This is a genomic window from Noviherbaspirillum sp. Root189 (assembly GCF_001428545.1).
Taxonomy (GTDB): Bacteria; Pseudomonadota; Gammaproteobacteria; order Burkholderiales; family Burkholderiaceae_D; genus Noviherbaspirillum.
Window position 1 is genome coordinate 57,437 of record NZ_LMHZ01000015.1, and the last position, 40,926, is coordinate 98,362.

Below are 40,926 nucleotides of genomic sequence, written 5' to 3' on the forward strand. Positions count from 1 at the left end.
GCAAAACGAAAAATCGATGCCATCATCGCTGCCAATCTGAAATAAGACAGGAACAAGGTATGCAAGAGCAATCCGTCAGAGCTGGCGCAGCCGATGCGTCCGCTGCTGCGCAGGCCATGCCGGCGCAAGCACCACTCAAGGGGTCTGCGCTGATATTGCTGACTATCGCGGCGGCATTGTCGACCTTCATGGAAATCCTCGACATCACGATCGCCAACGTGTCGATTCCAACCATCGCCGGCTCGCTAGGCGTATCGACCAGTCAGGGAACCTGGATCATCAGTGCTTATTCCGTCGCCGCAGCGATTGCGGTTCCACTGACCGGCTGGCTTGCTCGCCGTGTGGGTGAGATCAAGCTGTTTGTGATCTCGGTATTAGCGTTTACGTTGATGTCAGCGATTGCCGCGTTCTCGGTAAACCTTCCCATGCTGGTCATCTGTCGCCTGTTGCAGGGCTTGGTCTCGGGACCGATGGTTCCGCTCTCTCAGACATTGCTGGTCCGGAACTTCCCGCCTGAGAAACGCGGTGCAGCGATGGGTCTATGGGCGATGACAGTGATTCTGGCGCCGATAGCCGGACCGCTGTTGGGTGGCTATATCAGCGATAATTATCACTGGTCATGGATCTTCCTGATCAATATCCCGATCGGCCTGTTCGGCGGCATTACGATCTGGACCCTGATGCGCAAGAGAGAGTCTCCGACAGTCAAAGCGCCGCTTGACGTTATCGGATTGCTGCTCATGGTCGTCGGTATCGGCAGCCTTCAGTTGATGATGGAAATCGGCAAGGACTACGACTGGTTCGCCTCCCCGTTCATCACAGCGCTCGGCGTGATCGCCGCCGTCAGCCTTACTTTCTTCATTGCGTGGGTCCTCACGTCGCATCATCCGATTGTCGATCTTGGCCTGTTCCGGGACAAGAACTTCCGATTCGGCGTGATTCTGTTGTCGGTCGGATTTATGACTTATTTCGGCTCGGTCGTTGTATTCCCGCTCTGGCTGCAAATGGTGATGGGCTATACCGCTGCCCAGTCCGGCGCGGCGATGGCACCAATCGGAATCTTTACCCTCATTCTGTCGCCCATTATCGGCCGCAATATCACGAGACTGAATTTGCGTGTGCTTGCTACCTTTGCCTTCGTCGTCATGGGTGCAGTATCGCTGTGGAATACGCAGATGTCGCTGGACGTGGGGTTCTGGGATATCGTCAGTCCGCGACTCGTGCAGGGTATCGGCATGGCGTGTTTCTTTCTTCCCGTGCAATCGCTGATGCTGGCCAATATCACACCTGATCACATGGCGGCCGCCTCCGGCCTCTCGAACTTTCTGCGTACGCTAGGCGCAGCCATGGGGACCGCCATCAGTGTCACTGCATGGGAACATATGTCGAGTGCCCACCATGCGCGACTGACGGAAAATGTGTCTCAATTTTCACCGATCAGCAATAACTACCTGGGCATACTGCAGTCAGCTGGCCTGTCGCTCGACCAAGCTTACGGCGTCATCGAGCGCACGATTAACGCTCAAAGCTATATGCTCGCGACCAACGAGTTCTTCCTGTATTGCTCGGTCGCCTTTTTTGCATTGACAGGCGTGGTCTGGTTGACCAAACCAAAGAAAATCACCGGTCCAGCATCGGTCCATTGATGATGCAGCGGTCATTCGTACGTTACTTGCGCGTAGAGCAGCGCTGATTGAGACCTTTTTCTGAGGCCCTTCTCTTGCTGCGATATGTCGTTTTAGGGTTAACGATTACCGCGTTGTGGTTCATAGCATTTCATAGAAAATGCCGAGCAGACACCGGGGAATGACATAAGTCCTGGAGTACTTTTGGCCTGGCTGTATCATCGATGCGGGTTGATCGATGCCGGGCGTTTGTGCATATCAACACGGCTTTGCGATTAGCAGCCAGAGTCGCCTCGCCATCGCATACCAGAAATGTAATGAACGTATTCGCCGCCCAAGAACAGGCTAGGCAAGGTAGTAAAAACAGAAGGCAAAAATACAAAAAAGCCGGCTTCCGCCGGCTTTTTTATTGCTACCTCAACTGCTTCTATCAGGCTTGTTCGCCAAAGACAGCAACGTTGATGTCAACAACAACGTCAGTATGCAGAGCAACTGCGATAGTATGATCGCCGACGACCTTGAGCGGTCCTTGGGGCATACGGATCTGAGCCTTTTCGACCGGGAAGCCGGCCTTGGTCACTGCTTGAGCAATATCGGCATTGGTAACGGAACCGAACAGACGGCCGTCAACGCCAGCCTTCTGAGCGACCTTGACAGTAGTACCGCTCAGCTTCTCACCTTGTGCCTGCGCAGCGGCCAGCTTTTCGTTTGCAGCCTTTTCCAGGTCAGCGCGCTTTGCTTCAAATTCTGCAACAGCAGTTGCAGTAGCACGGCGGGCCTTGCGCTGGGGGATCAGGAAGTTACGTGCGTAACCGTCCTTGACGCGTACGACTTCGCCGAGATTGCCAAGATTAACGACTTTTTCCAACAGAATGACTTGCATGTTTTTCTCCTATTCTTCAGTCGTCAATTAGGCGTTGTGCAGATCGGTGTAAGGCAGCAACGCGAGGTAGCGTGCGCGCTTGATCGCAGTGTCAACCTGACGCTGATAATGTGCCTTGGTACCGGTCAGACGTGCCGGCATGATTTTGCCGTTTTCCTGAACAAAATCCTTCAGGGTGTCGACGTCCTTGTAGTCCACTTGCTCAACGCCCGCAGCGGTGAAGCGGCAGAATTTTTTGCGCTTGAACAGCGGGTTTTGCTGCTGGCGCTTGTTCTTGAGTTTGCTCTTGTCGAATTTTTTACCGAATGCCATGTTTGGCTCCTGTACTGTATCTAGTGATCTGGTGAATAAGCGTCGAAGTCCGTGATATGGAAAACGAGGCTTTTGCTATTGCGATTCTTGCGAGCGAGAAATCCGGTGAATACCATCGTCACCCCCATTTCCGCCTTGTTGAGCCTTCCTGAAATTTCGCCAGCGGCAATCGCGACGATTTCAAACTCAACCTGGCGTGGGATGCCTGCCTCCACCTGCCCCGACGCGTGCAACAATTTTGCCGACACGATCGGGATACCTGCCGGTGTGTAGCGCAATACTTCACGCTCGGCAATGGCGGCTATCAGGCGTAACTGATTCACACTCCTCGACTGGCAGAATTACGCAGCGGCTGCTTCGGAACGCTGGCTCTTGGCAGCATCTTCCTTCTGCACAGCCTTCATCATTGGCGACGGCGCTGTTTCTGCCTTCTTCATCTTGACGGTCAGGTGGCGCAGGACGGCATCGTTAAACTTGAAGCCTGTTTCGATCTCAGCCAGTGTTTCGCTGTCGCACTCGATATTCATGCAGACATAGTGTGCTTTTGCGAGCTTCTGGATCATGTATGCCATCTGGCGGCGGCCCCAGTCTTCGACGCGGTGTACCTTGCCGTTACGGGCAGTCACGATACCCTTGTAGCGTTCGATCATTGCAGGCACTTGCTCGCTCTGATCCGGATGGACGATAAAAACGATTTCATAATGACGCATGTATTCTCCTTATGGACGGATTAAACAATCGCCCACCTCGGCGTCAAGACGAGTGTGGGAAGAGGAAAGCCCGCTATCATAACCTGCACCAAAGGAAAACTCAATCATTTCAAGCGCTTAACAGGATCGAACCGAAAAACCCCAAAAAACCTGTATATCCGCTTGCATTCAAACAAAACCTGTATAAAAATACAGGCTGTCTATATGAACAGCATGGCCAGACTGCAAACACCTGCAGCAGTCACGCAATAAATATTAATCTTCGCCAATTTTTTGGCGATCTTCGCTGATTACCTTGGCTGCCAAACATGCTTAAACTTACCGCACGTCAGGAACAGATCCTGAATCTAATCAAGGAAGCGATCGAAAATACCGGCTTCCCTCCGACCCGGGCCGAAATCGCCACCGAGCTCGGCTTTAAATCGGCCAATGCCGCGGAAGAGCATCTTCAGGCCCTGGCCCGCAAGGGTGCAATTGAAATTTCTCCGGGCACTTCCCGCGGTATCCGACTGCGCGATATGCATGGCGACAGCGGACTCCGGCTGTCGGGACGTCAGATGTCGCTACCTCATCCCGCCCTCATGCAACTCAGTCTGCCACTAATCGGTCGGGTCGCTGCAGGTTCGCCTATCCTTGCACAGGAGCATGTTGAAGCGACCTACAGTGTTGACCCTGCCCTATTTTCCGCAAAACCGGATTACCTGCTGAAGGTTAGGGGTTTATCCATGCGTGATGCGGGCATTATGGATGGCGACTTGCTTGCGGTTAAGAAGATCGACACCGCAAAAAACGGCCAGATTGTCGTTGCGCGCCTTGGCGATGAAGTTACGGTCAAGCGGTATAAAAAGAGCGGCTCGTTAATTGAACTACTGCCTGAGAATCCTGATTTTGAGCCGATCCGGGTAGATTCCAGCCACGACAACTTTGCGCTTGAGGGCTTGGCTGTTGGGCTGCTACGCGCCTGGGCATAATTCTTGTTCGTTGCTCCAGACATCTATTGCAGGGTAGCGGCAATGTGGCCGCACCCTGCCGCCGCGCTTTCTTTTATTGACTTGTGTATTGATTAACTGGCCTGGCTAGGCAGTCGGTTGCACAGTGACATGCCCATAAGAATAAAAACTCGGCGCATCACATACCGTTAGCCCTACGATCTTTCAGTACCAAACATGTCTCCGAGTTAACGCGCAAGGCACAAAACATTTCACTGAATGCTCCGCGAGACGCTCTCGACCTAGATCAATCCCCCGCTACTCCCTGTACTCCCTTTTTCTATTCACTCTTATTCACTCAGCCTGGTTTTTTCCTATCCGTGCGAGAATGTGCCTCGCTATACCCCGCAAAATATTGACTTCCTCAGTTTCTAGTTGCGTTCGCGAAAACAGGCGTCGTAATCGGGACATCAGTTTTTTGGGATTGTCCGGGTCGAGGAATTCAATCGCAATCAATGCTTTTTCCAGGTGCTCATACATACCGTCCACCTGTGTCAGGCTGGCTGCATCTCCGTGAAATCCAATTGGGGATTGAGCAATCCTATCGCCGCCCGCCGCCATTCTCGCCTCGTACGCAAGCAATTGCACAGCTTGTGCCAAGTTCAATGACGAATAGTCAGGATTGGCTGGAATGTTGATCAGAACATTACATTTTTCAATTATCTGGTTTGGCAATCCATAACGCTCGCTCCCAAATACCAGAGCAGCGTTCAGACTCCCATCATCGACCAAGGTCGAAGCGAGCGCTCTCGGTGTCGTGACAGGTGGTGAATACTCGCGCAAGCGAGCGCTTAGCGCAGCGGCGAAATTGCAACCTTCCAGCGCCTCTTCTATGCCGCCGACGATTTTTGCGGATGCAAGGATGTCTTGGGCGCCGCTGGCGAAAGCAATTGCCTCTTCCTGATGCACGGCGTCAGGAAAACGCGGATTCACCAGCACAAGTTGCGAAAAACCCATGGTTTTCATGGCGCGTGCAACTGCACCGATATTGCCCGGATGACTGGTTTCGACGAGCACAAAACGAAGGCGCGAGAAAAGAGAAGTGTTGGTTTGTGGCTGGTTCATTTAAAATAGCGACATTACGCGGCGCCGGCCCTTGGCTGACGAACTACCGCATCGCTCATTAATTCATTCAATGTGGTTCCGAACGCGGTATGCGACGGTACCGCAATTTTAACGGAACCCTTATGCATCCCATGCTCAATACGGCGGTGAAGGCTGCACGCCGCGCCGCTTCGATCATCAACCGTGCCTCTTTTGACATTGAACGCGTCAAGGTCACCGAAAAAGGTCATAATGATTTCGTGACGGAAATTGACCAGGCCGCCGAGCAAGCCATCATTGAAGTTCTGAAAACCGCATACCCCGACCACGCGATTCTCGCTGAAGAATCCGGCGCATCCAGCAACCTGCACGACGAAAACGACAACGTCTGGATTATCGATCCAATCGACGGTACCACAAATTTCATTCACGGCTTTCCCCAGTACTGCGTATCCATCGCGCTCCAGCAACGCGGGCAGATCACGCAAGCCGTAGTGTACGACCCGACCCGCAACGATCTATTTACCGCAACCAAGGGTGCCGGCGCTTACCTCAATGAAAAACGTATTCGTGTAGGCCGACGCGACAGGATGGCCGAAGCGCTAATTGGTACGGGCTTCCCGTTCCGGGACAAGGCGGCCCTGGACGAATACATGCAGATGTTCCGAATCATGACTGAAAAATGCGCTGGTTTGCGCCGTCCCGGGGCGGCCGCCCTCGATCTGGCCTATGTGGCTGCAGGCCGTCTGGATGGTTTCTTCGAGAAAGGCCTGCAAACTTGGGATATGGCAGCCGGATCGCTGCTGATCACCGAAGCAGGTGGCATCGTCGGCAATTTTGCGGGAGAGTCCGATTACCTGTATAAAGGCAACGTACTTGCAGGCTCTCCCAAAATTTTTGCGCAAATGGTCAACCTGCTGTCGCCGTTTGCTAAATAAGTTTTCCTCCTGATGTTATCGAGGCGGGCGTGCGCAATACCTGTGCATGCCTGCACGCTGCGCTGTTCCAGTCTACGCGCCGCTGTCCCTCCGACCTCCCGCATCTCCACCTTATTTGCCTGCGATAGATTGGCGCCCATGAACCGGCGACAGGCACATACTTTAAATGAGTCTTCATGTCTTTTACTGAACTTGGCCTGGCCGATGAAATTGTTCGTGCCGTTAGTGAACAGGGCTACACCAGCCCTACCCCGATTCAAAAACAAGCTATTCCTGCTGTTCTTGGTGGAGGCGACCTGCTCGCGGGCGCGCAAACCGGCACTGGCAAGACCGCCGGCTTTACGCTGCCTATTTTGCAGCGCCTTGCATTGCAGCCGCGGCCACAGGGCACGCAGCGCCGCCCGATCCGCGCACTCATCCTGACGCCCACCCGCGAACTGGCGGCCCAGGTTGAAGAAAGCGTTCGGGTCTATGGCAAGTACCTGAAGCTGACATCCTCCGTGATCTTCGGCGGCGTCAACATCAATCCGCAGATCCGGGTACTCAACCAGGGCGTCGACATCCTGGTCGCAACGCCAGGCCGTCTGCTCGACCATATGCAGCAAGGCACAGTCAACCTGTCGCACATCGAAATCCTGGTGCTGGACGAAGCCGACCGCATGCTCGACATGGGCTTCATCCGTGACATTCGTCGGGTACTCGCCGCCCTGCCCAAACAACGGCAAAACTTGCTGTTCTCGGCAACCTTCTCTGATGAGATCAAAGCGCTGGCAGACGGATTGCTGAACTCGCCCGCAATGATTGAGGTGGCGCGTCGCAATTCCACTTCCGAGATCATTTCACAGAAAATCCATCCGGTTGACCGCAACCGCAAGCACCCTCTGCTCAGTCACCTGATCAAGACCAACAACTGGAACCAAGTACTGGTTTTCACCCGTACCAAGCACGGGGCCAACAAGCTGGTGGAACAGCTTGTGAAGGACGACATCAGTGCGATGGCGATCCACGGCAACAAGAGCCAATCCGCACGCACCAAGGCACTTGCCGAATTCAAGGACGGCAGCCTGCAGGTACTTGTGGCGACCGATATCGCTGCACGCGGTATTGATATCGATCAGTTGCCGCATGTCGTCAACTATGACTTGCCCAACGTGCCGGAGGACTATGTGCACCGCATCGGCCGCACCGGTCGGGCCGGTTCGACAGGAGAAGCCGTATCGCTCGTCTGCGTTGATGAACACGACATGCTGAAAGGAATAGAGAAGTTGATCAAGCGTGCTATCGCGCAGGAAGTCATTCCCGGCTTTGAACCTGATCTCAATGCACGTCCGCAACCGATTCAGCTTCGCAGCGGCAATCAGCCTTCGCGCAATGCACCGCGTCAGCAAAGGCAGGCAGCGCCCAAAGGAAAGCCGAACCCGGGAACGGCCAAACAGGCTACCAACAGCCTGTCCCAGTCACGTCCTGCGCAAAACAAACCAGCGAAACCGACAACCGCCAAACCGGCAGTCGGCCGCTCGCTGACCGGAACGACATCAACGCCGCACCGTAGCGGCGGCCGCGGCCGCTAAGCATAACAACGCGGCATGCATTCCCCATGCATGCCGCCACTCATCCTCTACGACGGCATATCGCAAACTATGCGAACATTTGTCGCATCTCCCTTCATTCCCGTCCTGCGCCGCATTAAAATGGCGATCAATATCTGCCTTTGAATAAGAAAGTCCGGAATGGCATTAGCATCTGTATCCGGGAAGGATGGAGCTCAACCTTCCCGCCCTGACGAAGCACTGGAAAAACACACTCCGATGATGCAGCAGTATTTACGCATCAAGGCGGATCATCCGGGTACTCTGCTGTTTTATCGGATGGGTGATTTCTACGAGCTGTTCTTCGACGATGCGGAGAAGGCAGCGCGCATGCTGGGCATCACCCTGACCCAGCGCGGAACGTCAAATGGTAATCCGATCAAGATGGCGGGCGTGCCTTTCCATTCCGCGGACCAGTATCTGGCGAAGCTGATCAAATTCGGCGAGTCGGTGGCCATCTGCGAGCAAATCGGCGACCCCGCAACCAGCAAGGGGCCGGTCGAGCGCAAAGTCATCCGCGTCATTACACCAGGCACGCTGACCGATTCCGACCTGCTTCCCGAAAAATCGGACCGACCGCTGCTGGCGGTCTGTACGATTACCCAGCGCAAGACAGTCACAGTCGGGCTGGCATGGTTGTCGATGGCAAGCGGCGCATTGAAACTCATGGAATTTGCCGGTGATGCCCGTGGATTCGATGCCCGCCTGAAGCAGGAACTCGAGCGGATTGCCCCGGCAGAAATCCTGCTTACGGATGACGTCGGCTTGATGCATATCCAGTCCGGCACCGGCAAGTTTACGTCTGTGCCGCAATGGCACTTCGATCCGGAAAGCGGCCGGAAGGCGCTGCTCGATCAGCTCTCGGTATCGACATTGTCAGGTTTTGCAGCAGAAGGATTGACCGCAGCCATTGGCGCGGCAGGCGCCTTGCTGCGTTATGCGCAGTCTACACAGGGTAAGGGCCTGCAACATGTGCGAACCCTCGCCGTTGAAGCCGAAAATGAATTCATCGGACTTGACGCGTCGACTCGACGCAACCTTGAACTGACAGAAACCCTGCGCGGCTCTGACGATACGTCATCTCCTACTCTTTTCTCGCTGCTCGACCACTGCCGTACCGCGATGGGCTCACGCTTGCTGCGTCACTGGCTGCATCACGCGAAACGCGATCAGAACGTTGCCCGTTCGCGCCATGCCGCACTCAACGCACTTATGCGCGCCGATGCATCTTCAGGCTTGTCCACCACGCTGGCTGCTGTCCCGGACATTGAACGCATTACGACACGTATCGCGCTGCTGTCGGCGCGCCCGCGTGACTTGGCCGGCATGCGCAACGGCCTGCAGCAGCTGCCATCGCTCCGTGCCTATGTAGCGATGTGCAATAAAGACGCGGATGCGCCGCTACTGAAAGCGATTCACGATGCGCTGGCGACGCCGTCCGAATGCCTTGATCTGATAGAGCGCGGCATTGCACTTGAGCCTGCCGCATTGGTGCGCGACGGCGGTGTGATCGCGCGTGGTTATGACACCGAACTCGATGAACTGCGCGCGTTGTCAGAAAATGCCGGCCAGTTCCTGGTAGAGCTCGAAACACGTGAACGTGCCCGGACCGGCATCGCCAACCTGCGTGTCGAATACAACAAGGTCCATGGCTTCTACATTGAAGTAACACACGGGCAAACCGATAAAGTGCCCGACGATTATCGTCGTCGTCAAACGCTGAAGAATGCCGAGCGTTACATCACTCCTGAGCTGAAAACTTTCGAAGACAAGGCATTATCGGCACAAGAACGTGCACTGGCACGGGAAAAATTTTTATACGACAAACTGTTAAATGAGCTGGCGCCGCATATCGGCACATTGCAGGCGATCGCCCATGCACTGGCCGAGCTCGACACGCTGGTGGCATTGGCGGATCATGCGATGCGCAATAACTGGTGCGCGCCGCAACTCGTGTCCGAGCCGCGGATATTCATCGAGCAAGGACGGCATCCGGTCGTTGAAAACCAGATTGAACGCTTCATCGCCAATGACTGTGAACTGAGTAACGAACGCAAGCTGATGCTGATTACCGGACCCAACATGGGCGGAAAATCGACTTTCATGCGGCAGGTCGCCCTGATCACCCTGCTCGCCTATGTCGGCAGCTTCGTACCGGCGACACAAGCGGTCATCGGCCCAATCGATCGCATTTTTACACGCATCGGGGCGGCGGATGATCTTGCGGGTGGCCGCTCGACGTTCATGGTGGAAATGACTGAATCCGCCGCTATCCTGAATAATGCCACCGAGCATTCGCTGGTACTCATGGATGAAGTCGGAAGGGGGACGTCGACCTTTGACGGACTTGCACTGGCATGGGCGATCGCACGCCATTTGATTGACGCGACGCGCAGCTTTACTTTGTTCGCCACCCATTATTTTGAGCTGACCCAGCTTCCGGAATCCCATCCATCCGCCGTGAATGTGCATTTGTCGGCAGTTGAGCACAAGGACAGCATCGTTTTTCTGCACGCGGTTCAACCTGGCCCAGCCTCGCAAAGCTATGGCTTGCAGGTCGCCCAGCTTGCTGGCGTTCCGCAACCAGTGATCAAGGCAGCGCGCAAACATCTTGCCACGCTCGAGGCCCATTCGGTACAAGCCACCCCACAATTTGATCTGTTTGCGCACAACAGCGTACCGCCGGAGGAAGAAGAGTTGAACGACGAACCGGAACAATCCGATACGGTCACAGCTCTACTGGAGGCGATTGACGAGACAGATCCCGATGCCTTGTCGCCACGTGAAGCACTTGATGTGCTCTATCGGCTGAAACGTCTGGCCGCAAAAGAATGAATAAAAGCATCTTGCAAGGTCTGGCATTGTGTGGATTGTTGTCACTCAGTGTCGGCGTTAGTGCGCAGGACGAAGGTTTCAGCTTCGGCGTGCTATCGCACGTCATCCGTAATGCGGCCGATGAAGCAAGCTTGCGCGAAGGCGTGGAAGCCAGCGATGCGGAGAACCTGGCATTCGTTGTAGTCAACGGTATCAAAGGTGGTTTTGAACCATGCACGGATAAGCTCTACCATCGTCGCAAAGCCATGCTTCATGAAGCAAAGAATGGCCTTATCGTCTCGCTGGCCGCAAGTGACTGGGCCGAGTGCAAACAGCCGAACGGAAAGTCCGCAGCAGTCAGCAAGTTGAGTCTGATGCGAGAACTCATGTATGGCGATGAATTCTCCATAGGGGATAGCAAAATCCCGGTTTTGCGGCAATCCACTATCGCCAAATTTCGCGATTTTGCGGAAAACGTGCGTTGGGAAATCGCGGGTACCATGTTTGCCACGATCAATCTACCGCGCAATAACAATCACTATGTTATCGATGCCGGGCGCAACAGTGAATTCGAAGACCGTCTTGTAGCCAACCGGGAGTGGTTGAATCGTGTTTTCACGTATGCGACACGACGCAAGATGGACGCCATCGTTCTGTTCTGTGATGGCAATCCGTTGGCTGTCCCACGTGCCGGCACAGTGCAGCGAGACGGCTATGCAGAGACTCGCAAACAAATCAAAGCTCTGGCCGCCAAATTTACAGGCAAGGTGCTGATCATACACAGCCAATCTGGCAGTGATACGCCTGCCAGCACCATACACTGGCGGGGCAATCTTGGCGACCTCGATACTGGAACGGGTTGGACCAAGCTCACAGTTCACCAGTCCGGACCGGGACTGTTCAGCCTTAGCACGCCGGCCACGCAAACATCAGGTGGCAGTCGTTAAAAAAGAAAAACACTTCAAGGCTTCCGCAAGATATGCTCTGCCACGCAGCAGCGGCAATTGTGATGCATGACCAATGCTGATCGGATAAAAGAATAAGCGCAAGATGCACCCATCTATCCGACTAAGAACCTGGATCACCGTTAAAACCGAGGTCGGCCACGGTGATTCGAAGGTACTCAGGCGGGATCGCACCCGCCGTGCGTGGTGTCCATTCCCTCGCCAAGTGAAGCCGGCGACGCAACGAGCACCACGCTTACAAATCAATGAATCGGATGGCTACGGAACTGATCTCCTTCGTCCCCTTCGAGATCATCATGATGACCATGTGCCCCATGGACGTGGCCGTGCGAGATTTCCTCTTCCGTTGCAGCGCGCACTTCCGCCACATTCAAATTAAAGCGTAATGCCATGCCGGCCAAGGGATGATTTCCATCAAGAACCACTTTATCGTCGGCAATATCGGTCACGGTAAAGATCAGCGATTCATCGCCCGATTCAGTGCTGTCAGGTGTCCCTTCGAATTGCATACCAACCTCGATCGGCTCAGGCAGACGATTGCGTGGTTCAATCTTGATCAGGTCGGAGTCGTATTCGCCAAATGCATCTTCCGGCTCAACCTGAATCGTGGTTTCATAGCCCGCGTCCTTGCCGTCCAGCGCCTCCTCGATCTTGGGTAGCGTGTTCTCATAGCCACCGTGGAGATACACCATCGGCTCTTGGCTTTCCTCGATCAGATTGCCCTGAGCATCTGATAGTTTGTAGTGGACAGTCACTACCGTGTTCTTGGCAATCTTCATGGCGTTTCCTTTCATATGAACATTCACGCAAATTATACCGGCAGAGGGCAATAGCCATACTTATCTCTATCTATATAATGCCGGCATGGATAATTTCAGTGTACTCGGCGAACTTACGCCGCAAAAATTCCTTCGTGATTACTGGCACAAGCGGCCTCTGCTGATACGTCAGGCCATACCCGGATTCAAACCGTTGCTCAGCCGGGAAGCCTTGTGCGAAATGGCAGCGCAGGACGATGTCGAATCTCGCCTCATTACCCACTTCGACGGTACGTGGCAGATGCAAAACGGACCATTGCCGCGCCTCCCCTCTGTCCGAAAAAAAGAATGGACACTACTGGTGCAGGGAGTCAACTTGCACAGTGATGCTGCCGACGCGCTTCTCCAGCGATTCCGCTTTATTCCTGATGCACGTCTGGATGACCTGATGATCAGCTATGCGACCGATCAGGGCGGTGTCGGTCCCCACTTCGATTCATATGATGTGTTTTTGTTGCAGGCCCACGGACGACGCCGATGGAAAATCAGTGCGCAAGACAATCTGGATCTGGTCGAAGGCATGCCTTTGAAGATACTGAGAAATTTCCAGCAGGAAGAGGAATACATTCTCGAACCCGGCGATATGCTTTACCTGCCGCCGCATTATGCCCACGATGGCATCGCGGAAGGTGAATGCATGACGTATTCGATCGGCTTTCGTGCACCGCCTTTCCAGGAACTGGGCGAAGCATTTTTACAGTTCATGGCGGATTCGATCGACCTGCCCGGGCGCTACGCAGACCCTGCCCTCACCACGGCGAAGCATCCGGCTGAAATTAGCCGCGACATGATTTCAGTCGTAGCGACCGAACTCGAAAAAATTCGTTTTACTAACGATGATGTCACTATTTTCCTGGGCCAGTATTTAACCGAACCCAAGGCGAATGTCTTCTTCGACGCACCGGCAAAGCCTCTTAGTCCGGCGAAGTTTGCACAAGCCGCGCAAAAACGAGGCGTCAGGCTTTCCCGTAAAACACGCATGTTGTATCGGGGCCGACATGTTTTCGTGAACGGCGAATCATTTTCTGTCGGCGCAGATGACAAAAAACTCCTCGTGACGATGGCGGACAATCGTGGCTTGTCGGGACCGGAAGTAGCAATGGCGTCATCCGATGTGATGGAAGCGCTGACCCTCTGGTACGAAGACGGGTGGATAATTGTTTCTTAATTGAATCAATCGTTGCAAGCTTACAAAAACCTTACTGAAAGGTAACCGGCATACGTGTTGTTGCAGGAAAAACGCTATAATTGCGAGTTAGGAAGTTTTCAATGTGTGCATCGCAACATGAATATGAAAACGCCTACCGAGCGATAATTACCGGTAATTATTCATCGCATAATTTTTTATAAAAATTTTTTAAGGGAAATCCATGAAAAAGACTCTGTTGATCGCCTCCCTGCTGGCTGTTGCTCTGGCTGCTTGCGGTAAGAAAGAAGAAGCTGCTGCACCGACACCAGCACCGGCTGCTGCTGCACCGGCTGCTTCCGAACCAGCACCGGCTGCTGCTGCACCGGCTGCTGACGCTGCTGCACCGGCTGCTCCTGCTGCTGACGCAGCTGCTCCGACAGCTGCTGCACCGGCTGCCGACGCTGCTGCTCCCGCAGCTTCCGCACCGGCTGCTACTGACGCTCCTGCATCCAAGTAATCCCGGATTACTGAAGAAAAGCCGGCCTTCGGGCCGGCTTTTTTATTGGTCAACGTTTTATCGCAGAATTTTAACTTCCCTCTTTCAGCAATTTAACAATTTCTTCCAGTCTGTATGGCTTGCTGAGAAACGCAAAGTCATAAATTGAGCCATGTCCGGCTGATATTGCCTCTTGCGGATAACCTGAAACCAGAATGATTTTCATAGAGGGGTAAAGCTTACGGGTTTCATGCCCGAGCTGGATACCATTGATCCCCGGCATCACGACATCCGTGAATAACAAATCGAAGTCAGGTGTGTCCCTCAGGATCTCAAGCGCCTCATCACCGCTAGTGGCGGTATGAACTTCAAAGCCCAATTGCCGAAACAGCACTGCAGCCAAATCCAATAGGTCTACGTTATCGTCGACAAGCAAGACCTTGTAGCTATTCGTCCCGCTCCGTGAAAAGTCTCTTTGCTTGCCGTTCAGAATTAGGCCTGCTTGGTTTGGCTTTCTATTCTGCGGCAAGACTACCGGAGCGTGGGTGTATGTTGGTAGAGTTGTCATGTATCCGCGACCTCCATTGGTCCTATTGGTTTCCTGGACCGGAGATGTACCTGTTTGCCTTGGGCTGCGTTTTCAACGGTGCTCATTTTCACGTTGGTGCTCTTCCAGTACGATGAAGCAGGTGTCCTCAAAGGACATCTGTTCTAAGACCTGCATAAGTTCATATCGTTTTGACGTTTCAGGTATTCCACTTCTCCAATTCTTTATTTCGATGCCCGGTCTTGGTCCGGGAATTGCCACATAGATTACCCCAGATTTCCGGCTACCTCGACAAATAGGTCATGCTGCACACTCGATTTTCTTGTATTAATACGATGATTCCATTATTATGGAATCATCGTATTAATTTCAACATTTTTGAATAGTGGAAAATAAAGCCGTATTAGCCGCACTTGCCGCACTAGCGCAGGATTCCCGCCTGGCGGTCTTTCGTTTACTGGTACAAGCTGGCCCTGAGGGCTTGGCGGCGTCCAAAATTGCGGAGCAGTTGGAGATGCCGCCGTCGTCCCTTTCCTTCCACCTGAAAGAATTGACCCACGCCGAACTGGTAACGCAGACCAAGATGGGACGCTCAATAATTTATTCAGCCAATTTTCCAACAATGAACACTTTAATTGGTTTTTTGACTGAAAACTGTTGCGGCGGAAATGCTTGTTCCGCCGTTCGTGTACCTGACTGTTCAAAAGAAGGAGTCTGTTCATGAAACGCCTACACGTACATGTGTCTGTCGACAACCTCGCTGACAGCATCAAGTTCTACTCCGGCATGTTTGCCAGCGAACCCACCGTTGTAAAAGCAGACTATGCAAAGTGGATGCTCGACGACCCTCATGTCAATTTTGCGATTTCGGCACGGGGAGCGCAGACCGGCTTGAACCACTTGGGGATACAGGTGGAATCGGCGAACGAACTGAGCGAAATGCAATGCCGCCTCAATGCCTTGCAGCCCGGCGTGGAGAAAGAGGAAGGCGTAGCCTGCTGCTATGCAAAGTCAGATAAATACTGGATTAACGACCCGTCAGGGATTGCTTGGGAAACTTACCATACACTTGATACCATCCCTGTCTTTGGCGCACCGGGCAAAACGCCTGCCGGCTCCGAAGCATGCTGCATCCCTCTTGCAACAACTAACGCCGAGTCGCCCTGCTGTGTACCAAAGACACAAAAAGCGAATTCTGGTGCCTGCTGCTAGGTCATGACCGTGCTACGACTGGCTACAACCGACGATCTGGCCGCTGTTCTGGCATTGCTCAAGGACAGTGGCTTGCCATACCAGGACATAGACATAACACGACCGATCGAATTCCTCGTTGCGACGACCGGCCAGGCCATGCTTGGTGCAATAGGTCTCGAACGTTTCCAAGACAATGGCTTGTTGCGCTCCCTGGTTGTTCGCCCAGAAAGCCGCTCGACCGGACTTGGAACTCAGCTTGCTAACGCCATGGAAAACAATGCACGCAAGGCTAACGTCAAGGTACTTTACCTGTTAACCACCACCGCAGCCGATTTTTTCGCTCGCCGAGGTTATGAAGTTATAGCACGGTCCGAAGCCCCGCTAACGTTACAGTCTACCGCTGAATTTTCTGCCTTATGCCCGTCACAGGCCATGTGCATGCGTCGAACCTTAACCTAGAGCGGATTTCATCGTGTGTACTGTCGCCTCGGTCCGCCTTGACGCGCAGGACGGCGTTGCTTGTCGCTTGTGTGGCCCGCCACACGGCACTTATGAAATCCGCTCTAGTAATCTGAACAATCATGACTGACAAGACTTATAACGTGCTGTTCCTTTGCACTGGCAATTCCGCACGCAGCATCATGGCCGAGGCCTTGGTAACCACCATGGGAAAGGGCCTCTTCCAGGGTTTTAGCGCAGGAAGCAAGCCCGCCGGCAAAGTGAATCCCTTTGCCATCGAGCAAGTTCAAAAGACCGGTTATCCGGTGGACAAATTACGCAGCAAGAGCTGGGATGAATTCGCGCTCGAAGCGGCCCCTTCCATGGATTTTATTATTACGGTATGTGACAACGCCGCTGGTGAGGCTTGTCCTTACTGGCCGGGTCATCCTGCGACATCGCACTGGGGATTTGAAGACCCGGCTGCGGTCGAAGGCACTGATGCGGAAAAGCGCGCGGCCTTTGAGAAGGTCTTCAAGCAAATTATGGGGCGAATAAATATTTTTGTTAACCTCCCACTGCAACTTCTTGAAAAACAAGCGATTCAAGAGGCAATCGAGAAAATCGGTGATACGCCAGTCACTCCTGCCTGAGCCTCGCTATTCGGCTCCTGTCCCAGTGAGACAGGAAGCATTTATTTTCCACATACGCAATGACTACTCTTCACACCACGGCAGTCGCCGGCGGTTCTGCTCCGGCAATTGGTTTTTTTGAACGCTACCTGACTATCTGGGTAGCGCTCTGTATTGTTATCGGCATCCTGTTAGGCAAAGTTTATCCAAATCTTTTTCAGGGAATTGCAGCGCTGGAGTTCGCGCGCGTAAATCTTCCGGTCGGCGTCCTGATCTGGGTGATGATTATTCCAATGCTTATCAAGATCGACTTCGCGGCACTTGCTCAAGTCAAAAGCCAATGGCGCGGCATCGGTGTAACGCTGGTCGTCAACTGGTTCGTTAAACCATTCTCAATGGCCCTACTCGGCTGGTTTTTTATACGCCATGTATTTGCCCCCTGGCTTCCGGCAGATCAATTGGACAGCTATGTAGCGGGACTGATTTTGCTTGCCGCTGCCCCATGTACCGCGATGGTTTTTGTCTGGAGTCAGCTGTGCAAAGGTGACCCGTACTTTACACTGTCTCAGGTCGCGTTGAATGACTCTATTATGATTGTGGCATTCGCACCGTTGGTTGCCCTGCTGCTGGGCTTGTCATCCATTAGCGTGCCTTGGAATACCCTTGTTACGTCCGTGGCACTGTACATCATCATTCCAGTCATGCTTGCTCAGGTCATCCGCAGTGCAGTGCTCCGCAAAGGGCCCGGGCATCTGGACCGGGCAGTGTCAAAACTTGGGCCGTTTTCCATTTCCGCCCTATTGCTGACGCTGATACTGTTATTCGCTTTTCAGGGCAATGCCATTACTCAGCAGCCAGTCGTAATCGCCATCCTCGCCGTACCTATTCTTATTCAAGTGCTCTTCAACTCTGGATTGGCCTATCTGCTGAATAAAAAACTCGGTGTTGCCCATTGCGTCGCTGGCCCGTCCAGTTTGATTGGGGCCTCAAACTTCTTTGAACTAGCGGTTGCCACGGCAATTAGTCTATTCGGGTTCCAGTCGGGCGCCGCTTTGGCAACGGTAGTCGGTGTTTTGATCGAGGTGCCGGTAATGCTGCTCGTCGTCGACGTCGTGAATCGGTCGCAACAATGGTATGAGGCGAAGGCTTAATTGACAGAGACATCGTCACCATAGTCGATGCCTTATTAGAACACGGGCTTTACTCTTCTAAGGAAATCCAGCCGAATCCTTCGTCCTGGCAAGCAATCATCACCTGAGCCGCCTCACCGTCGACTATGCTGCACAATGCAGCCCTGGCGAGTTCCGGCGTGTTGTTTTGCTGGCTGAGGTGCGCACCAACCACGATCTTCAAGCGAGAACGGTCGACCGCTCCCAGTATCTCCGCGGTTGCATCATTCGACAGATGGCCGTATGCGCCGCCAATCCGGTTGCGCAGTGATGGAGGATAGGTCGAATTGGCCAGCATCTGGCGGTCATGGTTACACTCCAGAACCAAGGCATCGCAGCCGCTCAGGGTCTTCGTAAGATACGGTGTCGCCTGACCGGCATCTGTCAGTACTCCCAGTCTGAAGCGACTATCCTGAATGACGTACTGGACCGGTTCGCGCGCGTCGTGCGGAACCGTATAGGGAATGAGGTTGAGTTCGCCGATGGTGACTGACTGGCCATCACGGCAGAAATGGTAGGCGACACCATCGCAATCCTTGCGAACCGCCTGGTAGGTGCCATAGGAAAGCCATACCGGAATGGCGTGGCGCCGAGCAAACCTGAAAACGCCGCCGACATGGTCCTGATGCTCATGGGTGACGACTATGCCGGCAAGGTCAGCAGGGACTAATCCGAGTCGCTGAAGGCGACGTTCGGTTTCCTTGATATTGAATCCGCAATCCAGCATGACCGTCGTGCGGCCGATGCTGGAAGCGGTTGAAATCAGCAGTGCGTTACCTTCACTACCACTTCCGAGACTGGCAAATTTCAATACGTTTCTTGCTTTACTTAAGTTGCTCGTTCAAGAGGGACAGGATCCGGTTCGCAGTCTGCGATGTCTCCGGACGTCCTTCGTTGTTGAGGACCGCTATTTGACTAGTCGTGCCGGCACCTTTTACCGAAACACGGTAACGGGGCGCAGTACGTGCCTTGTCTTCACTGGAGCCAAACGTGAAGAGTTTAGAGAAAAATCCCTGGTCGCCTTTTTTCGAGTCGGTGTCAGGATCCACATAGCGCACGAAGTACATGCCTTGCGTGCGGTCACGGTCTTCTACGGTGAAGCCGACGCGATCAAGCGCCAGGCCGACGCGGCGCCATGCACGGTCAAAACCTTCGTCCACTTCGACGTAACCGCCGTTCTGGCCTTTGACCAGCTTCGAACGTGTCGGTTGCGCTGCCGCGTTGGCGACGGTCGCTTTCGCACGCGTGGAGTCCGCGCCAAGGCGTGTCATCAGGCGAGTGAGAAATTCAGCTTCGAGTTCGGGATCCGACGGCCGCGGTGTCCAGGTGGTGCTTTCCTTCTGCTGGCCGACGAGGACCTCCTGCATGCCGCGATGGCTGATAAAGATCTCGGTCGAACCGTCCGCTGCGCGTTCCAGACGCGTACGGAACTTGTCACGTTCGCCGGTGGAATACAGCGAATCCAGCGCCTTGCCGATCGTGCTGCGGATAAAGTCTTGCGGGATCTTGGCGCGGTTTTCCGCCCAGTCGGTTTCCATCACGCCTGCCTGAGGTACTTCCTGTACCAGCAGGAAGCCTGAGTCTTGCCAGAAGTCCTTGATTTGAGGCCAGAGTACTTCCGGCGATGCCTTGACGACCAGCCAGCGCTGGCTACCTTCACGCACGACGCGCATGTCCTGCGTTACAGTTGGCGCAACAGTGGTGGCCGCCGCAGGACTGGTGGTCTGCTGCAAGGTGTAGCCCGATGCGGTTGCCGTACCGCGGTTCGCTTCAGGGATCGCATAACGGTTTTCGCGCTGCAACTGGGTCAGGTCGGGCGGAACTTCCAGTGAAGGCGCCTTCCCGGCGCTTTTGTACTCTACACGGTTGGGCTCGAGGATGTCCCCGATGGTGCTGCAGCCAGCAAGGCCGGCCAGTGCCATTGCGTAAATCAATCCACGTTGAGCCAGGTAAGAGTGCTTGCGAATAGTCATGTCGATGCTGAATGAAATAGTTTTAATTATCTGCGGTCTGCGCGGCGCTTATTGTAATACACCCGATTCGCGCAACGCGGCACGTACCGTTTCATGATGACCTGCACCGAGCGGAGCGAGCGGCAAACGAATCCCCTCCGGCATCATGCCCATGTCGGCCAGAGCCCATTTCACCGGAACCGGATTGGGCTCCACAAACAACTTGTTATGCAGTGGCAGCATGCGGTTGTTGATGGCGACCGCTTCGGCGATGCGACCATTCATCGCAGCGATGCACAATTCATGCATGGCGCGCGGCGCGACGTTGGCGGTAACCGAAATATTGCCCTTGCCGCCGCAGAACATCAGCGCCATTGCGGTCGGGTCGTCGCCCGAATACACCGCGAACGATTTTGGAGCAAGGCGAATAAGGTCAGTCCCGCGGCCGATATTGCCGGTCGCGTCCTTCACGCCGATGATGCCAGGTACCTGGGCCAGGCGCAGGATCGTGTCGTTTGCCATATCGGCGACGGTACGGCCGGGAACGTTATACAGAATCACAGGCAGGTCGACCGACTCGGCAATCTTGCGGAAGTGGAGGTACATGCCTTCCTGTGTCGGACGATTATAGTAAGGCACGACCTGCAGCGATGCGTCGGCGCCGACTTCCTTGGCATAACGGGTCAGCTCGATTGCTTCAGTGGTCGAATTGCCGCCAGTGCCGGCAATGATGGGAATGCGCTTTGCCGTATGCTCGACGGCGATCTTGATCAGTTCGCAGTGCTCCTCCACCGAAACAGTCGGCGACTCGCCGGTCGTACCGACGATAACGATGCCGTCGGTCCCTTCGGCGATGTGCCAATCAATCAGTTTCCGCAGGCCCGGCAGGTCAAGACTGCCGTCTGCGTGCATGGGAGTGACGATTGCGACTATGCTGCCCTGAATCATGATGATGTAGTTGGGTAAGAATAGAAAGGCTTGATTGTAGCGGATAGCCTGCTCCCGTGGGGCAATCAGGCTTGCATTGGAGCGTCAAAACAAGCGCAGCCCCTCGGCTGACGGGACAGGCGGAACTTTGATCAGGCAAATGCGCTGGATCATGGCGGGTTTGGGCGTGTCGACAAAGCCGTCTTCATAGGCGATGACCCGAAGCATCTTGTCTTCCCTGACAGTCAGGTCGAGCAGTTCGCCGGGTTGCAACAGAAACGCAGGATTGGAAGGCTTGCCAAATTGCTCATTTCCAATCGCGAAGGTCTCATAGAGCAGCACGCCGCCTGGGGCGAGGCTGTCAAGGAAATGCGGAAACAGCGGACGGTGCAAGTAGTTTGTTACCACGATGCCGCTAAACAACTGATTTTTAAATGGCCAAGGTGCAGATGCGGGGCCGCCACCTTCGAGATCGGCAAGCATCGTTTTTATCCGTGGCCCGGCTGCGCGCTGCAAGGCATCCGAATCGCGGTCAACAGCCAGCACATCATAACCACGCGCGGCGAGAAATCGTGCGTGCCGACCGCTTCCGCACGCAAGGTCGAGCACCTCGCCCTGTGGTATCAAGGCGGCAAAACGCACTACCCAGGACGATGGTGAATCGTTCCCGGAATGTGCATGTACGGTTGATTCCTTACTGATCATTTGCCTGAATGAATCGTCAGACAGAGGTATAACCAAGCCCCATCGCTTCACGCACATCACGCATGGTTTCCTGCGCGAGCTTGCGGGCCTTATCGCAGCCATCGGCCACAATGGCACGGACCAGCGAGGGATCGTCGAGATATTTCTGGGCACGCTCGCGCATCGGTTCCTGCTCCGCCAGCACAGCCTCCACGATAGGCTGTTTGCACTCCAGGCAGCCAATACCAGCGGAGCGGCACCCCTTCAATACCCAGTCCTTGGTTTCCTCACCCGAGTACACCTTGTGCAACTGCCATACCGGGCATTTCTCCGGCTCACCCGGATCGGTACGGCGTACGCGTGCGGGGTCGGTCGGCATCGTACGGATTTTCTTGGTGACGCTTTCCTTGTCTTCGCGCAAGGTGATTGAATTGCCGTAGCTCTTGGACATTTTGTGACCGTCGAGGCCAGGGAGGCGTGAATCTTCAGTCAGGCGTGCTTGCGGCTCAACCAGGATTAATTTGCGGCTGCCTTCCAGATAACCGAACAGGCGCTCTCGGTCAATCATCGACAGGTTCTGCGCTTCGTCGAGCATGGCTTTGGCTTGTTCCAGCGCGTCGGCCTTGCCCTGCTCCTGGTATTCGGTACGCAATTCCGTGTACATGCGGGCGCGCTTGCTGCCCAGCTTCTTGATGGCTTCCTGCGCCTTTTCCTCGAAACCCTTTTCCTTGCCGTACAGGTGATTGAAGCGGCGTGCGATCTCACGCATCATTTCGATATGCGGTATCTGGTCTTCGCCGACCGGCACCAGGCTGGCGCGGTAGATCAGTACGTCTGCCGCCTGCAGCAATGGGTAGCCAAGAAAACCATAGGTTGCAAGGTCACGATCGGACAACTTTTCCTGCTGGTCCTTGTAGGTTGGCACGCGTTCGAGCCAGCCGAGCGGGGTCGCCATGGACAGCAGAAGATGCAATTCCGCATGTTCGGGTACCCTGGACTGGATAAAGAGTGTGGCCTGCGCCGGATCTACCCCCGCGGCCAGCCAGTCGACCAGCATGTCCCAGGTGCTGGTCTCGATAATGCTCGGATCATCATAGTGAGTCGTCAACGCATGCCAGTCGGCCACGAAGAACAGACAAGGCAATTCGGATTGCATCTTGACCCAGTTCTTGAGGGCGCCGTGATAATGGCCAAGGTGCATCGCACCGGTGGGACGCATGCCTGAAACAACGCGATCGGGATACATAATGTTCAGCTCAGAAAAATAGTGAGAGGGGAAACAATCAGCTTAATCGCTGAATGGGCAGCCGTCATGACGGGCACCATCCAGACGTAGAGCACCTTCAGCAGCACCAGGCCCATCACGATGAAAAAACCGTAGGGCTCGATCCGTGAAAACTTGTAGGCGAGACGGTTGGGCAGTAGGCTGGTTAGCACCCTGCCCCCGTCCAGCGGCGGAATCGGAAAAAGATTAAAGGCGAACATGACCAGGTTGGACAACACGCCTGCCTGCGCCATGCGCATAAAAAAGGGTTCCTGGACATCACCGATGCTCAGGCCGATCGCAAAGATCATCCATAGCAAGGCCATGACGAAATTCGACGCGGGCCCTGCCAGGGCGACCCAGGCCATGTCTCGCTTGGGTTTGCGCAGGTTGGCGAAATTAACCGGGACTGGTTTGGCATAACCGAACAAGAAAGCACCGGATGTGCTGACATAAAGCAGGATCGGAATGAGGATGGTACCAAAAGGATCGATATGCTTAATCGGATTGAGGCTCATGCGGCCCTGCAGATATGCGGTCGAATCGCCAAGGAAGCGGGCTGCATAAGCATGGGAAGCTTCGTGCAGCGTAATCGCGAACAGCACCGGCAGTGCATAAACTGCAATTGTTTGAATTAGTTCATCCATGGCGGGGATTTTATCAGAGGGGGCGGAATTGCCCCGGCGGGCACAATTGCCGGGAATCAAGCATGGTCAGCGAAAAACACTTTTACCGGTGCATCGAAATCCGTCAGACAAGGTAACACCGTATGGTTACAAGCCGAAGACTGCCGCATCTCCCCTTCCCTGCCGGACTAGTTCGGGCTCATCTCCGGTCAGGTCAATCACTGTGGTCGGCTCCAGACTGCAGGCGCCGCCGTCTATCACGAGCTCGACCTGGCGTCCGAGTTGGTCCCGCACTTCATCCGGATCGGTCAGCGGATCGCCTTCGCCGGGCAGGATGAGGGTCGTTCCCAGGAGCGGCTGTCCAAGCTCTTCGAGCAGCGCACGGGCGATTGGGTTTTCCGGCACACGCAAACCTATTGTTTTGCGCGACGGATGACTGAGCCGGCGCGGCACTTCCTTCGTTGCCTCCAGAATAACGGTATAGGGGCCCGGGGTTGCCGACTTGAGCAAACGGTACTGGCGATTGTCGACCTTGGCGTACTGCGAAATCTCGCTCAAGTCGCGGCACAGCAAAGTCAAGTGATGCTTTTCGTCGACGCCACGGATGCGGCGCAGGCGGTCGACCGCTGTCTTGTCGTCGAGATGGCAGACCAGCGCATAGCAGGAGTCTGTGGGCAACGCGACAATCCCGCCTTCATGAACGATCTGTGCAGCCTGCTTGATTAGCCGCAGTTGCGGGTTTTCCGGATGGATCTGAAAAAATTGGCTCATAAAAAATAACGGCGGCCAGTGTGACCGCCGCCGTATGCAAAAGGATAACGGTTAATGCGTACCCCGCAGCGCGGCGATACGAGCTTCAATAGGCGGATGGCTGGAAAACAGGGCCGTAAAGCCTGACCCGCCGCCGTTAATGCCAAAGGAGCGGAAGTTCTGCGGCAGGCTTTCCGCCGACTGCAAACCACCCAGCCGTGCCAGCGCCTTGACCATTGGTTGCGGTGAGCCCAGCAACTTTGCCGAACCTGCGTCTGCACGAAATTCACGATACCGGGAGAACCAGGCAACAATGATCGATGCCAGTACGCCAAATACAATTTCGCACACAAAAACGGTGACCATATAGCCGATTCCCGGGCCACGGTCGTCATTGTTACGGAAGACTGCCTTGTCGATCGCATAGCCGACGACTCGCGCCAGGAAAACCACGAAGGTGTTAACTACGCCTTGAATGAGCGTCAGCGTCACCATGTCGCCGTTTGCGACGTGAGCAATCTCATGTCCGAGTACGGCTTCCACTTCGTCCTTGGTCATACTTTCCAGCAGTCCGGTCGACACTGCCACCAGTGCCGAATTCTTGAAGGCGCCGGTCGCAAAGGCGTTAGGCTCGCCGTCATACACCGCAACTTCCGGCATGGCAATGCCGGCCCGGTCGGCAAGGCGCTTGACGGTATCGACCAGCCACAATTCCGTTGACGATGAGGGTGTGTCAATCACGCGGGCACCGGTCGACCACTTTGCCATTTGCTTGCTGATGAGCAGCGAAAAAATCGCACCGGTAAAGCCCACGACCAACGAATAAATCATCAGGCTGCCCATGTTCAGCCCGTTCGCACTGAGGTAACGATTGACGCCGAGCAGTGACAGCACCACCGACATGACCAGCATGACGGCGAGATTGGTTGCAATAAAGAGGAATATTCTTTTCATTCAAGCCTCCAGGGGATAAGCGCAGTGTAGATTGGCCCGCTTACGTAAAAATCAAGAGGCGTCATGATGCCACACCGCACGCTCTGGCGGTGCGGTGATACGAAGCTAAAGGTTCTACAGGCGCCAGTCGTGCCAGACCGGGGTGACTGAAGGAGGCAAGTTGGGCAAGGCCCCCAGATCGACATTTGATTCTTCTGGCGCATGGAAATCCGACCCGCGCGACGCCAGCAAACCGTATTTTCTAGCGACTGTGGCGAACTGATCGTATTCGGCAGGTGTATGGCTGCCCGTCACGACTTCTACACCAGCACCTCCGTAACGCTTGAATTCGTTGAGCAAAGCATCGAGTGCAACGTCATACAGATCGTAACGGCCGGGATGGGCAACAACTGCGATACCGCCGGCGCCGCGGATCCAGGTCACTGCGTCCTTAAGAGTTGCCCAGCGATGCGGTACGTAGCCGGGCTTGCCTTCGATCAGGTATCTGCTAAATACCTCCTGCACATCCTTGCAGACGCCCAGTTCGATAATGTAGCGGGCAAAGTGCGTGCGCGAGATCAGGTCGGGATTGCCGACATGTTTGAGGGCACCTTCGAACGCGTTCGGAATGCCGGCTTCGGCAAGCTGTGCTGCCATCTCCTGCGCTCTGCGTTCGCGACCGCATCGAGTGCTGATCAGGCCTCGCCTGAGGTCTTCGTTTTTGTCATCGAATTGCAAACCGACGATATGGATGGTCTGCGAGGCCCAGGTAACGGAAATTTCCACGCCCGTCACGTAGCGCATGCCGAGCCCAAGTGCGGCTTCGCGCGCCTCGGGTATGCCGTCGATCTCGTCATGATCGGTCAGCGCCCAGACGTCCACGCCGTTGGCCTCTGCGCGCGCCGCAACCTCCGCAGGCGGCAGCGCGCCATCGGATACGTTGGAATGGCAATGCAGGTCAACGTTCAGCATGGATACTTTTGGAAAATGGATAAGACTTTATTGTACGCCGAAGTCGGCGACAGATACCATCAGACACCGCTGTCCACTCTGCTGCAGGACAAGAATTGCTACACAAAATCCTCGATCATGCCAGCCAGGATTTCCGGCTGATCATGATGCAGCATGTGGCCGGCCTTGCTAATCATTGCCGTCCTGACATCGGGGATGAAGTTGATGCGCCGGTCAATTTCGAGGCGCGCAGTGTCTTTGGGTCCCATCCAGCGCCATGCCTCGGTATCTTCCGCCTCGACCCAGAGCACAGGGGCGGTAATCGCCTTCCAGCAGGCCATTGTCTCATCTACCCGGTAGAGAATAGGACTGACCAATTTGTGGGCGGGGTCGCCGAGAATTTCCCATTCGCCGCGTGCATTCTTCGCTGACCAGTGGCTGGACAGGAAGGCGGCTCTTTCATCGGTCAGGCGCGGATTGGTTTTTTGCAAACGCGTAGCGACATCGGTCTGTGCGGCATACGTCCGCATGGTGGGCGGCTCACGCAGTTCATCCAGCCATTTGGCGTAGCGCCCAGGCGCCTGTTCTGCCTTGGCCCCCGGCAAACCGAATCCTTCCAGATTGATCAGCTTGCGGATCCGCTGCGGACGCACGCCGGCGTATAGTGTGACGACATTGCCACCCATGCTGTGCCCCAGTAGATTGACCGGCTCATTCGGCGAATAATGATCAAGGATCGCATCGAGATCGGCCATGTAGTCGGGAAACCAGTAGCAGTCTGCACCAGGCGCCTCGGTAAGGCCAAATCCACGCCAGTCCGGCGCGATAACGTGCCAGTCTTTTTTCAGGCAGTCGACCACGAACTGGAACGACGCGGAGACGTCCATCCAGCCATGTGTCATGAAGAGCTTTGGGCTGCCTTCGTTACCCCAGTGGCGAATGTGATATTGCAGGCCGCGGACGGGAAGGAATTCAGATCGAGAGGGTTTCATTAGCTGGCGCAAGCTCGGAAAAGGAAAAATCAGGATAAATTGGCATAATAGGCACCATGCCAGATTTACAAAATAATAGAACGATCGTTCGATAATTATACCGGAGAGGATATGTCTTTTGCACCACGTCTTTCGCAGCAAGATCGCTATGCAACGCTTTACAATGAATTCCGCTGGCATATTCCTGATCAGTTCAATATCGCCGAGGTGTGCTGTTCGCGCTGGGCGGACGATTCTTCCCGTATTGCGATCCATTATGAGGATGACGACGGCAACACTGCTACTCTCACCTATGCTGCCATGGATGCGCAGGCCAATCGCCTTGCCGGCGCGCTGCGGCGCCTCGGCATCGGCAAGGGCGACCGGGTAGCCATTGTCCTGCCGCAGCGTCCTGAAACCGCGGTGGTCCACATTGCCTGTTATCGTCTCGGGGCGGTTGCCATGCCCCTATCCATTCTGTTCGGACCTGATGCCCTCGAATACCGCCTGCAAAACAGCGACACCACAGTTGCCATCGTCGATCAGGCGGGACTGCAAAATCTGCAGGACTCGCGTGCTACCTGTCCGTCCCTCAAACATGTGATCGGTATCGATTGCAAGGATGAGACCGTACTGGACTGGAGCACGCAGATTGCGGCATCGTCCGACACCTTTAAACCTGTCAATACCTTGCCGACCGACCCCGCCGTGTTGATTTACACCAGCGGAACGACCGGCGCGCCGAAAGGTGCATTGATTCCCCATTCGGCCATCATTGGTAACCTGACGGGTTTCGTTGCCTCTCAAAACTGGTTTCCCCAGGACGGCGATGTGTTCTGGTCACCCGCCGACTGGGCGTGGACAGGCGGATTGATGGACGCGTTGCTGCCGACGTTGTACTTCGGCAGGCCGATTCTCGGTTATCGCGGACGGTTTTCTGCGGAAACCGCGTTTTACCTGATGGAAAAGTATGGCGTGACAAATACCTTCCTTTTCCCCACCGCGCTCAAAATGATGATGAAGGCCGTACCGGCACCGCGTGATCGCTACAAGCTAAAACTGCGTGCGATCATGAGCGCTGGCGAAGCCGTTGGCGACGCAGTGTTTAACTGGTGCGAAACCGCACTGGGAGTGCCGCCCAATGAAATGTTCGGCCAGACGGAAATGAATTACATCGTCGGCAACAGCATCCATCAATGGCCCGCAAAGCCTGGCAGCATGGGCCGCCCCTATCCGGGTCACCGTGTTGCCGTGATCGATGATGCCGGCAACATCGTCAAGACCGGAGAAATCGGCGAAGTGGCGCTCAACAGGACTGATATCCATGGCACGCCAGATCCGATCTTCTTTATCGGCTACTGGAAAAATCCCGATGCGACGCGCAACAAATATACCGGCGACTGGTGTCGTACCGGAGACCTTGCTCTGGTCGATGAAGATGGCTATCTCTGGTATCAGGGGCGCGCGGACGATATGTTCAAGGCAGCAGGCTACCGCATCGGTCCATCCGAAATCGAAAACTGCCTGGTCAAGCATCCTGCTGTAGCCAATGTCGCTGTCGTGCCCAAGCCAGACGTGGAACGAGGAAATATCGTTAAGGCTTTCATTGTGCTGACCCCCGAGGTGGCACGCGGCAAGGAGCAGGATGACAAGTTGATCGCGGAGTTGCAAGCGCATGTGCGCGGCAAGCTCGCTCCATACGAATACCCGAAGGAGATTGAGTTTATCGATGCCTTGCCAATGACGACGACCGGCAAGGTGCAGCGCCGGGTCTTGCGGGTCATGGAACAGGAGCGTGCAGCAAAAGGGGCATGAATCGGTTTGACTAACCAGTTTAACCGCAGCTTGGCAGCTAACCAAACAGCGTCGCGGGACGAAACGATGAACGTACGCCGAGCTTGCGGAAGTTCTGGTCGAGCCAATCGCTTGCCCGCGCGCGTCCCTCATCGAACAAGCCATGGATGAACGCCGGCTGCGCATTCAGTTTGCTGTGACGGTTCAGCTGGCTCATCAGCGCTTGTGACTCCACAACATGCAAATTGAGGTTGCGCAGGCGGCGTTCCAGCTTGCCGAAGGCAATCCAGCCGCGCTTTGCTTCGCGCTGTGCAAGCATCAACGCCTGCACTTCTGTAAAGAAGGTCGAGCTGAATCCCATCTCGGCCAAGCGGTGCCAGATTTCGTCGGCAGTTTTCGGCACCTTCAGGCGCGGTTCGGGATGCAGCAGCACCACCATCATGTCTCGCGCCGCACACTTATGCACCAGAGGGAACAATGGCGGATTCGATGTCAGACCACCATCCCAATACGCCTCGCCGTTAATTTCCACAGCCCGATGCAACAACGGCAGGCAAGCAGAGGCAAGCAGGACATCGATCGTGAGCTGCTTGTTACGAAACAGCTTCAGCGTCCCGGTGCTGACCTGCGTAGTCGCGATAAAAAGACGCGGCCAGCTTCTCGTACGGAGCAGATCGAAGTCAACCTGTCGGGCGAGTATGTCGCGCAGCGGATTGATGTCAAAGGGATTGAGCTGATACGGCGAAAAATATCTGGTCAGAGATAGCAGCGGTTTGACTCCTGCCGGCAAGGCAGATTTTGTGGCAAGTCCACGCCGACCTTTCAACATGTCCGAAACTACACTAAACGGAGCACGGTGGCTGACGCTTTCCCAAAATGTCCTCAAGGCCTGGCGGCCGCCGTCCCTGCCGCCGACTGCCAACCCATAAGCCATTACAACGGCATTCATTGCACCAGCGCTTGCGCCGCTGATGCCCTCGATCTCAATGCGCTCGTCTTCGAGCAGCCGGTCAAGGACGCCCCAGGTGAATGCGCCATGAGACCCGCCACCTTGCAGCGCAAGGGTAATGGTCTTCTTGTACATGATTTAACCTATGGTTGATGGATGGAGCTAAGTTAGCCGTAAATCAGGTTACTCAGCCCGGCCGTCGTTGGCGGGCAAAGCACACATGGCTCAGACGCGTTCCCTGCCTTGGAAACGCAATGACTCGCAGGCATCGTTGAGCTGCGAACGCGGAATCGATAGAGATGGCGAAACAAAAAGCTTATTCTTTTTTCTGGGCTTCCTGCGACTTGTCTTCCAGCTTTTCGCCTGCAGACTGCATCGTCTGACCTAGCTTTTCACCGACTTTGTTAAGTTCTTCGCCGGCCCGTGTTGCCGCCTGGTCGAGTTGCGCGCCAGCTTTCTCAGCAGGGCCCTTTTCACCGGAGGCGACGTCCTGTTTCTGACAGGCGCTCAGACTGGTAACGAAGAAGGCGATGGCCAATAACGAAAGTGCGGGTTTGGTGTGTTTCAACATGACTTGCCCCTATATGCTTGAACAAATGTGACGATAGCAACGCAACGACTGTCGGTCTGGTTCGTGAATTGCCAATTGCAAATGCGCATTGCCGACATGCCTGATCAGTGCCGCTTCATCAGCAGTGACCCGCTCGCGGGGCTTAAGTTTCATGAAGTGTTTGCTTTTGCGCAAGCACAGTAAGATGTAATTAAAACTGTTCTGAATGTTATATATCAGGACAGCAACGCGGCAATTTCAGCATCACTGAACCCGGCGGCCTTGCGCGCTTCCATGTTAAACGGGCCACGCACAGGCGGTGCTTTATAACGCAAGGCAAGTTCGGCGTACGTGATAATCGGATCCAGCGAACGCTGTTTGCAGAGCCAGCCATACCAGTGATTGCCGATGGCCACGTGCCCGATTTCATCACGAAGAATAATATCGAGGATCTCGGCAGCGGCCAGATCGCCGGCCTGGGCAAGCTTGGCCCTGACTGGCGGGGAGGCATCAAGACCTCGTGCTTCCAATGTTCGGGGTACAAGCGCAATGCGGGCAAGGATGTCGTCGCTGGTTTTCTCGGCCATGTCCCACAGACTATTGTGCGCGGGAAAATCGCCATACGAGAAACCGAGTTGCCGTAAATGCGCGGAAAGCAAAGAAAAATGCATCGCCTCTTCAGCCGCCACTTTCAGCCAGTCCACATAATAGTCCCTGGGCATTCGGGGAAATCGCCAGAGCGCGTCGAGTGCAAGGTTGATGGCATTGAACTCGATATGAGCGAGTGCATGCACCAATGCCGCCCTTCCCTCCGATGTCCGCATGGAACGGTGCTTCACCGCAAGCGGAGGGACAAGTTCGGGACGAAGTGGCCGTCCTGGAATCGCACGGTCAGGAACAAGGTCGATTTTCTCATCGAGTCCGATTTCACCAGCGCCCCAGTGCAGGGAAAGCGTTTTGACGCCGTTCGCCTTGGCAGACGGCTGCTCGACCTGTAGCCAGTAAAGCGCGGCCCGGCGAAGATCCTGACAGGCAACAATGGGGTCGGACAAAGATGGATTCATGCGAGCGGCGGTAAAATGATGGTTTGGAACGACACTCTTCATTCTACGGAAATCCATGGCCATCTACCAATTGGGCGAACACTCGCCGGATATCGATCCCTCTGCTTATGTTGCCGATACGGCGAACGTAATCGGCAAGGCCAAGATCGAAGCCAACGCAAGCATCTGGTTTGACGTCACCATTCGTGGCGACAACGAATTGATCACAATCAGTGAGAACAGTAATGTGCAGGAAGGCTGCATACTGCACACCGACCCGGGCTTTCCATTAACCGTTGGAAAAAACGTGACCGTGGGTCACCAAGCTATGCTGCATGGTTGCACGATTGATGAAGGATCCCTGATCGGTATTCAGTCCGTCATTCTGAACGGCGCGAAAATCGGAAAAAATTGCCTGGTCGGCGCCGGTGCGCTGGTCACGGAAGGAAAAGAATTTCCGGACAATTCGCTGATCATCGGCTCACCGGCAAAGGCCGTGCGGACGCTGAGCGAAGAAGACATCGCACGCATGCATCGCAACACCGCCAACTACGTTAAGCGCGGGCAAATGTTTAAGCAAGAACTCAAACGAATCGGGTAAAGATGGAAACGAAGGATACGCTGCAACGATTTATTTTCGAGAACGCCGCTGTGCGCGGAGAGTTCGTCGAAATCTCCGATACCTGGCGCCAGGTTCAGGCGCGCAAGGCCTACCCTGCGGCGGTGAGGACATTACTCGGTGAAATGACGGCCGCTGCAGCCCTGCTATCAGCGAACCTGAAATTCAATGGCATGCTTATCATGCAGATGCATGGTGACGGACCGGTGCGCCTGCTAGTGGTGGAGTGTGATTCTGACCTGCAATTGCGTGCGACCGCCAAGCTTGCTGACGGTGCAGTCATTGATGACGAAGCCGGCCTGACCGAACTGGTCAACGCCAACGGTCATGGACGCTTTGTGATCACACTGGATCCGAAAGATAAATTGCCCGGACAACAGCCGTATCAGGGTATTGTGCCGCTGGATGGCGACACAGTGGCAGTCGTCATCGAAAACTACATGCTGCGTTCGGAGCAGCTCGACACCAAGCTGTGGCTGGCTGCAGATGCGTCGGTTTCCCGCGGACTGCTCCTGCAGAAGTTACCGCATGAAGGCGGATCCGGAGCACAAGGTAACGACGATGCACAGGCATGGAACCACACTGTCATGCTGGCCTCCACTTTGCGCAAGCAAGAAATGCTGACGACCGATATCAGCACCCTGATGCACCGTTTGTTCTGGGAAGAGACAATACGCGTGTTCGAACCGAGACATCCGGGCTTTCATTGCAGCTGCACTCGCGAGAAAGTCGGCAACATGCTCAAAATGCTAGGCAAGGCGGAAGTCGATTCCGCCCTGGATGAACTTGGCAAACTCGCGATTGATTGCGACTTTTGCGGACAGCACTACGACTTTGACAAGGTAGATTGCGCGCAGCTGTTTGCAACCGAGCATACAAGCGACGCGATTCAGCCTGCCGGTAATGTGCGGCACTAGAGCTTGTTTGATCAGCGCTGGTTGGCGACACAGGGTGCGCAATGAGCAGGAGCAAGCAGCTTTAGGCACCCTGCACACGCTGCTGCAGTCTACTTTCGCTTCCCTCAGTATTTCATGTGGACCAGCAGAATTGCGAAGGGGTATTTTGCAGCCGCGCTTTGAATGTCCACGATGATCCGATTCGCAAGCTGTATCGGATCACACCCCATTCAATGAAGTACGACTGATACCAATCTCAACCGATCTCATGTTGCGTTATGGTTCGGGATGGGGATTAATTCCCCTTTTTAGCTTGAAGTGTTGTGGGCGCTGCCGGTACTGCGGGTACTGCGGGCGGAGCGCCGTTCGGATCGAGTATCTGAATGAAAATTTCGCCGTCCTTGATCATGCCAAGCTCATAACGGGCACGCTCTTCCACCGCTCCTGTACCTTCGCGCAAATCTTGTACTTCGGAGCGAAGTTTGGCGTTACGCGCCTTGAGTTCACCATTCTTTTTCTGCGCTGCCGCCACTTGCTTGTCTAGGTCCCATACGCGCAGCCACCCTCCCTTACCCATCCATAATGGGAACTGGATCAGGACCAGAAGTACAGCAAGACTGATAGTGATGAGGCGCATGCCGTCATTGTAGTGGCGTAACAATAAAAAATGGGAGCCGCAGCTCCCATTTTTTGCTTCTGAGCGACATTCCCGTGTCGTCCGTACATCGCCTTTAGGGCAGGTGTCGCACTATTGAAACGCTGTTGGACAGCTATACGCGTTCCGGCCTATAACGCAACATGAAAGCGCGTCTATTTTCATCTACCTGCTTCATTGCACTCGTCGTCAATAGCAATGCTGTCGCGACGAGTACGCCTTGTCAGTCAGGAGGACTTCTCAGATTTATACCTCATGCTACGGGGCCTGCCTGAGGATTAAACAGTCTTAGCGCAAGTTATAGAACGCGCCACGGCCCGGATAGCTGGCGATGTCGCCGAGGTCTTCCTCAATACGCARCAGCTGGTTGTACTTGGCCATGCGGTCCGAACGCGACATCGAGCCGGTCTTGATCTGCAAGGCATTGGTGCCCACCGCGATATCGGCAATCGTCGCATCTTCGGTCTCGCCCGAACGGTGCGAAATCACCGCGGTGTAACCGGCGCGCTTGGCCATTTCAATCGCCGCAAACGTCTCCGTCAGNGTCTTGATCTGCAAGGCATTGGTGCCCAACCGCGATATCAGCAATCGTCGCATCTTCGGTCTCGCCCGAACGGTGCGAAATCACCGCGGTGTAACCGGCGCGCTTGGCCATTTCAATCGCCGCAAACGTCTCCGTCAGTGTGCCGATCTGGTTGATCTTGATCAGGATCGAGTTGGCAATATTCTTCTGGATGCCTTCACGCAGGATTTTGGTGTTGGTCACGAACAGGTCGTCGCCCACCAGCTGCACCTTCTTGCCCAGTGCATTGGTCAGCGTGGCCCAGCCTTCCCAGTCGTTTTCCGCCATGCCGTCTTCGATCGAGATGATCGGATACTTGTCGCACCAGGTCGCCAGCAGGTTGGTGAAGTCGGCCGATGACAGCGACAGGCCTTCGCCGTCGAGCTGGTACTTGCCATCCTTGTAAAACTCCGATGCCGCGCAATCCAGGCCCAGTGCGATCTGGGTGCCCGGCTCGTAGCCGGCCTGCTCGATCGCCTGCAAAATCAGCTTGATCGCGGCTTCGTGGTTCTCCACGGAAGGTGCAAAACCGCCTTCGTCACCAACCGCGGTGGTCAGCTTCTTGTCGTGCAGGATTTTCTTGAGGGTATGGAAGACTTCYGCGCCATAGCGGATCGCTTCACGAAAGCTCGGKGCGCCAACCGGAATGATCATGAACTCCTGCAAGTCCAGGTTGTTGTCGGCATGGGCGCCGCCGTTGATCACATTCATCATCGGCACCGGCATCTGCATCGCAGCCGAACCGCCGAAGTAGCGGTACAGCGGCAGGCCGGAYTCTTCGGCGGCGGCCTTGGCAACCGCCATGGAAACAGCCAGGGTGGCATTGGCGCCCAGGCGTGCCTTGTTGTCGGTGCCGTCGAGGTCGATCAGGGTGCGGTCGAGGAAGGCCTGCTCATTGGCGTCGAGGCCCATGATGGCTTCGGAAATCTCGGTATTGATGTTTTCGCAKGCCTTGAGCACGCCCTTGCCGAGATAGCGGCTCTTGTCGCCGTCGCGCAGTTCGATGGCTTCGCGCGAACCGGTGGACGCGCCCGATGGCACRGCGGCACGACCCATGACGCCCGATTCCAGCAGGACGTCGCATTCGACGGTAGGATTGCCGCGCGAATCGATTACTTCGCGGCCGATGATGTCAACGATGGCACTCATTCCCATGACGCCCGATTCCAGCAGGACGTCGCATTCGACGGTAGGATTGCCGCGCGAATCGATTACTTCGCGGCCGATGATGTCAACGATGGCACTCATGATCTTTACTCCGTATAGGAAGAGAGGGGAAGCACAATGCGGCGCCATCCTTTTACCAAACTTAGCGCGCAAACGGCGAATGCACTATAAATGGCTGTGGGGAATTCATCTAATCGCAAATCATGATTGCGAACATTAGCGTTCGTTATGCGTTCCATCGGCCGTCGTATTAAAACAGGCGACGGCGGAGCGGAACATGTAGGTCGCCGTAGAGGTGTCAGCGTAATTTACGACGTCGAGAGCGGGCCAGGGAAGCTCATCACGTTCTGTATGTCCCGTCATCAAGTTTCTTGATTGGTGTTTCATAACTTGTCGTCCTATATTTTTGGAACAAAGATAAATAGGAGGAGTTATGAACGCCAGTTTTCGGAAGATATGTGCAGTTGCAGTAATCGCGTTGACGAGCGCCGCAGCAAATGCGGCATCGGTAACGGTATTGACATCCTTTCCAAAGGAACTCACCGACGTCTACAAGAAAGCATTTGAGAAAATGTACCCGGACACGAACGTCGAGTTCATCAATAAAAACACGCAAGCGGCAGTCAAGCTCGTAAACGATGCACAGCTCGGCCACCGCCCGGATGTGTTCTGGGCATCGGCGCCAGACGCATTTGAGCTGATGGCGCGAAACCGTCTTTTTGAGAAAGCGCCTGAAACCAGGAATCCGGCAGTGCCCCCCAAGATCGGGCGCTATCCGATGGACGATCCGGATGGATTCTATTACGGGCAAGCGTTGTCCGGTTACGGGATCATGTGGAATAAGCGGTACTTCCAATCCAACAACCTGCCGGTGCCTTCGCAGTGGGAGGACTTGGCCCAGCCGACCTATTTTGGTCACGTCGCGATGAGTTCTCCGTCACGTTCGGGAACGACTCACCTTACTGTAGAGACGATCTTGCAAGGCGAAGGCTGGAACTACGGCTGGTCGCAGCTTCTTAGAATAGCGGGGAATTGCGCGGTGATCACGGAACGCTCTTTCGATGTTCCGGATGGCGTCAACAAAGGCAAATTCGGCGCGGGATTAGTCATTGATTTTTTTGGACTCTCCGGTAAATACAGCGGCTTCCCCGTCGATTTTGTGTATCCATCGACTACAGCGGTCGTGCCCGCCAGCATCGCAGTGATCGCCGGCGCAAAGAACCCGACTGACGGGAAAAAATTTGTGGCGTTTGCGTTATCGAGAAAAGGCCAGGAACTGCTTCTTGAGCCAAAGATATCCAGAATCCCGGTACTCCCCTATGGAGACTTGCTGGATAGTGTGCCTGGTACCTATCCCAATATTTTCGGCGTTGCCAGACGAGTCAAAGTCACCTTCAACACCAATTTGGCCGAGTCACGGAGACTCTGGGTGTCGACCTTGTTTGATAAAACCATTACCAGCCTGCTGCCTGAGCTTCAGGCGACGACAAAAAGCATTCATGACGCCGAAAAGAGACTCGCGGAATCTCCAAACGAACGTGCATTGGCGCTGCTAACGCGTGCGCGCGAAATTGCCTATGCTCCCGTAAGCTTGGATCCGACCTCGGCTCAAGCTAAAGAGAATTCATCGCAAGCTAGTGGCCAGGACAATAAATTGACAGAAGAAACTGCGCAGTTGTGGCATGCCAAAGCAAGAAAGAATTATAAAACGGCGATGGAACTGACTTATCAGGCGATGTTACTTATAACGATGAAAGGCTCTTAGTATCAATCCTTTTAAGGTGGTTAGGAGTTCAATGTGTCGAGTGACGAATGAAAATTTTTTCCAACGTTTCATTCGTTTGATGTCGATGTCGATGTCGCCAAAAGTGATAACGAACGGTTCCCTCCCCCTGTAAGGGGGAGGGCTAGGGAGGGGGTGGTAGGCTCGACGTATCGAATTTATATCTCGAGCGCACTACCCCTTGCGCGGGCCGCCCCATCCCAACCTTCCCCCTGCAAGGGGGAAGGGGCCGTCCGAAGTTGTTTAAGAGCCAGCAGATAGACACTTGGAAGGAAGCTTTTTCCGAGCTAGAACCTGCACCTTTAAAGCGTTGGTTCTTAGTATTAACGCAATTGATGCTCCGCACCATCATATTTTATTTTGCAGCCATAAAAATTTATGATTGGATATAAAGTGCCAGAAGCTTATATTAAGCCTGCAAGCTAAAACAGAACAAACAGACGAGGGAGGCGACATGAAATCAACCTATAAATACGCGTTAGCGGTGTCTTTGCTGATGTCAACCGCTTCGGTACAAGCGGCATCGATCACGATCATCACGTCGTTTCCGAAGGAGATCACGGATACCTACAAGAAGGCGTTCGAGCAGAAGCACCCGGACATCAAGGTCGAGGTGCTCAACAAGAATTCCAATGCGTCGCTGGCCTTCATCAAGGAAGCCTCGCCNCTACAAGAAGGCGTTCGAGCAGAAGCACCCGGACATCAAGGTCGAGGTGCTCAACAAGAATTCCAATGCGTCGCTGGCCTTCATCAAGGAAGCCTCGCCCGGCCAGCGGCCCGACATCTTCTGGGCCTCGGCCCCGGATGCGTTCGAAGTGCTGTCGCGCGAGAAGCTGCTGACCAAGCCGGCCGATGTCAAGAATCCGGCCGCCCCCGACAAGATCGGCAACTACCCGATGAACGATCCGGACGGCCTGTATTACGGCCAGGCGCTGTCGGGCTACGGGCTGATGTGGAACACCCGCTACCTGAAGGCCAACAAGCTGCCGGCGCCGGCCGAATGGAGCGACCTGACCAAGGGCATTTATTTCGGCCACGTCGCCGTCAGCGCGCCATCGCGTTCCGGCACCACTCACCTGACGGTCGAAGCGATCCTGCAAGGCGAAGGCTGGGACAAGGGCTGGACCCAGCTGATGGAAATTGCCGGCAACTGCAAGGCCATTACCGAGCGCTCGTTCGGCGTGCCCGACGGCGTCAACAGCGGCCAGTTCGGCATTGGCCTGGTGATCGACTTCTTCGGGCTGGCCGGCAAGTACAGCGGCTTCCCGGTCGAGTTCGCCTATCCGACCGTGACCTCGGTAGTGCCGGCCAGCATCGGCCTGGTCAACGGCGCCAAGAACGCGGCCGACGCCAACAAGTTCATCGCCTATACGCTGTCCAACGAAGGCCAGGCCTTGCTGCTCGACCCCAAGATCTCGCGCATGCCGATCGTGTCCTACGACAAGCTGCAGGGCAAGGTGCCGGCCGGCTACCCAAACATCTTCGAAGTCGCCAGGAAATCGAAGGTGCAGTTCGATTCGGACGTGGCGCAGAAACGCTACCACGTGGTGACCGCGCTGTTCGACCAGACCATCACCTTCCGCCACAAGGAGCTGCAGGCGGTGACCAAGGCGATCCACGAGGCCGAGCAAAAGCTGGCGGCCAAGCCCAATGCGCAAGCTGCCGAGCTGGTCAGGCAGGCGCGCGAACTGGCATTCAAGCCGGTGGTCGACGAGGCGCTGCTCAAGAAGCCGGCGTTCCTTGACCTGTTCTCCAAGGGCGTGTCGAAGAAAGCGATGGGCGATTTCGCCGACAAGCAGATGGCCACGCTGGAAGACCAGTGGAATTCCAAGGCCAAGGCCAACTACGCCCAGGCGCTCGAACTGGCTGAACAGGCGTCCGCAGCCAGCAAATAAGCGGCGGGACCAGCGGTGCGGCGCAACCTGCCGCACCGGTCCGATACCACCATTTCCTTTAGCTATTCCTGCCGTACCCACGGAGGGAAGGACTCTTCATGAAACTTCGATTTCCCCTGGCGCCGACCCTGATTGCGCTATTCATTGCTGCGGCACTGCTGGTGTTCCTGGTGCTGCCGGTCGGGACCGTGGTGCTGTCGGCATTCGGCCCGGACGGCCATTTCACGCTGCATCACTTCGTGTCGTTCTTTGAACAATCGCTGCTGCGCGAATCGTTTGCCAACAGTATCGTCGTGTCGCTGCTGTCGGTGCTGTTTGCCTCGCTCATTGCGGTGCCGCTGGCCTACTTCACGGTGCGCTTCCAGTTCCGCGGCGCCATCCTGATCCAGACCTTGGGCGTGCTGCCGCTGATCATGCCGCCCTTCGTCGGCGCGGTGGCGCTGCAACTGATCTTCGGCGACAACGGCAGCGTCAACCTGCTGCTCAGCGACTGGTTCGGCTTCAAGATCCCGGTCATGGAAGGACTGACCGCAGTGGTGTTCGTCGAAAGCATCCACTACTTTCCGTTCATCCTGATGAACCTGACCGTGTCGCTCAGAAACATCGATGGCGCGATGGAAGAAAGTGCGCTCAACCTGGGGGCGCGCGGTTTCCGGCTGTTTCGCCGCGTGATCTTCCCGCTGGCCATGCCGGGCTTCATCGCCGGCGCCGCGCTGGTGTTCGTCAAGGTGTTCGACGACCTGGGCACGCCGCTGGTGCTGGGCACCACCAACATGCTGGCGCCGCAGGCATACCTGCGCATCACCTCGGTCGGCCTGGACGATCCGCTCGGGTATGTGATCTCGTTCATCATGATCGGCTTCTCGATCGTCGCGCTGTGGCTGTCGGCGCGGGTGCTCAAGGGCAAGGATTACTCGACCACCCAGAAGGGCGGCGGTGCGATCCAGCGCCGCACCCTCACGCCGATGCAGGCGGTGATGGCGTATGGCTGGATCGGCCTGGTGCTGCTGGTGGTGCTGTCGCCGCAYCTGGGCATCCTGCTGCTGTCGCTGGCCAGCGTCTGGAGCTTCTCGGTGGTGCCCGACGCCTACACGCTGCAGCATTACAGCGCCGTCGTCTCCGGTGCCGGCGGCATGGTGGGCAATACGCTGCTGTACTGCGGTCTGGCCGCGCTGATCGACGTGGTGCTCGGTACCGCSATTGCGTACCTGATYYTGCGCACCAAACTGCCGGGCCGSCAGTGGCTCGACTATACCGCCAGYGCSGCGATGGCGATTCCGGGGGTGGTGCTGGCGATTGGCTACCTGCGCCTGTTCAAGGATGTGACGATCCCGTTCACCGACACGCTGTTCACGCAGACCTGGGTGCTGATCATGATTGCGTATGCGGTGCGGCGGCTGCCGTATGCRTTGCGSTCRTGCATGGCGGCGCTGCAGCAGGTCAACATCAGCCTGGAGGAAGCGGCGGAAAGCCTGGGGGCGAGCAAGGCCAGCACGATCCGGCGGATTGTGGTGCCGCTGATGGCCGGCGGCATCCTGGCCGGGTTTGTGACGAGCTTCATCACGGCGGCGGTGGAATTGTCGGCGACGATCCTGCTGACGACGTCGGAATCGCAGGCGCCGATGAGTTACGGGATTTACCTGTACATGCAAAGCGTGGCGGG

41 protein-coding genes and 2 pseudogenes (1 of these 43 running past the window's edge) are annotated in these 40,926 nt (G+C 55.3%); 20 read left to right on the forward strand and 23 right to left on the reverse strand.

Annotated features, from left to right (window positions below):
- On the forward strand, window positions 1-45 hold the 3' end of the coding sequence (locus tag ASE07_RS11465; RefSeq protein ID WP_057290958.1) for an HlyD family efflux transporter periplasmic adaptor subunit. The gene continues 1,173 nt to the left of window position 1, outside the view; only the last 45 of its 1,218 coding nucleotides appear in the window; its start codon lies off the left edge, out of view; its stop codon occupies window positions 43-45.
- Window positions 46-59: 14 nt separating this feature from the next.
- On the forward strand, window positions 60-1,646 hold the full coding sequence (locus tag ASE07_RS11470) for a DHA2 family efflux MFS transporter permease subunit (RefSeq protein ID WP_057290959.1): 1,587 nt from the start codon (window positions 60-62) through the stop codon (window positions 1,644-1,646).
- Window positions 1,647-2,055: 409 nt separating this feature from the next.
- Here ASE07_RS11470 and rplI read toward each other — a convergent pair whose 3' ends face one another.
- Genes rplI through rpsF form a run of 4 tightly spaced genes read right to left on the reverse strand, consistent with a single transcriptional unit; the run spans window position 2,056 to window position 3,530 of the window.
- A complete protein-coding gene (rplI, locus tag ASE07_RS11475) occupies window positions 2,056-2,508 on the reverse strand; it encodes a 50S ribosomal protein L9 (RefSeq protein ID WP_057290960.1) in 453 nt (150 codons plus the stop codon).
- A 27-nt stretch (window positions 2,509-2,535) separates the two neighbouring features.
- A complete protein-coding gene (gene rpsR / locus ASE07_RS11480; RefSeq protein ID WP_006462643.1) occupies window positions 2,536-2,820 on the reverse strand; it encodes a 30S ribosomal protein S18 in 285 nt (94 codons plus the stop codon).
- Window positions 2,821-2,840: 20 nt separating this feature from the next.
- Window positions 2,841-3,143, reverse strand: coding sequence for a primosomal replication protein N (gene priB / locus ASE07_RS11485; protein WP_057290961.1), 303 nt, complete (start codon window positions 3,141-3,143; stop codon window positions 2,841-2,843).
- Between the two features lie 18 nt (window positions 3,144-3,161).
- Complete coding sequence (gene rpsF / locus ASE07_RS11490) at window positions 3,162-3,530, reverse strand: 30S ribosomal protein S6 (protein ID WP_057290962.1); 369 nt, start codon at window positions 3,528-3,530, stop codon at window positions 3,162-3,164.
- A gap of 308 nt (window positions 3,531-3,838) precedes the next feature.
- On the opposite strand from rpsF, the gene lexA reads away from it, so the two are divergent.
- Window positions 3,839-4,501 (forward strand): transcriptional repressor LexA, encoded by a 663-nt coding sequence (lexA, locus tag ASE07_RS11495; RefSeq protein WP_057290963.1) that lies wholly within the window; start codon window positions 3,839-3,841, stop codon window positions 4,499-4,501.
- Between the two features lie 312 nt (window positions 4,502-4,813).
- Here the strand turns inward: lexA and ASE07_RS11500 are convergent, their stop codons facing one another.
- Window positions 4,814-5,584, reverse strand: coding sequence for an RNA methyltransferase (locus ASE07_RS11500; protein WP_057290964.1), 771 nt, complete (start codon window positions 5,582-5,584; stop codon window positions 4,814-4,816).
- A 122-nt stretch (window positions 5,585-5,706) separates the two neighbouring features.
- Here ASE07_RS11500 and ASE07_RS11505 point away from each other — a divergent pair, with 122 nt between their 5' ends.
- The 4 genes from ASE07_RS11505 (at window position 5,707) to ASE07_RS11520 (ending at window position 11,851) form a co-directional block, all read left to right on the forward strand.
- Window positions 5,707-6,501 carry an inositol monophosphatase family protein gene (locus ASE07_RS11505; RefSeq protein ID WP_200960921.1) on the forward strand — a complete coding sequence of 265 codons (795 nt, stop codon included), beginning with the start codon at window positions 5,707-5,709 and terminating at the stop codon, window positions 6,499-6,501.
- Window positions 6,502-6,677: 176 nt separating this feature from the next.
- On the forward strand, window positions 6,678-8,072 hold the full coding sequence (locus tag ASE07_RS11510; RefSeq protein ID WP_057290966.1) for a DEAD/DEAH box helicase: 1,395 nt from the start codon (window positions 6,678-6,680) through the stop codon (window positions 8,070-8,072).
- Between the two features lie 237 nt (window positions 8,073-8,309).
- Window positions 8,310-10,925 carry a DNA mismatch repair protein MutS gene (gene mutS / locus ASE07_RS11515; RefSeq protein ID WP_235548437.1) on the forward strand — a complete coding sequence of 872 codons (2,616 nt, stop codon included), beginning with the start codon at window positions 8,310-8,312 and terminating at the stop codon, window positions 10,923-10,925.
- Between the two features lie 131 nt (window positions 10,926-11,056).
- Complete coding sequence (locus ASE07_RS11520) at window positions 11,057-11,851, forward strand: hypothetical protein (protein ID WP_156396541.1); 795 nt, start codon at window positions 11,057-11,059, stop codon at window positions 11,849-11,851.
- 260 nt (window positions 11,852-12,111) lie between these two features.
- Here the strand turns inward: ASE07_RS11520 and ASE07_RS11525 are convergent, their stop codons facing one another.
- Entirely contained in the window at window positions 12,112-12,648 is a 537-nt protein-coding gene (locus ASE07_RS11525) for an FKBP-type peptidyl-prolyl cis-trans isomerase (protein ID WP_057290969.1), read from the reverse strand.
- Window positions 12,649-12,733: 85 nt separating this feature from the next.
- On the opposite strand from ASE07_RS11525, the gene ASE07_RS11530 reads away from it, so the two are divergent.
- Entirely contained in the window at window positions 12,734-13,855 is a 1,122-nt protein-coding gene (locus tag ASE07_RS11530) for a cupin domain-containing protein (protein WP_057290970.1), read from the forward strand.
- Window positions 13,856-14,057: 202 nt separating this feature from the next.
- Window positions 14,058-14,333 (forward strand): hypothetical protein, encoded by a 276-nt coding sequence (locus ASE07_RS29670; RefSeq protein ID WP_082584090.1) that lies wholly within the window; start codon window positions 14,058-14,060, stop codon window positions 14,331-14,333.
- A 70-nt stretch (window positions 14,334-14,403) separates the two neighbouring features.
- Here the strand turns inward: ASE07_RS29670 and ASE07_RS11540 are convergent, their stop codons facing one another.
- A complete protein-coding gene (locus ASE07_RS11540; protein ID WP_057290972.1) occupies window positions 14,404-14,880 on the reverse strand; it encodes a response regulator in 477 nt (158 codons plus the stop codon).
- 364 nt (window positions 14,881-15,244) lie between these two features.
- Here ASE07_RS11540 and ASE07_RS28020 point away from each other — a divergent pair, with 364 nt between their 5' ends.
- From ASE07_RS28020 to arsB, 5 genes are all read left to right on the forward strand, one after another.
- Window positions 15,245-15,583 (forward strand): ArsR/SmtB family transcription factor, encoded by a 339-nt coding sequence (locus ASE07_RS28020; RefSeq protein WP_082584091.1) that lies wholly within the window; start codon window positions 15,245-15,247, stop codon window positions 15,581-15,583.
- Complete coding sequence (locus tag ASE07_RS11545) at window positions 15,580-16,071, forward strand: ArsI/CadI family heavy metal resistance metalloenzyme (protein ID WP_057290973.1); 492 nt, start codon at window positions 15,580-15,582, stop codon at window positions 16,069-16,071. Before ASE07_RS28020 ends, ASE07_RS11545 begins: the two co-directional genes overlap by 4 nt.
- A 3-nt stretch (window positions 16,072-16,074) precedes the next feature.
- The gene (arsN2, locus tag ASE07_RS30645; protein WP_057290974.1) at window positions 16,075-16,512 is read left to right on the forward strand and encodes an arsenic resistance N-acetyltransferase ArsN2; all 438 of its coding nucleotides are present in this window, start codon (window positions 16,075-16,077) and stop codon (window positions 16,510-16,512) included.
- Between the two features lie 122 nt (window positions 16,513-16,634).
- Entirely contained in the window at window positions 16,635-17,144 is a 510-nt protein-coding gene (locus tag ASE07_RS11555) for an arsenate reductase ArsC (RefSeq protein ID WP_057290975.1), read from the forward strand.
- 59 nt (window positions 17,145-17,203) lie between these two features.
- Window positions 17,204-18,274, forward strand: a complete 1,071-nt coding sequence (gene arsB / locus ASE07_RS11560) for an ACR3 family arsenite efflux transporter (RefSeq protein ID WP_057290976.1) — start codon at window positions 17,204-17,206, stop codon at window positions 18,272-18,274.
- Between the two features lie 49 nt (window positions 18,275-18,323).
- Here the strand turns inward: arsB and ASE07_RS11565 are convergent, their stop codons facing one another.
- From ASE07_RS11565 to ASE07_RS11610, 10 genes are all read right to left on the reverse strand, one after another.
- Window positions 18,324-19,103: an MBL fold metallo-hydrolase gene (locus ASE07_RS11565; RefSeq protein WP_057290977.1), complete on the reverse strand. Its 780-nt coding sequence runs from the start codon at window positions 19,101-19,103 to the stop codon at window positions 18,324-18,326.
- A gap of 13 nt (window positions 19,104-19,116) precedes the next feature.
- Window positions 19,117-20,265 carry an outer membrane protein assembly factor BamC gene (bamC, locus tag ASE07_RS11570; protein WP_057290978.1) on the reverse strand — a complete coding sequence of 383 codons (1,149 nt, stop codon included), beginning with the start codon at window positions 20,263-20,265 and terminating at the stop codon, window positions 19,117-19,119.
- A gap of 48 nt (window positions 20,266-20,313) precedes the next feature.
- Window positions 20,314-21,192, reverse strand: coding sequence for a 4-hydroxy-tetrahydrodipicolinate synthase (gene dapA, locus ASE07_RS11575; RefSeq protein WP_057290979.1), 879 nt, complete (start codon window positions 21,190-21,192; stop codon window positions 20,314-20,316).
- A gap of 84 nt (window positions 21,193-21,276) precedes the next feature.
- Window positions 21,277-21,876, reverse strand: coding sequence for a class I SAM-dependent methyltransferase (locus ASE07_RS11580; protein WP_057290980.1), 600 nt, complete (start codon window positions 21,874-21,876; stop codon window positions 21,277-21,279).
- Window positions 21,877-21,892: 16 nt separating this feature from the next.
- Complete coding sequence (locus ASE07_RS11585; RefSeq protein ID WP_057290981.1) at window positions 21,893-23,101, reverse strand: tryptophan--tRNA ligase; 1,209 nt, start codon at window positions 23,099-23,101, stop codon at window positions 21,893-21,895.
- Between the two features lie 5 nt (window positions 23,102-23,106).
- Entirely contained in the window at window positions 23,107-23,766 is a 660-nt protein-coding gene (locus ASE07_RS11590) for a site-2 protease family protein (RefSeq protein ID WP_057290982.1), read from the reverse strand.
- Window positions 23,767-23,892: 126 nt separating this feature from the next.
- Window positions 23,893-24,516 (reverse strand): L-threonylcarbamoyladenylate synthase, encoded by a 624-nt coding sequence (locus ASE07_RS11595; RefSeq protein ID WP_057290983.1) that lies wholly within the window; start codon window positions 24,514-24,516, stop codon window positions 23,893-23,895.
- Between the two features lie 51 nt (window positions 24,517-24,567).
- Entirely contained in the window at window positions 24,568-25,449 is an 882-nt protein-coding gene (gene htpX, locus ASE07_RS11600) for a protease HtpX (protein ID WP_057290984.1), read from the reverse strand.
- A 114-nt stretch (window positions 25,450-25,563) separates the two neighbouring features.
- A complete protein-coding gene (locus ASE07_RS11605; RefSeq protein WP_057290985.1) occupies window positions 25,564-26,400 on the reverse strand; it encodes a 3',5'-nucleoside bisphosphate phosphatase in 837 nt (278 codons plus the stop codon).
- A gap of 98 nt (window positions 26,401-26,498) precedes the next feature.
- Window positions 26,499-27,371 carry an alpha/beta fold hydrolase gene (locus ASE07_RS11610; RefSeq protein ID WP_057290986.1) on the reverse strand — a complete coding sequence of 291 codons (873 nt, stop codon included), beginning with the start codon at window positions 27,369-27,371 and terminating at the stop codon, window positions 26,499-26,501.
- Between the two features lie 111 nt (window positions 27,372-27,482).
- On the opposite strand from ASE07_RS11610, the gene ASE07_RS11615 reads away from it, so the two are divergent.
- The gene (locus tag ASE07_RS11615; RefSeq protein ID WP_057290987.1) at window positions 27,483-29,165 is read left to right on the forward strand and encodes an acyl-CoA synthetase; all 1,683 of its coding nucleotides are present in this window, start codon (window positions 27,483-27,485) and stop codon (window positions 29,163-29,165) included.
- 37 nt (window positions 29,166-29,202) lie between these two features.
- Here the strand turns inward: ASE07_RS11615 and ASE07_RS11620 are convergent, their stop codons facing one another.
- The 3 genes from ASE07_RS11620 to ASE07_RS11630 all read right to left on the reverse strand — a co-directional run bounded on the left by ASE07_RS11620 (window position 29,203) and on the right by ASE07_RS11630 (window position 31,707).
- Complete coding sequence (locus tag ASE07_RS11620; protein WP_057290988.1) at window positions 29,203-30,228, reverse strand: patatin-like phospholipase family protein; 1,026 nt, start codon at window positions 30,226-30,228, stop codon at window positions 29,203-29,205.
- A 181-nt stretch (window positions 30,229-30,409) separates the two neighbouring features.
- A complete protein-coding gene (locus tag ASE07_RS11625; RefSeq protein WP_057290989.1) occupies window positions 30,410-30,664 on the reverse strand; it encodes a hypothetical protein in 255 nt (84 codons plus the stop codon).
- A gap of 215 nt (window positions 30,665-30,879) precedes the next feature.
- On the reverse strand, window positions 30,880-31,707 hold the full coding sequence (locus ASE07_RS11630) for a ferritin-like domain-containing protein (protein WP_057291003.1): 828 nt from the start codon (window positions 31,705-31,707) through the stop codon (window positions 30,880-30,882).
- A 55-nt stretch (window positions 31,708-31,762) separates the two neighbouring features.
- Between ASE07_RS11630 and ASE07_RS11635 the strand changes: the two genes are divergently transcribed.
- Window positions 31,763-32,287: a gamma carbonic anhydrase family protein gene (locus tag ASE07_RS11635; RefSeq protein WP_057290990.1), complete on the forward strand. Its 525-nt coding sequence runs from the start codon at window positions 31,763-31,765 to the stop codon at window positions 32,285-32,287.
- Between the two features lie 2 nt (window positions 32,288-32,289).
- Entirely contained in the window at window positions 32,290-33,222 is a 933-nt protein-coding gene (hslO, locus tag ASE07_RS11640; protein WP_057290991.1) for an Hsp33 family molecular chaperone HslO, read from the forward strand.
- A gap of 274 nt (window positions 33,223-33,496) precedes the next feature.
- On the opposite strand, the gene ftsB is transcribed toward hslO, so the two are convergent.
- From ftsB to eno (ASE07_RS11655), 3 genes and pseudogenes are all read right to left on the reverse strand, one after another.
- The gene (ftsB, locus tag ASE07_RS11645) at window positions 33,497-33,838 is read right to left on the reverse strand and encodes a cell division protein FtsB (protein WP_057291004.1); all 342 of its coding nucleotides are present in this window, start codon (window positions 33,836-33,838) and stop codon (window positions 33,497-33,499) included.
- 306 nt (window positions 33,839-34,144) lie between these two features.
- Window positions 34,145-34,399, reverse strand: a pseudogene (gene eno, locus ASE07_RS11650) (phosphopyruvate hydratase); the annotation flags it as partial.
- A 1-nt stretch (window position 34,400) separates the two neighbouring features.
- Window positions 34,401-35,567: pseudogene (eno, locus tag ASE07_RS11655) on the reverse strand (phosphopyruvate hydratase); the annotation flags it as partial.
- 451 nt (window positions 35,568-36,018) lie between these two features.
- Here eno (ASE07_RS11655) and ASE07_RS11660 point away from each other — a divergent pair.
- From ASE07_RS11660 to ASE07_RS11670, 3 genes are all read left to right on the forward strand, one after another.
- A complete protein-coding gene (locus tag ASE07_RS11660) occupies window positions 36,019-37,350 on the forward strand; it encodes an ABC transporter substrate-binding protein (RefSeq protein ID WP_057290993.1) in 1,332 nt (443 codons plus the stop codon).
- A gap of 731 nt (window positions 37,351-38,081) precedes the next feature.
- Window positions 38,082-39,263, forward strand: coding sequence for an ABC transporter substrate-binding protein (locus tag ASE07_RS11665; protein WP_442946066.1), 1,182 nt, complete (start codon window positions 38,082-38,084; stop codon window positions 39,261-39,263).
- A gap of 98 nt (window positions 39,264-39,361) precedes the next feature.
- Window positions 39,362-40,926: ABC transporter permease (locus ASE07_RS11670; protein WP_057290994.1), on the forward strand; the 1,565-nt coding region annotated here is incomplete at its 3' end.

Bases quoted from the DNA above. Each gene is read 5' to 3' on its own strand.
- ASE07_RS11470 (WP_057290959.1), top strand. From the start codon at position 60: ATGCAAGAGCAATCCGTCAGAGCTGGCGCAGCCGATGCGTCCGCTGCT.
- rplI (WP_057290960.1), bottom strand. From the start codon at position 2,508: ATGCAAGTCATTCTGTTGGAAAAAGTCGTTAATCTTGGCAATCTCGGC.
- rpsR (WP_006462643.1), bottom strand. From the start codon at position 2,820: ATGGCATTCGGTAAAAAATTCGACAAGAGCAAACTCAAGAACAAGCGC.
- rpsF (WP_057290962.1), bottom strand. From the start codon at position 3,530: ATGCGTCATTATGAAATCGTTTTTATCGTCCATCCGGATCAGAGCGAG.
- lexA (WP_057290963.1), top strand. From the start codon at position 3,839: ATGCTTAAACTTACCGCACGTCAGGAACAGATCCTGAATCTAATCAAG.
- ASE07_RS11500 (WP_057290964.1), bottom strand. From the start codon at position 5,584: ATGAACCAGCCACAAACCAACACTTCTCTTTTCTCGCGCCTTCGTTTT.
- ASE07_RS11505 (WP_200960921.1), top strand. From the start codon at position 5,707: ATGCATCCCATGCTCAATACGGCGGTGAAGGCTGCACGCCGCGCCGCT.
- ASE07_RS11510 (WP_057290966.1), top strand. From the start codon at position 6,678: ATGTCTTTTACTGAACTTGGCCTGGCCGATGAAATTGTTCGTGCCGTT.
- mutS (WP_235548437.1), top strand. From the start codon at position 8,310: ATGATGCAGCAGTATTTACGCATCAAGGCGGATCATCCGGGTACTCTG.
- ASE07_RS11525 (WP_057290969.1), bottom strand. From the start codon at position 12,648: ATGAAGATTGCCAAGAACACGGTAGTGACTGTCCACTACAAACTATCA.
- ASE07_RS11530 (WP_057290970.1), top strand. From the start codon at position 12,734: ATGGATAATTTCAGTGTACTCGGCGAACTTACGCCGCAAAAATTCCTT.
- ASE07_RS29670 (WP_082584090.1), top strand. From the start codon at position 14,058: ATGAAAAAGACTCTGTTGATCGCCTCCCTGCTGGCTGTTGCTCTGGCT.
- ASE07_RS11540 (WP_057290972.1), bottom strand. From the start codon at position 14,880: ATGACAACTCTACCAACATACACCCACGCTCCGGTAGTCTTGCCGCAG.
- ASE07_RS11545 (WP_057290973.1), top strand. From the start codon at position 15,580: ATGAAACGCCTACACGTACATGTGTCTGTCGACAACCTCGCTGACAGC.
- arsN2 (WP_057290974.1), top strand. From the start codon at position 16,075: ATGACCGTGCTACGACTGGCTACAACCGACGATCTGGCCGCTGTTCTG.
- ASE07_RS11555 (WP_057290975.1), top strand. From the start codon at position 16,635: ATGACTGACAAGACTTATAACGTGCTGTTCCTTTGCACTGGCAATTCC.
- arsB (WP_057290976.1), top strand. From the start codon at position 17,204: ATGACTACTCTTCACACCACGGCAGTCGCCGGCGGTTCTGCTCCGGCA.
- bamC (WP_057290978.1), bottom strand. From the start codon at position 20,265: ATGACTATTCGCAAGCACTCTTACCTGGCTCAACGTGGATTGATTTAC.
- dapA (WP_057290979.1), bottom strand. From the start codon at position 21,192: ATGATTCAGGGCAGCATAGTCGCAATCGTCACTCCCATGCACGCAGAC.
- ASE07_RS11580 (WP_057290980.1), bottom strand. From the start codon at position 21,876: ATGATCAGTAAGGAATCAACCGTACATGCACATTCCGGGAACGATTCA.
- ASE07_RS11585 (WP_057290981.1), bottom strand. From the start codon at position 23,101: ATGTATCCCGATCGCGTTGTTTCAGGCATGCGTCCCACCGGTGCGATG.
- ASE07_RS11590 (WP_057290982.1), bottom strand. From the start codon at position 23,766: ATGGATGAACTAATTCAAACAATTGCAGTTTATGCACTGCCGGTGCTG.
- ASE07_RS11595 (WP_057290983.1), bottom strand. From the start codon at position 24,516: ATGAGCCAATTTTTTCAGATCCATCCGGAAAACCCGCAACTGCGGCTA.
- htpX (WP_057290984.1), bottom strand. From the start codon at position 25,449: ATGAAAAGAATATTCCTCTTTATTGCAACCAATCTCGCCGTCATGCTG.
- ASE07_RS11605 (WP_057290985.1), bottom strand. From the start codon at position 26,400: ATGCTGAACGTTGACCTGCATTGCCATTCCAACGTATCCGATGGCGCG.
- ASE07_RS11610 (WP_057290986.1), bottom strand. From the start codon at position 27,371: ATGAAACCCTCTCGATCTGAATTCCTTCCCGTCCGCGGCCTGCAATAT.
- ASE07_RS11615 (WP_057290987.1), top strand. From the start codon at position 27,483: ATGTCTTTTGCACCACGTCTTTCGCAGCAAGATCGCTATGCAACGCTT.
- ASE07_RS11620 (WP_057290988.1), bottom strand. From the start codon at position 30,228: ATGTACAAGAAGACCATTACCCTTGCGCTGCAAGGTGGCGGGTCTCAT.
- ASE07_RS11625 (WP_057290989.1), bottom strand. From the start codon at position 30,664: ATGTTGAAACACACCAAACCCGCACTTTCGTTATTGGCCATCGCCTTC.
- ASE07_RS11630 (WP_057291003.1), bottom strand. From the start codon at position 31,707: ATGAATCCATCTTTGTCCGACCCCATTGTTGCCTGTCAGGATCTTCGC.
- ASE07_RS11635 (WP_057290990.1), top strand. From the start codon at position 31,763: ATGGCCATCTACCAATTGGGCGAACACTCGCCGGATATCGATCCCTCT.
- hslO (WP_057290991.1), top strand. From the start codon at position 32,290: ATGGAAACGAAGGATACGCTGCAACGATTTATTTTCGAGAACGCCGCT.
- ftsB (WP_057291004.1), bottom strand. From the start codon at position 33,838: ATGCGCCTCATCACTATCAGTCTTGCTGTACTTCTGGTCCTGATCCAG.
- ASE07_RS11660 (WP_057290993.1), top strand. From the start codon at position 36,019: ATGAACGCCAGTTTTCGGAAGATATGTGCAGTTGCAGTAATCGCGTTG.